The organism is Secundilactobacillus hailunensis (assembly GCF_005405185.1).
In the GTDB taxonomy this organism is placed as follows: Bacteria; Bacillota; Bacilli; order Lactobacillales; family Lactobacillaceae; genus Secundilactobacillus; species Secundilactobacillus hailunensis.
The window spans coordinates 1-44,905 of record NZ_BJDO01000019.1 but is presented as its reverse complement, the minus strand read 5'-3'; the positions used below and the strand labels follow the sequence as shown (position 1 = coordinate 44,905).

35 protein-coding genes and 1 other annotated feature are annotated in these 44,905 nt (G+C 44.4%); of the genes, 10 read left to right on the top strand and 25 right to left on the bottom strand.

Translation table 11 applies throughout. From position 1 onward, the window contains the following. Nucleotides 1–219: 219 nt before the first annotated feature. From FFM73_RS06705 to FFM73_RS06685, 5 genes are all read right to left on the bottom strand, one after another. Complete coding sequence (locus FFM73_RS06705) at nucleotides 220–8,154, bottom strand: mucin-binding protein (protein WP_137631005.1); 7,935 nt, start codon at nucleotides 8,152–8,154, stop codon at nucleotides 220–222. A gap of 389 nt (nucleotides 8,155–8,543) precedes the next feature. Further along, nucleotides 8,544–9,734: an MFS transporter gene (locus tag FFM73_RS06700; RefSeq protein ID WP_137631004.1), complete on the bottom strand. Its 1,191-nt coding sequence runs from the start codon at nucleotides 9,732–9,734 to the stop codon at nucleotides 8,544–8,546. A gap of 144 nt (nucleotides 9,735–9,878) precedes the next feature. Continuing rightward, the gene (locus FFM73_RS06695; protein WP_137631003.1) at nucleotides 9,879–10,802 is read right to left on the bottom strand and encodes an L-lactate dehydrogenase; all 924 of its coding nucleotides are present in this window, start codon (nucleotides 10,800–10,802) and stop codon (nucleotides 9,879–9,881) included. Nucleotides 10,803–10,920: 118 nt separating this feature from the next. Continuing rightward, entirely contained in the window at nucleotides 10,921–11,301 is a 381-nt protein-coding gene (locus tag FFM73_RS06690; RefSeq protein ID WP_137631002.1) for a hypothetical protein, read from the bottom strand. Between the two features lie 35 nt (nucleotides 11,302–11,336). Beyond that, on the bottom strand, nucleotides 11,337–12,284 hold the full coding sequence (locus tag FFM73_RS06685) for a quinone oxidoreductase family protein (RefSeq protein ID WP_137631001.1): 948 nt from the start codon (nucleotides 12,282–12,284) through the stop codon (nucleotides 11,337–11,339). A 124-nt stretch (nucleotides 12,285–12,408) separates the two neighbouring features. Between FFM73_RS06685 and FFM73_RS06680 the strand changes: the two genes are divergently transcribed. Then, nucleotides 12,409–12,900, top strand: coding sequence for a MarR family transcriptional regulator (locus FFM73_RS06680; RefSeq protein ID WP_137631000.1), 492 nt, complete (start codon nucleotides 12,409–12,411; stop codon nucleotides 12,898–12,900). Between the two features lie 150 nt (nucleotides 12,901–13,050). Here the strand turns inward: FFM73_RS06680 and htpX are convergent, their stop codons facing one another. From htpX to FFM73_RS06660, 4 genes are all read right to left on the bottom strand, one after another. Next, on the bottom strand, nucleotides 13,051–13,953 hold the full coding sequence (gene htpX, locus FFM73_RS06675) for a zinc metalloprotease HtpX (protein WP_137630999.1): 903 nt from the start codon (nucleotides 13,951–13,953) through the stop codon (nucleotides 13,051–13,053). 16 nt (nucleotides 13,954–13,969) lie between these two features. After that, on the bottom strand, nucleotides 13,970–14,533 hold the full coding sequence (locus tag FFM73_RS06670; RefSeq protein ID WP_137630998.1) for a LemA family protein: 564 nt from the start codon (nucleotides 14,531–14,533) through the stop codon (nucleotides 13,970–13,972). A 121-nt stretch (nucleotides 14,534–14,654) separates the two neighbouring features. Next, entirely contained in the window at nucleotides 14,655–15,692 is a 1,038-nt protein-coding gene (locus FFM73_RS06665; RefSeq protein WP_137631008.1) for a zinc-binding alcohol dehydrogenase family protein, read from the bottom strand. Between the two features lie 158 nt (nucleotides 15,693–15,850). Further along, on the bottom strand, nucleotides 15,851–17,251 hold the full coding sequence (locus tag FFM73_RS06660; RefSeq protein WP_171001228.1) for a DHA2 family efflux MFS transporter permease subunit: 1,401 nt from the start codon (nucleotides 17,249–17,251) through the stop codon (nucleotides 15,851–15,853). Between the two features lie 196 nt (nucleotides 17,252–17,447). On the opposite strand from FFM73_RS06660, the gene FFM73_RS06655 reads away from it, so the two are divergent. Next, on the top strand, nucleotides 17,448–18,560 hold the full coding sequence (locus FFM73_RS06655; protein WP_137630996.1) for a YdcF family protein: 1,113 nt from the start codon (nucleotides 17,448–17,450) through the stop codon (nucleotides 18,558–18,560). Between the two features lie 50 nt (nucleotides 18,561–18,610). Here the strand turns inward: FFM73_RS06655 and FFM73_RS06650 are convergent, their stop codons facing one another. Beyond that, complete coding sequence (locus FFM73_RS06650; RefSeq protein WP_137630995.1) at nucleotides 18,611–20,224, bottom strand: FAD-dependent oxidoreductase; 1,614 nt, start codon at nucleotides 20,222–20,224, stop codon at nucleotides 18,611–18,613. Nucleotides 20,225–20,457: 233 nt separating this feature from the next. On the opposite strand from FFM73_RS06650, the gene FFM73_RS06645 reads away from it, so the two are divergent. Continuing rightward, nucleotides 20,458–21,603, top strand: a complete 1,146-nt coding sequence (locus FFM73_RS06645) for an MFS transporter (RefSeq protein ID WP_171001227.1) — start codon at nucleotides 20,458–20,460, stop codon at nucleotides 21,601–21,603. A gap of 96 nt (nucleotides 21,604–21,699) precedes the next feature. On the opposite strand, the gene FFM73_RS06640 is transcribed toward FFM73_RS06645, so the two are convergent. Next, nucleotides 21,700–23,826 carry an AAA family ATPase gene (locus FFM73_RS06640; RefSeq protein ID WP_137630993.1) on the bottom strand — a complete coding sequence of 709 codons (2,127 nt, stop codon included), beginning with the start codon at nucleotides 23,824–23,826 and terminating at the stop codon, nucleotides 21,700–21,702. Between the two features lie 290 nt (nucleotides 23,827–24,116). On the opposite strand from FFM73_RS06640, the gene FFM73_RS06635 reads away from it, so the two are divergent. Further along, complete coding sequence (locus FFM73_RS06635; RefSeq protein WP_137630992.1) at nucleotides 24,117–25,061, top strand: aldo/keto reductase; 945 nt, start codon at nucleotides 24,117–24,119, stop codon at nucleotides 25,059–25,061. Between the two features lie 55 nt (nucleotides 25,062–25,116). Here the strand turns inward: FFM73_RS06635 and FFM73_RS06630 are convergent, their stop codons facing one another. The 3 genes from FFM73_RS06630 to FFM73_RS06620 are packed head-to-tail and all read right to left on the bottom strand — an operon-like array spanning nucleotide 25,117 to nucleotide 27,104. Then, nucleotides 25,117–25,497, bottom strand: coding sequence for a hypothetical protein (locus tag FFM73_RS06630; RefSeq protein WP_137630991.1), 381 nt, complete (start codon nucleotides 25,495–25,497; stop codon nucleotides 25,117–25,119). Further along, entirely contained in the window at nucleotides 25,490–25,810 is a 321-nt protein-coding gene (locus FFM73_RS06625; protein WP_235874470.1) for an acetyl-CoA carboxylase, read from the bottom strand. Before FFM73_RS06625 ends, FFM73_RS06630 begins: the two co-directional genes overlap by 8 nt. Next, nucleotides 25,803–27,104: a Y-family DNA polymerase gene (locus tag FFM73_RS06620; protein ID WP_137630989.1), complete on the bottom strand. Its 1,302-nt coding sequence runs from the start codon at nucleotides 27,102–27,104 to the stop codon at nucleotides 25,803–25,805. Before FFM73_RS06620 ends, FFM73_RS06625 begins: the two co-directional genes overlap by 8 nt. A gap of 151 nt (nucleotides 27,105–27,255) precedes the next feature. Between FFM73_RS06620 and FFM73_RS06615 the strand changes: the two genes are divergently transcribed. Continuing rightward, complete coding sequence (locus tag FFM73_RS06615) at nucleotides 27,256–27,813, top strand: PAS domain-containing protein (protein WP_137630988.1); 558 nt, start codon at nucleotides 27,256–27,258, stop codon at nucleotides 27,811–27,813. A gap of 243 nt (nucleotides 27,814–28,056) precedes the next feature. Further along, nucleotides 28,057–29,214 carry an ArgE/DapE family deacylase gene (locus FFM73_RS06610; protein WP_137630987.1) on the top strand — a complete coding sequence of 386 codons (1,158 nt, stop codon included), beginning with the start codon at nucleotides 28,057–28,059 and terminating at the stop codon, nucleotides 29,212–29,214. Between the two features lie 150 nt (nucleotides 29,215–29,364). Here FFM73_RS06610 and FFM73_RS06605 read toward each other — a convergent pair whose 3' ends face one another. The 11 genes from FFM73_RS06605 to FFM73_RS06555 form a co-directional block, all read right to left on the bottom strand. Continuing rightward, nucleotides 29,365–29,796 carry a GNAT family N-acetyltransferase gene (locus FFM73_RS06605; protein ID WP_235874469.1) on the bottom strand — a complete coding sequence of 144 codons (432 nt, stop codon included), beginning with the start codon at nucleotides 29,794–29,796 and terminating at the stop codon, nucleotides 29,365–29,367. Between the two features lie 15 nt (nucleotides 29,797–29,811). Further along, a complete protein-coding gene (locus FFM73_RS06600; RefSeq protein WP_137630986.1) occupies nucleotides 29,812–31,107 on the bottom strand; it encodes an O-acetylhomoserine aminocarboxypropyltransferase/cysteine synthase family protein in 1,296 nt (431 codons plus the stop codon). Next, nucleotides 31,104–32,198 carry an Ldh family oxidoreductase gene (locus FFM73_RS06595; protein ID WP_137630985.1) on the bottom strand — a complete coding sequence of 365 codons (1,095 nt, stop codon included), beginning with the start codon at nucleotides 32,196–32,198 and terminating at the stop codon, nucleotides 31,104–31,106. The genes FFM73_RS06600 and FFM73_RS06595 overlap by 4 nt, the downstream gene beginning before the upstream one ends. A 53-nt stretch (nucleotides 32,199–32,251) precedes the next feature. Then, nucleotides 32,252–33,409 (bottom strand): amidohydrolase, encoded by a 1,158-nt coding sequence (locus FFM73_RS06590; protein WP_137630984.1) that lies wholly within the window; start codon nucleotides 33,407–33,409, stop codon nucleotides 32,252–32,254. A 73-nt stretch (nucleotides 33,410–33,482) separates the two neighbouring features. After that, the gene (locus tag FFM73_RS06585) at nucleotides 33,483–34,304 is read right to left on the bottom strand and encodes an amino acid ABC transporter ATP-binding protein (RefSeq protein ID WP_137630983.1); all 822 of its coding nucleotides are present in this window, start codon (nucleotides 34,302–34,304) and stop codon (nucleotides 33,483–33,485) included. Continuing rightward, the gene (locus FFM73_RS06580) at nucleotides 34,264–34,983 is read right to left on the bottom strand and encodes an amino acid ABC transporter permease (RefSeq protein ID WP_137630982.1); all 720 of its coding nucleotides are present in this window, start codon (nucleotides 34,981–34,983) and stop codon (nucleotides 34,264–34,266) included. Before FFM73_RS06580 ends, FFM73_RS06585 begins: the two co-directional genes overlap by 41 nt. Nucleotides 34,984–34,998: 15 nt before the next feature. Continuing rightward, nucleotides 34,999–35,799 (bottom strand): transporter substrate-binding domain-containing protein, encoded by an 801-nt coding sequence (locus FFM73_RS06575; RefSeq protein WP_137630981.1) that lies wholly within the window; start codon nucleotides 35,797–35,799, stop codon nucleotides 34,999–35,001. 136 nt (nucleotides 35,800–35,935) lie between these two features. Next, nucleotides 35,936–36,183: a binding site (T-box leader), on the bottom strand. Nucleotides 36,184–36,320: 137 nt separating this feature from the next. After that, the gene (locus FFM73_RS06570) at nucleotides 36,321–37,313 is read right to left on the bottom strand and encodes a D-2-hydroxyacid dehydrogenase (RefSeq protein ID WP_137630980.1); all 993 of its coding nucleotides are present in this window, start codon (nucleotides 37,311–37,313) and stop codon (nucleotides 36,321–36,323) included. A 192-nt stretch (nucleotides 37,314–37,505) separates the two neighbouring features. After that, the gene (gene epsC / locus FFM73_RS06565) at nucleotides 37,506–38,072 is read right to left on the bottom strand and encodes a serine O-acetyltransferase EpsC (RefSeq protein WP_137630979.1); all 567 of its coding nucleotides are present in this window, start codon (nucleotides 38,070–38,072) and stop codon (nucleotides 37,506–37,508) included. Further along, complete coding sequence (locus FFM73_RS06560; RefSeq protein ID WP_137630978.1) at nucleotides 38,038–39,225, bottom strand: trans-sulfuration enzyme family protein; 1,188 nt, start codon at nucleotides 39,223–39,225, stop codon at nucleotides 38,038–38,040. Before FFM73_RS06560 ends, epsC begins: the two co-directional genes overlap by 35 nt. A 15-nt stretch (nucleotides 39,226–39,240) precedes the next feature. Then, nucleotides 39,241–40,161, bottom strand: coding sequence for a PLP-dependent cysteine synthase family protein (locus tag FFM73_RS06555; RefSeq protein ID WP_137630977.1), 921 nt, complete (start codon nucleotides 40,159–40,161; stop codon nucleotides 39,241–39,243). A 1,034-nt stretch (nucleotides 40,162–41,195) separates the two neighbouring features. Between FFM73_RS06555 and FFM73_RS06550 the strand changes: the two genes are divergently transcribed. From FFM73_RS06550 to FFM73_RS06535, 4 genes are read left to right on the top strand one after another with little or no spacing between them, the layout of a single operon-like run. Next, the gene (locus tag FFM73_RS06550; protein ID WP_137630976.1) at nucleotides 41,196–42,152 is read left to right on the top strand and encodes a ketopantoate reductase family protein; all 957 of its coding nucleotides are present in this window, start codon (nucleotides 41,196–41,198) and stop codon (nucleotides 42,150–42,152) included. A gap of 12 nt (nucleotides 42,153–42,164) precedes the next feature. Then, complete coding sequence (locus FFM73_RS06545; protein ID WP_137630975.1) at nucleotides 42,165–42,986, top strand: MetQ/NlpA family ABC transporter substrate-binding protein; 822 nt, start codon at nucleotides 42,165–42,167, stop codon at nucleotides 42,984–42,986. Beyond that, nucleotides 42,980–44,017 carry a methionine ABC transporter ATP-binding protein gene (locus tag FFM73_RS06540; RefSeq protein WP_137630974.1) on the top strand — a complete coding sequence of 346 codons (1,038 nt, stop codon included), beginning with the start codon at nucleotides 42,980–42,982 and terminating at the stop codon, nucleotides 44,015–44,017. Before FFM73_RS06545 ends, FFM73_RS06540 begins: the two co-directional genes overlap by 7 nt. Nucleotides 44,018–44,020: 3 nt before the next feature. Continuing rightward, nucleotides 44,021–44,680 (top strand): methionine ABC transporter permease, encoded by a 660-nt coding sequence (locus FFM73_RS06535; protein ID WP_171001226.1) that lies wholly within the window; start codon nucleotides 44,021–44,023, stop codon nucleotides 44,678–44,680. The last annotated feature ends 225 nt before the right edge of the window (nucleotides 44,681–44,905 follow it).

Below are 44,905 nucleotides of genomic sequence, written 5' to 3'. Positions count from 1 at the left end.
TTGAAGCTTAGTCATAAAAAATCACCTCATCATAATTGATAAGGTGATCATACTGCGCCGTTAGACGCATTCATAGACGTTCGGTTATAGTGTGCTTACAATCATCCTTCATCTTGCTCATTTTTTGCAGAAGAACCTTTTGGTCATAAACAAAGATAGTGCTGGTGATTGCTCATCAACACTATCTTCATAAACCCTAGGAGTTACGTAAACGATGGATTACTTTTCGTCTTCACGCTTCTTCTTTTTGAAACCTAACAAACTCAACATACTCATAATACCAAGTCCAAGCATTGCCCAAACACTAGATGTTTGTTCATTGGTTTGCGGCAAAGTAACATTCTTATTCTTCATCGCATCTGAATTGGAACCATTCAAGTTGCCTACGCTAGAGCTAGTTAACTGTTGCGCTTGACCAGCTTTCACATAATTATTTTGATGTGCTAACCCAGTTTGCGAACCATTACTAGTCTCATTTGAACCAGTTGACTGGCCAGCAGTGCTGTTATTGGTACCAGTAGAAATAGTGTTGTTATTAGTCTTACCAGTACCAGTATTGTTATCTGGTTTATCGTTAGTAGTCGTGTTGCTATCAGGCTTATCGGCACCGGTATTATTATCTGGCTTATCGTTAGTAGTCGTATTGTTGTCAGGCTTATCGGTACCATTATTGTCATTAGGAGTGCCAGTGCCATTATCAGTTGAATCGCCACCAGGGACACCAGTACCATTATCCGTATCATTAGAAGGGATACTTGGTGCGACAACAGTGACATTAATTGGTTGCGCTGGGTTTTGATCCTTCTGAATTTCAACGGTACCATTGCCGTTATTCTTCAAATTGTAGCCATTCGGCACATTACCTGTAACATCAAAGTTGTTACCTGGGTTACCGACTACAGTTGTCGTTCCAACCACTGTACCGTCTGGTGTGACAAAGTTGACCGTGTATTGATTAGCATACGGAACATTATCAGTTGGTACTTTATCAATTTCGACGGGCTCTGGATGACTTAACTCGACAACATAGGTTGGTGTCTTGCCATATTGGTTAAATGTCTTGGGAGCACCAGCTAAACCATTATTGTCATTTTCACTTGGAGCATAACCTTGATTGAGTAACTCCTGCTCTTTTGCAAAGGCAGGACTGTAATCAACTGGCGCATCGGACACTCCATTCAAGATGACAGAACCTAAATCAACATTCTTGTTATCCTTGTCAATAAATTGAACTTTAATGCTTTGCGGATTAGCCGTGTAGTTGACGTAGTTCTTATCACCAGGTTTGCTATTCGGTCCATCAACGGTGATCGTACCATCTGGATTAACAGTGGCTGGGACTGTGGTCTTATCTGCTGTGTATCCAGGAACAGTTGGTATATCAACAGCGACATGATCACCGGTCTTTCCGGTAATGTTTGGCACTGTTTGATTGCCTTTATTGGAAGGAACGTCAACATTGGTCGTAACGGTATTTGGTGTATAAACCACGTTAATGGTGTTATCGCGACCAGCTGGAATCGTCACGTTGGGCGTCGTTGCGGTGTAACCCGGAACATTTGGAACTGTAACGCTAGTACCTGGATAGTTATGAACCGTAGTTGGCGTAGTATTTGGAATTGGATTTCCTTGATCATTACTTGGAACTAAGGTCGTGTCAACTTCAACATCCTTAATCTTAGTCAACTGAACAGTAAAGGTCTGAGAATGGCTAGTAAATGTTGCTGGAATACCAGTTAAGCCATTTTGTAAACCGTTCTTAGGTGTATAACCCGTATTAATAATACTTTGCTCTTTAGTAACCGCCGCACCATAGTCAACGTTGCCATCGGTCTGACCATTGAGAACAGTTGTGCCCAAAGGCGTACCGTTTTCATCGGTAAAGTTAACGGTGATTGTTTGCGGATCAGCTGTGTAGTTGACGTAGTTCTTATCACCGAGTTTGCCATCCGGTCCGTCAACGCTGATCGTACCATTTGGATTAACAGTGGCTGGCACTGTGGTCTTATCCGCTGTGTATCCAGGAATCGTTGGCACATCAACCGTGATGTGATCACCCGTTTTACCAGTGGTGTTTGGCACTGTTTGGTTACCCTTATTGGAAGGAACATCAACTGTACCAGTAACTGTATTGGGGGTATAAACCACGGTGACAACACCATTCTTCGGTGGAATTGTGGTTGTGTCAGTCGTTGGTGTATAACCTGAAATACCTGGATTATTAATAACTGTACCAGGATAGTTATTCACGGTTGCTATTTGACCGCCCGGAACTGGGTCACCATTAGACAATACTGGTGTTAAGTCAGATGTCACCTTGACATTGCTAATCTTGGTTAAGACCACTTCGTACGTTGGGGTAGCATTATCATCATGATCGTAAGCCTTGGTTGCACTGTCGAGACCGTTATTGTTACCCTTCTTCAATGTATAGCCTTGGTTAATCCAATCCTGTTGAGCCTGGAACGCTGGCGTATAATCAATGTCGCTGTCTGAAGGGCCACTTAAAATAGTGGTCCCCAAGCTAGTGCCTTGATCATCCACGAAGTGCACGTTGATCTTTTGAGTCTTCGGTGTGTAAATCACTTTGACGATGTTATCCCGACCAGCTGGAATCGTCACATTTGGTGTCGTTGTACTGTACCCCGGTACATCTGGAACGGTAACACTAGTATCTGGATAGTCATGAACCGTGGTTGGCGTAGTATTTGGAATTGGATTACCATTGCCATCACTTGGAACAATGCTTGCAGTGACCTTAACATTATTGATCTTCGACAGAACAACAACATAGGTTGGTGTCACGTTATCATTACGGTCGTAAGTCTTCGTTGCACTAGCTAAACCGTTATTGTTGCCCTTCTTCAAAGTGTAGCCTTTGTCGAGTAACGTTTGCTGCTCTGCGAATGCTGGTGTGTAATCGACGTTGCCATCGGAAACACCAGTCAATGTTGTATTACCTAATGGATTATTATCTTGATCTACAAATTTAACATTGATACTTTGTGGGTCTGGTGTATAAATCACGTTAACATTTCCATCACGGTTACCTGGAATCGTCACGTTTGGCGTGTTTGCGGTATAACCCGGAACACTTGGTGCCGGGACACTAGTGCCAGGATAGTTATGAACCGTCGTTGGTGTGATTCCCGTAATCGGATTGCCGTTGCCATCGCTTGGTACTAAGTTGACTGTCACTTTAACGTTGTTGATTTTGGTCAAAACAACAACGTAGGTTGGGGTAACGTTGTCATCATGATCATAAGTTTTGGTTGCACCGGCTAAACCGTTATTATTCCCATTTTTCAAAGTATAACCTTGGTTTAGTAACGTTTGCTGCTCTGCAAATGCTGGCGTGTAATCGACGTTGCCATCGGAAACACCAGTCAATGTTGTATTGTTTAACAGATTGTTATCTTGATCAACGAATTTAACATTGATACCTTGTGGATTTGGTGTATAAGTTACCAAGCCAGTCATGTTTGGATTATCCACGGTAATCGTACCGTCTGGATTAACAGTAGCTGGTACCGTAGTTTTATCTTTAGTGTAACCTGGTAGATCAGGTACTGAGACCTGAACATGATTATCAACGGTTCCAGACACACCCGTAACGGTTTGATTGCCCTTATTACTTGGTACTGTGACATTAGTCGTTACTGTATTTGGTTTGTAATTAACAGTAACTGACGTATCCGTCAAATCACTAGCATTCATAGCCCCTGGATATAGATTTGGTATCTGAGTTGCATTCTGATCATTAATCGTAGCGGTGTAGCCTTGAATTATTGGAATCGTTACTGCTTGATAGGAACCTGTAGCTGTTGCAACAGTGTCATTTGTAACCTTATCAGTTGACGTATTCCACTTAATCGTTTGGGTAACCGTTCCTGATGTCCGTGGCACTGAATCAGCACCAGGATTATCAATGACATAGTTAATGACTCGCTGAGTTTGCTTTGTGCCATGAACAACTGCGTGAGTTAAATGAACGGTGAAATTATCAGAATCGTCCGGTGTGATCGTGTAACTAACGGCATTAGACTGATTTTTAGCTAATACATAATCTGCCGGTACGCTGACGTTATAAGTACCAGTTTCATCCGTTTTACCGTTAATTGAATCGGTATCGATAACTTTGTTAGTTAAATCGTCAACGTAAGTTACAGTTGCTGCATTATTATCAGCGGTGTAAGTAACTGTCTTCGTATCACCAGTTGGTGTGCCAATGCCAGTTATTTCAGTCGTATTCGGCGTATAGCCAGCTACTGTTGGAATATCAGTAAAGGTATATGGCTCATCCGTTGTAGTTGTGATCGTCTTGTCAGCTGGTTTCTTCCCATCAGGAAGGCCGGTAAACGTAATCGTTGTAGTCGATTGATTTGGTGTGTACTTGACATTCTCGGTAGTATTTTGGATTGCACTAGGATTAATGACACCCGGATTGTCGCGAGCAATGCTTGATTTATCAGGTGTATATCCCGCAATAGTTGGCGCTGTTACACCCTCATAAATTGTTTGCGGCGTTGCATAAGACGTGTTGGTAACGTGATCCGTAATCGTCTTCCAATCGATCTTCTGAACAACACTAGTCGGGGCTTTACTACTGTCGCCACCTTGCATCACGTAGTTAATGGTCCGCGTGCTTTGAGCAGTACCATAGGTAATGACGTGCTTTAAATGAACAACAAGATTATCAGTATCATCAGTTGTCAGAGTAACATTCGCGGGGGTCGTGACAGTATTTGCGGCAACATAATTTGCTGGGATGGTAACCGTATAAGGAAGCATATCATCAACAAAACCGTTTAAAGTAGTTCCCGTATTAGGGACAACGTTGCCATTGTTATCATCATCAACATAGGTAACAGTAGCTGCCGCCTTTTGATTGTAAACAACGTTAATCCCAGTTAAAGCAGCCATACCATTGGCCTGAGTTGTGGAGATTTGCGGTGTGACATTAAAGCCTAATCCAGAACCCATGGTCCCGTCATCTAATTGGAGAGCTAAGCCAGATCCAGGAGCTGTTCCACCAAGTTCTTCCTTGGTCATAGTAGCTACGGACTGTGGTTTGTTCCCATAATACGTGGTAGTGACAGTAATCGTTCCATCGGTCTTATTAGCAACTAACGTGGCTGATTTAACGCCTGTAGTATTATTTGCATTTTGTGCATAATTGAAGGTAACTGACTTCAATTGTGAAGTTGGATACCCATTTACACCAGCATCAGCACCAGCACCAGGGACACTGGTATTGGCACCAAGTTGAATGTCTGGGACAGTCTTTAACGAAGTCCCAGCTGTATCTTGGACTGTGACTGGAATTTTAAGCGAATTAACGGTTAATTTCCCAACTCCGTTAATTAAGTTATCAAATAGATAGTCTGGGTTAGCCGCTGCCAAGTTAGTTAAACCTTGTTTCGAAAGTGCTACATCATAAGAACCTACTGGGGATTGAACAGCAGATAAGTCTAAATCACCATCTGCAGTATTAACCGTGTAGGTGCTGCCAGTGGTCTTTGTCCAACCGTTGGGAGCTTTCAAATTACTTGGCAACGTAACTGTCATCGTTGATGGCATAGTTGACTTCCATGTCATTTGACTATTATTTACCTTGGCTTGATTAGCAGCATTAGCGGTATCGATAACCTTTTTATACGTTGCGGTATAAGTGGTACCAGTTGCCAACGTAGTATCAGGCTTAATCGGAACTGTAGCATTCTTCTTAAAAGTTTGTTCAACTGGCGTACTAGTTTGATCAAGAATGTACTGAGTACCATCGGCAGCAGTTACTTTTTCAGGAACTACTGACAGTGGATCATAGGCATCCCCAACCATACCAGAAGTTGTAACGTCATTAGCAATTTTATTGCCAGCAGCATCTGTTAAATTGTAAGTATCTTGAACTGGAATATGCTTGATGGTGTAAGAACCAGCCCACATAGGATTATCATAAGTAGTACTAATCGTTTCAGTATTAGTTAACCCAAGACCGTTTGCAACGACTGGCACATTGGGATATTCCCCGCCGGTATCAATGGTGTATGCACCATCCGTATAAGCATTATCGTCAGTAGCATATAAAATAGCAGCATCATTTTCTACTGTCCGGTCACCAAAATTACCCGTTGTTACATTATTAATATCTGGATCAACGACTACGTTAATCGGAACCTTAGCCGTATCTCCAGTTTCGTCAACAGTCCCAAGTTTAAAGTAAAACGCTTGGCGTCCCTTATAATCAGGCAGTTGGCCAACAGTCAAATCGGTATATGAGGTTTTCGTAGTCGCAAGTGTTTGTGTAATACTACTTTTAATTACATCTACTGGGTCATCGGATTTAGTGTAACTGGTGATTTTAGTTGGATTAGTGGGATCAGTGGTTACATTTGCCACTGCTAAACCAACTGGAATGACGATAACGTTCGTAAAGTTAGTAACTTTATCCTTAGAAGTCCCAAAAATACCCAATTGTAACGTGGCTCCGTCACCATCATTAAGAATTTCACCATTTAAATTACCACCGCCACCACCAAAATTAGACAGATTTCGAACAGGCGTGTCTACTGATCCATCAGCAATAATAAGCCTTCCGGGTTGAATATTGATTAATTTAATTGGTGTGTTAGGGTTCGCTGCATTTAAATTATCTAGAGCCGTTGTGGTTAAATTAAGTGGGTAGGTATTAACCGTGCTTTTGTGAACGGCAGTAGTATCAAAATAGCTAATTGGTACATTGTAAACAATATTTTCTGTACTCGTATTGTTATAATTAACCGCCCAATCAGACGGAATCGTTTCATGACGAGAAATGCTCACGGTAACAGTGGCTGGTAGACTAGTATCAGTAGTCCTCATTCGAACAGTACCAATACCTAATTTAGTATTATTTTGAATTTGAAAGTTACCAGCAGTAACATTGCTAGCAACAATATTATAGTTAATGTTGCTTGTGTTTAATTTTTGTAGTCCTGCTGCTGTAAGATTAACCGTATACGTTCCCGCTTCCTGGCTATCAACGTTGGCTTGAATATCACCAGAAGCGATGGTGACAGTGTATGTGCCATCAGCATTAACCGTCCAGTCAGTTGGGGCTTTTAACCCCGGATTAACTTTAACCTTAAAACTAGTTGGATCCGTCGTTGCATCATTATCGTAAAGTTTAGAAGTATTTTCAATTGCTACTGAACCCGTTACAACCGGTGCTTTAGTAATCGTTAATTTACCACCAGTCACGTCAGCACTGCTTACAACCAGGTTCTGTTTCTGGTTAGCTTGAACAGCATTAAGCCGTGCCAAGCCATTAGTACTTAGCGAAATATCGTAAGAACCAACGCTTTGATCGATTTTAGATAAATCAATATCACCGGAAGCTGTGGCGACTTGATATTCATCCTTATTGCCGGTAACAAACCAGCCAGTAGGAGCGGTTAAATTATCAGATAATTTAACATTAAGCGTTGCTGGCGTAGCACTTGTACTGTCATAGATCTTCGTGGCATCTTCGACTGTAGCTGTCACAGCCTGGGTTGGATCTGCTGGTGCTGGAACTTGAGTCGTAGATGTATCAGCAGAAACTGCCGTAATGGCCTGTGGTGTCCCAGTTTTAGCATACGCGGCTGCTGCGGCAGTCTTAGCTTGGTCAATCGTATTTTCATCAGTCACATCGCCCAGATTAGTTGTCTGAACATTGTTTGTGTTAGTTTGTGTTCCCTTACCAGTAGGTACAGCAACTGCCGTTGGCACAGTTTTCACTGCAGCTTCAGGAACTGCCTGCGCGGAGCTTTCAGGAGCTGCATTAGTTGCATCTTCACTTACAGGCTTTACCGCCGTTTGAGCAGTTGTTTGTGAAGTATCCGCTTTCATATTGTTAGTAGTACCTGTCGATTGCGTTTGAGTTCCAAGACCAACGCTTTTACCCTGTAAATTATTCTGTTGTGAAGACACCTCATCAGTTGCTGGGTTCGTTTCAGTTGGAGCATCCGCGTAAGCATTTTGCTGTCCGCCAAACGCGATACCTGCACCTAACGAAACCGTGAAAAGCCCGGCAAATAGCCATCTTCTCCCCACCTTATACATTTTAAAGTGTTCTTTGACCTGGCCACTATCTCTCAGTACCCGTTCGTGTTGCTTTTGCATAACACGCTTTGTCAATTATATTACCCCCCGTAAAATTTAAATTTACCTCAGACATTCTCCCTTCGATAAAATATCTAAAATAAAAGTTAACCACATTAACTAAATATCAACTAAACATCATGGTAAATTATCATATTGCGTCTATAGTATACATACAATTGTTTAAAAAACCAACCGTAAAGCCGATTTTTTAAATTTTATTTTTAACCTTACATAATTTTTTTGTTATAGGACAATTATACTTCAGCAGTGCAGAATAAGCCCTCTGTAATTTAAATTCTTCAAACGACTACTTAGTGACAACGCCAACTTCAAAATTAGCTGTAATCTGCGTCAAGCCCTACTCTAAAATGCTGATCTACAAATTGACTCGTTAACTCTGTCTTGTTCACGATAACCCTCCATTACGCAATGTGTTTTGGTTTAATTTTAACAGCAAACGCCAGTAAATACGAGACGGCTAAGAACCCTGCCACGACCACGTATGGATAATGGGTGTTCATATCTAACAGAGCGCCGGACATCAAGGGTCCAATCACGTTACCCACACTGGTCAGCGACATGTTCAGCCCGTTAATCAGGCCTTGGTTCTTAGCGCTTAGCTTCGTCAGTAAGGTGGTAATTGCTGGGCGCAACAGGTCAAAGGCCGTGAAGACAAGTAGTGTGGCAATGATCACTTCAATTTTAGTGTGTGCCAAAATAATCCAGACGGTACCGGCAAAGGCAATCAAGAAGCAGAGGCGAATCAGTTTAGTTTCTTGAAAGGCCACCACCAGTCGATCAAATAACAGCACTTGAAAGAACAGCGAGATCACCCCGTTTAACGTCAGTACCAGCGCAATGTTGGCGATACTGAAGTGGAATACTTCGTTCACAAACAAACTGTAAATACTCTCGAATCCCTGCAGACCAAATGAGGAAACTAAAATCAAGACGAATAATAAGATCACCGGTTTAATCAGCAAATCATGCCAGTCACCCTTCATCTTACTTATGTCTTTTTGCAGCTGGGCCACATCGTGATTGGGTTCTTCAATTTCCGCGTCTTTAGGCAATAAAATCAGTAAAGCAATCGTACTGATAATGCCCAAGCCACCCGCAAACCAAAACGGGGTTTTATAACTGATACCGGCTAGCAGACCGCCAATCCCGGGGCCTAATATGAGACCACCGCTAAAGGCCGCCGACAGCCAACCAATAACTTTGGCTCGTTGCCTTTTAGTCGTAATGTCGGCCGCCAGCGCCATCCCAGTTGGCGTGACCATGGCAGCCGAAATACCGCCGATCACGCGGGAAACATCAAACATCGACAGGTAATTAGTCAACGCAAATAAAATTTCGGAAACGGCGTAGAGCGCCAGCCCAATCGCAATGATCGGTTTACGCCCTACTTGATCAGAAATCCGGCCAATAATGGGTGAGGCAACGAATTGCGCAAAGGCAAATAAGGCCGTCATGACACCCATATCAAAGGCCGACAGGTGCAGTTGCGTCTTTAAAAAGGGCATCACTGGAATTACCAGCCCGATACCCAGACAAACCAAGAATTCACTCAGAATTAAAATCAAGATGGCGCGTTTCACTTTTGCTGACATACGAATATACCCCTTCACGTCGTTTTTGGTCACAAGTGTTTTAGTATATCAGGTTTCTTATTATATCTCTACTGCTATTATTAGCACGAACTAAAAACGACGGTCGATTCTCAAGCGAACCGACCGTCGTTTTTAAATTATCTCTTACTTAGTGCTTTCAGCAAATTTCGTCTTGATATAGTCTGCTGAGATTTGTAGCTTTTTAAGTTCATCTTCAGTTAAGTTCAACTGTAATTGTTCCTGTACCCCATCGCGACCAACAATGGCTGGATAGGAGAGGTAAGTCCCGTATTCTTCACGATAATTGGAAACTGGTAATTCTGTCTCGGCACCACTTAAAATCGTGTTAGCTAAGTGAACCGCCGCAGTTGAAACCCCGTAATTGGTGTATTTTTTAGCATGGAACACAGTGTAGCCACCGACTTTTGCTTGGTGGTCTAATTCATCGAGGTCAAGGTGCTTCTCCTTGGCGACTTCAGTAATTGGCTTGCCCAACACGCGAACCGTGGACCAAGCCGTAAACTGTGAGTTACCGTGTTCACCTAGATTGTAGCCAACTACCGACCGTGAATCAATGTTCAATTCGGCAGCCACGGCGCGTTTCATTCGAGCGGAATCCAGCAACGTCCCAGTTCCAATGACATGATTCTTAGGCAGACCAGTGACTTCTTGATAAATAGAGGTGATCACATCCACTGGGTTAGTGATCACAACCAGCTTGCCATGGAAGCCGGATGCTTTGATCTGAGCACCGACCTTCTTAGCGGCCTCGCTGGTAAATGGTAATTCAGCAAAACGATCGTCATTCGGATTATCCTGCAACTTAATGTTACCAACAGCAGAGATAATCACATCAGCATCCGCTAATGCTGAATAATCGTTCACAACAATATTCGTATGTACTGGCAAATTAGGCATTGCATCTTCAAAATCCAAGGCATCGGCTTTCACTTTATCCTCACGTAGATCAATTAAAACTAAGTCATCCGCGAAACCGTTGGCTACAATATAGTGCGCAGCAGCTGCACCGACATTTCCCATCCCGATAATACCAATTTTTCGAGTCATGTTAAGCACCTCTATTTTCTAATTATTTGTTAATGGTATTGTTATTATACTACCATTTTTAATTGAAAGTTGCGATATTAAAAATGACCACCTTAATAGGCAGCCATTAAGAACCGGTTTAACGGTGATTATTTTGCTGATAGTAAACAATGATTCCCCAGATACCAGGGATGAGATACGCACTGGCACCCAAAAATCCTAGAACGATCAAAACAATCGGCCAGGTGAGATTTTCAACGTCATTTAGCCGCTGAATGCCATAGTAAGCGACAACTTGCAGAATAATTTTCCAAATTAAAACCGCAATTCCAGCTAGCATGCCAAGCCCAACCATCCAATGGTTCGGCCCCATCATCATACCGCCACCGATCATAGTGCCGGTCAGGTTAACCGTAAATAATCTGGTAATCCCCATGACGATCATGCCGCCAATAATTAGGACGTTTTCAAGCCACCACACGATCCAGCCCACCAGTTGCACTGAACTTTGCTGCTTCATTATGATCACCCCGCTATTGGCTTTATTTTACCGGATTATGGGATAAATACAATCCGGTTGGTGGTCTTTGATGGCCAATTTTCATGTACCGTGCTGAGCGTCAACCTGGTCACTGGTACCTGCAATATTTTATTACTGATCAATTTCAATAATCCTGGCATTTCTTTTAACATGGTTAGCATCGAAAGTGAGCCTTGACCACTACCGAGTAACGTTAAATTGGTGCTACGAAGCGCGGCACTCGGCAACGCAAAATCACCACCAGCTAACGAACCAATTTCGACCCATTTTAATGCTTGTGCGTGGTCTGTACGCTGCGTGATAATACCCATCATAACTTGCTTAGTCACATCACCCCACAGATAGTCGAGGACAACATCAACATCACTAATATCAGCCAACTGCGCTTTCAAATCACTGGCTTGTAGATTAATGGTCTGATCCGCACCAAGGGTTATCGTCTCTGCCAATGCTTGTTCATTTCGGCCAATCGCAATAATTGTCTGAGCACCAAAGTGACGACTGATTGTGACTGCCAACTTACCTGCGTTACCCGTTGCCCCAAGAATCATAACCTTTTTACCTTGAATAGCATCGACACCAAGTCGACCTTTGATCGCCATATAAGACGACAAGGCTGGATTAACCGTGGCGGCAACTACGGCTGGATCAACATCGTCAGCTAAAGGTAAGATAGCCCGGTGATCAACCAGTGTTTCTTCCGCCAATGTCCCGAATCCTGGGTGAGTGGCTACGAAGTAAACTTTTTGCCCATCTGCGGTTTCACCAGCACCATCCACGCCTGGAATCAATGGCAATTGTTGATCACTGGTATAGTGACTGCCGTTTGCTTGCATCAACACCCGTTGATTAACGCTAGCGGCTAATACCCGCAACTTCACTTCATCGTTGTTTGGTTCTGGTAAGGCAACTTTTTGAAATACGGGTGCTTGTTTAAAATCTGTTACAATTGCTGCTTTCATATTAAATAACCTCTTTTTAAGTTTAATTTGAATTTTAATTACCGGTAATGTAAAATGAGTATACAATCAATTACTGGTAATGTAAATAGATTACTAGTAATATTTTTTTGGAGGTCACTTAAATATGATTACTGAACACACCGTAATTGCCTTAAAGCAGGCGATTTCACGGATTGAAGAGCACCGTAAAGATTTTCATCACGTCCTCGAAATAGAAATGATCAACGATCCGCGATTATCTGATGAGCAACTGCTGGCTCTTAAAAAGAACCGGTTCAATCACTCAGAGGTTGAAATTCTCAGCCTCGTGAATCAGAAAACGGAACTGCCATACAAAACTTTGACCACCCAAGTCACCTTTTCACAGGGAATGTTGTCGCGTTACATCACTAAACTACTCAAAGCTAGTTTGCTGACTAAAGTGACCCTACCAGATAATAAAAAAGCCTATAATCTTAAGATTACGGCTACTGGTGCAATACTGGCAGACCTGCATGATCAGTTGCACGTTAAGGAACGCAAACTATATGCTGCAGCGTTGGCACAGTTTTCTGAGCAGGATGTAGCGACGGTACTGGCGGTTTTGAAAGCTGTAGGCGAGGTTCGGTTGGATTGAAACTTTTTAGGCTACCTAGCTGAAACGTGCTCCAAGCGGCATGCCCCGGCCATAGAAGTCAAAAAAATGATGATACCCCAGTCAAAGTTCAACTGGAGTATCATCATTTTTTCGTCTTCTATTCTGGGGCGAAACGCCGCTTGTCGCACTCTACATTCTTTCCAACCTATCAATCCTATCCTCCATCGGCGGATGGGTATCAAACAGATGAGTCAGCGATTTTTTCTTTTTCATTGGATCCGAAATATACAATGATGCACTGCTAGGATCCGCCTCTTTCATCGGTTCCGCAGTGGAAATTTTTTGCAGTGCCGAGATTAGACCTTGAGGATTACGCGTCAGTTCCACGCTGCCGGCATCCGCCAAATACTCGCGATTTCGTGACAGCGCCATCTGTGCCAGCGTTGCCGCAATCGGGCCTAAAATGACCAGCAGAATGGAAACAATCAGCATCACGATCTGTAACACACTGCCACCATTATCATCGTCATTGTCGCGACGGCTGCCACCGCCCCACCAGAAGAAATTACCTGCTAGATTGACCATACCGGTAATCGCCGCTGCCAAAGCCAGCGCAATCGTCTGCAGCCGGATATCGTAGTTGCGCACGTGGGTCATCTCATGGCCCATGACCCCTTCCAGTTCCTCACGGTTGAGCCGTTCCATAATACCAGACGTGGCTGCTACCGCGGCGTGCTGCGGATTATTGCCCGTGGCAAAGGCATTGGGGCTGGGATCATCAATGATGAATACTCGTGGCATCGGCACCCGTGCCACCATCGCCATATCTTCAACGATGTGCCAGAGCTCCGGTGCCTGCTCTTCTTTGGTAATTTCATGACCATGATTCATCGACATCACGATGTTAGTTGAATTACCGATCATGATGGCCGCGTACACACCCGCAAATACCAGAGCTAAGATGAGCCCGCCAACGTAACTATCAAAGAAGACGTACCCAATGGCGGCCCCAATGGCCAGCACTAAGATGACGAACCCGGTGAGGACATAGACGGTGCGCCGTTTATTCCGCGCAATTTGTTCGTATAGCATCTATCGTCATCCTCGCTTACTTATCAAAAGAAACTTTTGGTGCTTGTTTTTCTTCTTCGGGAACCTGTAGGTATTCACTGATTTTAAAGTGGTGAATGGAAGCCACGATGTTACTTGGGAACGATTGAATCTTCAAGTTAAAGCTGGCGACACTTGAGTTATACAGCTGCCGTGAATAGGCAATCTTGTTTTCAGTGTTAGTCAATTCTTCCATTAACTTCGTATATTCTTGGTCAGCTTTCAAATCAGGATAAGCTTCTGCCACCGCAAAAATACTCTTCAATGAATTACTCAATTGGTCAGAAACCGCCATCGTTTTTTGATGGTCGTCTCCTGAACTATTCACCAACTGATTTCTTAATCCCACTACTTTTTCCAGGGTGCTTTGTTCGTAATGGCTGTACCCTTTAACCGTTTCAATCAGGTTAGGAATCAAATCGTTCCGACGCTTTAATTGAACGTCAATTTGGCTCCATGATTCTTGAACGTAGGTCCGGCCCTTGATCAAACCGTTATAGGCGCTGATATAAATGATGATCAAAATAACAACGACTACTGCTGCGATGATCCATGCAATCATATTTATTCCTCCGTTTCGATTAACTGTAAGTTAAGTCTATTTTACCAGTTCAGCGAGTAATCACCTAATTACAACTTAATTGCAAAAAATGGCCCAGCTACTCACCGAGTCATTTGTTCATTCAATTATTAGGCCAGCCTTGTAGCACGACCTTACCGATCATGTGACCCTGCTCAACCATTTGGTGCGCCTTTTTTAAATTCTCAGCATTGATTGGCGACAACGTTTTCGTTCGCGTAGAAACCAATTTTTTGGTATCGATCAGTTGTGCGATTTGATCCAATATCTCGTGCTGCGTCACCATATCAGCGGTCTGATAATACGACTTAGAAAACATCCATTCCCAGGCAAAGGTCCCGCGTTTACGGCTCATTTTTCTCAAATTAATTGGTTCCCGATTTTCAGTAATGGATGCTATCCGGCCACCTGGCTTGATCAGCTCGCACATCTCATCCCAGTGACCATCAATGTCGTTTAAACCCAAAATGTAATCCACGTACTGAATTCCTAGTTTGCGGACTTCGGTAATCAGATCAAGGTGGTGGTTGACCACTACCTTGGCCCCGTGCGCTTTGGTCCACTTAGTAGTTTCTGGCCGCGAAGCAGTGGCAATCACTTTGAGTCCGGCCAGTCTAGCGAGTTGGGTCGCAACGGAGCCAACACCGCCAGCACCACTGATGATCAAAATCGTCTTATCGTGATTCGCCGCCACTGGTTGATTCGGATCAAAGGGAATCTGCAGCTGTTCAAATAAGGCTTCATAAGCCGTCAAACTAGTCAGTGGCATCGCGGCTACCGCATCATCCGCTAAACTAGTTGGTGCGTGGCCCACGATGCGCTCATCAACCACTTGATATTGCGCATCACTGCCCTGTCTAATGAAGGAACCGGCGTAAAAGACCCGCTCGCCAGTCTTAAATAACGTCACATCACTGCCATGATCAACAACTTCGCCAACCGCGTCCCAGCCAATGATCTTCGGTTCTTCCAGCAACTCATCGCTAGCACCACGGTCCCAGACATCAGCGGGATTCACGGAGACAGCCGCCACTTTCACCAGTAGATCATGTGGCTTCATCGTGGGAACCGGCACGGTAATGTCTAACAAACTCCTATTTTCTGTAATCGGTAGGTGTCGATCAAATCCAATTGCGCGCATTGTTTTCATACCTACTTACCCCCCTACTTAATTTTATGGTAACTTTTTAAAAATTAACTGCAAGCAATCCGCTTTAAAATCCTTTGAGGAGAGCTTAAAAGGCCACCGACACAAACTGCCAGTGACCTTTCATTATTTTATATTGAACTAGATGACACCTACCGTGTTGCCTTAGCTTGTTTCTGGAAATTGATCAAAATCAGGATAAGAGCAGTCACTGCTAAAACCGCTAGCAGGATAAAATCGTGCGCCCCACCCCGAGCTGACAGTACCGCTTGCGACAAATGTGAATTGCTATGCTGACTACTGGTCAGGATGGCAGCCATAATGGCGGTCCCAATCGAGCCCGCATATTGCTGACTGGTATTGAACGCCGCGTTGGCATCCTGCTGCAATTTACCGTCCACTTGCTTGATGCCATTGGTCATGGTGTTACCAAAGCTAAACCCAAAGCCAAGGCCAAAAATCAGGTAGAAGAAGACGATCAGCGGAATCGTCAAATGCAGACCAAAGATGGCAAACAGTACCATCGAAATCACGATCAGCGTGATCCCAAAGCGAATCGGGTAGCCAGCACCGTGTGAATCTAGCAACCGGCCGCTCATTGGCTGTACAATGCCAGAAACCAAACTGCCTAACAGGATCGCCGAACCAGCGACCAGTGAATTGGCACCAAATACCAGCTGGCTGTAATTTGGCAATAAATATGAGATTCCGATGTTCATCAACTGAATCAAGAAATAGGCCATAATGCTCAAAACGAACGTTGGTGACTTAAAAATGGTCAGGTCCAACAAGTCCCGTTCTGAATGGAATGAGTGGTAAACAAATAGTCCGATTACCACGATACCAGCGATCAAGAAACCCCAGAACTGAAGGCTGAGCCAGCCATAATTACCGGCTTCCGTGAACCCTTCAGCAATCAGGAAAAAGGAAATACCTAGTAGTATCAGGCCCAGAAAATCGAACGCATCACGACGCGTCTTCATCTTCTGTGGAATCGTGAAAGCACCCAGTAGAACGGCAACCACAACGACCGGCAAGATAAACCAGAAGATTTCACGCCAACTGAACAGGAAGGTGTTCATACCGCCATAGGTTGGTCCAAGTGACGGTGCTACACCAACCGTCATGCCGCCGATGCCCATGAACACGCCTAACCGGGAAACTGGAATCTGCTGTAAAATAATTGCAAATAACAGCGGAATCGCGTACCCCGTAGCAATTGCTTGAATCAAACGACCGATCAATAACCCGATGAAGTTAGGGGCCAGACCGCACACAAAGCTGCCCACAATAAAGGCCACTCCGGCAAAAACAAAAATACTGCGAATCTTAAAACGCCGCTGGACGAAGGCTGATGTTGCCATCGTCAGTGAAACTAATAATAAATAGCCCGTTGAAAGCCACTGAACCACACTCATAGACAGACTAAACTGCTTCATCAATGTTGGAAACGTGACGTTCATTGATGTTTCAGTCAAAACACCGCAAAACGCCAGCAATCCAGCACCAATAATGGCCAGAATTGTCTTTTTAGGAATGGCTTGATCTTCCAAAGTTAGGATCCTCTCTAATATAGTAATTCATTTGGTAAAATATAATGCCTTAACTATGATAACTCATATTAGCTTAATGAACATCATTAGTTAGCTGATTTAATCTTGTTTTTCCAACCAAAGAACCAAGCATCGAAGCAAGGATTTGCTCCTTTTAAGGTATAATTTAGTTAATAGTTTAAGGGGATGGGTTTCATTGCAAGGTAATTATTTAGTTTACGTTAAGGTTGGCTGGGTGCTCACCGCGCTCTTTTTGGCTATCTTTGGGATCAGTTACAGTTTTAACCGGGCCTGGTTACGAAACGGGATCTGGTTTAACCTCTTTTTTTACAGTTTTTGGTTAACACTGGCCATAACTATTCTTAATACAGACAATAACGCCATTATTTATCCAGTAGGCTTTTTATTTCTGTTCGTTTTATTCTGCATTGGGCTGGCCTTTGCCTTGCAAGCCATTCTACTGCTGTGGAACGCAGCCATCGTCAGGCGACGGGAGAGCCACTCGCTGGCCAATTCACTGACGCTGTATCTGGGTATCGGCATTATCTTATTGCCGTTTGTTATCAGTTTGATCAAAACGCACTTACCCATCTTTTGGGCAGACCTACTCATTACTTTTCCAGTCCTTTGTATTTTATACATGGTCTTCTGGTTTTATAACTACCTCACCGTATTAGCGCTGTATCAAGCTTATTGGCCTCGCCACAATAAGAATTTCATCATTGTGCTGGGCGCGGGATTGATGAATGGTGATCAGGTGACACCGTTACTGGGACAGCGAATCAATAAGGGCATTCAATTTTACCAACGGCAACTGCAAAAGACCGGTCACGCGCCTAAAATGATCTTTTCGGGTGGTCAAGGCGGCGATGAAACCATACCGGAGGGTGAAGCCATGCGCCAATACGCAATCACTCATGGCGTGGCTGTTAACGATGCGCTGGCTGAAACACAGTCCAAAACCACTTATGAAAATATGCTGTTTTCTAAAAAAATCATTGATGCATCACGCATTACCAAACCAAAAACCATCTTTGTAACCAATAACTACCATACCTTTCGGGCAGCAATTTTTGCCCGTTCTGCTGGGCTAAAAGCTGCTGGAATCGGCTCAAAAACGGCCGGCTTCTTTCTACCAAACGCTGTGATGCGTGAATACATTGCCCTAGTTATGCGGCAACGAAAGTTACATTTGATCATGGTTGGACTGATATTTTTGTTCTCATTATTCCTAGTGATTTTAAACTTACATTCGGCTTGGATTGCTGATTTAATCCGGGTTATTCAAGGATTTCTGAATCATCTGTAAATACAAAAGGCGGGTCACAATGGAAATTTCCATCATGACCCGCCCTTACTTTACTCAACAACAATTTTCACTTGATACCCGTTACCCGCTAATATCCGCGTCGCATTGTAAGGACCAAGCCCCTTGCGATACAGAATATAGACTGTTTTGTCTGCCGGAATTTCACTTAAGCGATCCCGTAATTCAGTCAGCGGAATTGCTAAGTCTGATGGAATCGTCCCACTGGCAGATTTGCCAGCTTCGTGAATATCTAGGAAGATACCAGCATTCCGCTCGGTCGCCGATAAATCACTGTAATGCACCGTTTGATTAGCCTGCTGTCGCTGGTTGATGCCCACGTAACCCGCCATATTTAACGGATCTCGCGGTGCTGAGTATGGCGGTGAGTACGGTAATTCAATGCTTGGCAGCTCATCGATGGTAAGGTCACCGACAATGGCAGCCGACAGTTCACCAGCGCGTTTATCCACCCCATTTTCACCAACGAACTGACCACCCAAAATTTTCCCGGTATCTGGTTCGTATAAGAGTTTGATGTTCAATCGCTTGGCATTCGGGTAGAAGTAGGCGTGGTCGTATGGTGTGATGAACAGACTAGCATAATTGGTAACGCCTGCAGCCTGTAACGTTTGTTCTGAATAACCCACCATGCTAGCGGTGTAGTTGAAGACTTTAGCCGCACTGACGCCGACAAAACCGGGGTAATGCAGTGGCTCGCCGTTCAAAATATCCGCTAATAAATGCCCTTGCCGGTTAGCGGCACTAGAAAGCAGACTGGGAATTGGCAACCTGGTAATTCGGCTAGTAGTTTCAATGACGTCACCAATCGCATAGATATCAGGAACCGAGGTCGCCAACTGATCATCCACGACAATGTGGCGATTCGCGGACAATTTAAGACCCGCATTTTCCGCCAGTTCGCTATTAGGCGTGACACCGGTAACCACCAGCAGCATATCCGTGGTCAGTACGCTGCCATCCGACAAATGGAGCTGGCGACCATGATCTTCAACTGATTTAATCGTCTCACCCAATTGAACATCGACACCATTGTTAATCAGCTCATCCTTTAGAAAACCGGTCAATTCAGGATCATAGGGCTGCATCACCTGATCTGCCTGATCTAATAGCGTCACTGACAATCCTAAGCGCTGAAAATTTTCAGAGAGTTCCACGCCAGCTGCACCAGCGCCTAGAATCGTCACGCGCTTAGGTGATTCGGCTTGAATAAACTGCTTAATGCGGTCACCATCCGCCAGACTACGCAACGTAAACGTGTTAGTTGCCTGTTCGATCCCTTTGATCGCCGGTAAAACTGGTCGGGCACCGGTTGCAAGAACCAATTTATCGTAGCTTTCTTCGTACTGTTGATCGGTGTCCAAATTGGTCACACTTAAAACATGCCGTTTTGGATCAATCGCGGTGACTTCATGACGCACCCGCACATCAATATTATTTTTCTGTTTTAAAATTTCCGGGGTGCGTTCGATCAGTGAATCACGGTCGGTAATAACACCACCTAGATAGTAAGGTAACGCGCAACTGGCAATTGAAATATGCTCGCCGCGTTCCAGGATGATAATCTCATTTTGTTCATTTAAACGCCGAAATCGGGTGGCAAATGATGGCCCACCAGCGATTCCACCAATGACGATGACTTTCATAATACAGCCTCCATTTCAAATAAGCGCTTTCATTGAATTCAGCATACTGGTTCAGTCATTGATACGCAAGCGATAAGCCCTCTGCTGCGCTTGACAAAATTAACGGATTTCGGTAGCTTTAAGTTACTTAATCGGAGCATCGTATGACGAGATAAGATGAAAATCGGACGGCAGAAGCCAGACAAGATTAGCAATAATTTTGGCTGGCTTTTTGCTTGGAAAGGATGTTTTTAATGGCTTCAAAGCGCTCTATCTGGTCGAAAAACTTTATTCTGCTGATGGCTGGCGATGCCCTACTCTTCATGGTATACAACATGCAGGTCCCCGTTTTGCCGCTTTACGGAAAATCACTGGGAATGAGTGCTTCTCAGATTGGCCTCTTCGTTGGGGCGATCATGTTCGCAGCGATGGTGGTACGGCTCTTTTCGGAACGGTTATTGCACTATTTTAAAAAGAAGACTCTGCTGATAGCTGGCGTCTTGCTCTATCTGGTAGCATCCGTCTGCTATCCGCTATTCACCGCCTTTGCCCCCCTGATTGCCTTCCGGTTGTTAAACGGGATTGGGCATGGCCTGGGGACCACTTACTTTGCCACCGCCGCAGCCGATGAACTGCCATTAAATCGCATGGGCGAAGGCATTGGCTACTTTGGTATCAGCAGTATGTTTTCTGCTTCCATAGCACCCCTAGTAGCCTTACCGATTGCTCAAAAGATCTCCTTTAACGCCTTTTTTCTGACCTGCATTATCATATTAATACTGGCAATGGGCATGCTGACCTTTATCAAGCCTAAGGTTAAACCGGTTATCGTCACTAAGAAAATTCGGCTAGCCGGTATTCAAAAGGATTTTTTGCCCCAATCACTGCTGATCTTCTGCCTAGGTTTAATTCAAAGCGGCGTACTTTCCTACATTACTTTATTCGCTGGTATACGTCACGTTCACGGCACGGCCTGGTTCTTCTTTACCGCTGCTATCGTGGGCGTCGTTTTACGGCCAATCGTGGGGAATCTGTTCGACCAACAAGGACCATTTTTCGTGATGCTGCCAAGCGTGGTCGGCCTGATCATTAGTTTTATCCTCATCTGTACGCTGCAGAGTCAGTGGCAGCTCATTTTAGCCGGCGTTTTCTTTGGGGCGGCCGATGGTGCGATCTTTCCTACTGTACAATCATGGGTTCTGAAAGCAGCTGGTAACGAACGCCGTGAATCAGCCACTGGCCAGTTTTTGAACTGCTATGATTTTGGCATGGGAATCGGCGCTTATCTCCTGGGAAAAATTATCGATTTCAGCAATTACACCACCATGTTTCAAGTGATGCTATATTTCACCATTGCTTACTTATTCTTAACGCTGTTCTACGCGCGTCGAAAAGTATAAATCTGAAAACACAAAAGGACGTTCACCTATCAGTCATAAACTGATAAGTGAACGTCCTTTAATCTGTGGCAACAAACCGTTTAATCACTGTTTTGATTAAGCAGTCACCGCCGCCTTTTCACTAATTTTAATCGTGCCATCTACTAGGTCAGCTTGTAGGTGTTTAACATCCAAGTGATCCAGATAGAAATCGGTAACCTTGTCACGAATCTGCTGTTCAATGACCCGACGCAGTGGTCGTGCGCCCATGGCTTCATCGTAGCCTTCAGTCATCAACCAGTTCTTCGCATCGTCGGATACCGTCAAAGTAATGTCCTTCTTGGCCAACGTCTTGTTCACATCGTCTAACAGCAGGTCAACGATTTGACTCAGATCATCCTTAGTCAAATGACTGAACTGGACGATACCGTTGAACCGATTCAAGAATTCTGGTCTGAAGTAAGGTGCCAAACGATCGGATAGGCTCTCGTCCTTATCCTTATCGCCAGTCAATGCTTCATTACCAAAGCCAGCGTTAGAGGTGGCGATGATGATCGTGTTCTTAAAGTTGACTACGTTACCCTGGCCATCTGTCAACCGGCCGTCGTCCATAACTTGCAGCAACAGGGTCAAAACTTGCGGATCCGCCTTTTCAATTTCATCTAGTAAAACGATTGAGTATGGATTACGACGAACCTGTTCAGTTAAGGTGTTGCCGTTATCTTCGTAGCCAACGTAACCGGCACTGGTCCCAATTAATTTAGAAACCGCGGTCCGATCACTGTATTCACTCATGTCCAACCGGATGATGGCATCCTTATTACCAAACATATCTAAGGCTAACTGCTTGGCTAATTCCGTCTTCCCAACACCAGTCGGACCGACGAACAGGAAGCTGCCAATTGGCCGATTACCTTCGTCAAAGCCAGCCCGGTTACGCCGAATAGCTCGAGCAACCATATCCACGGCTTCATCTTGGCCGATGACCTTAGCCTTTAACCGCTTAGCCACGCCCTTCAGTCGTTGAATATCGTTGGTACCCATCTTAGCCACTGGAATCCCAGTCAACCGTTGAACTGATTCGGCCACATCGTTAGGCGTTGCAACTACCTTATTTTCGGTGCTGTCATCCGTATTCTTGATCTGGGCTTGGAGCTTATCGACTTGTTCCTTAGCTTTGGCTGCTTTTTCGTAATCTTCAGCTTTAGCCGCGTCTTTCTTCGTCTTTTCGGCCGTCTTCAACTGTTCTTTCAGACTGGCTTCATCCGTACCGGCATTGCCAGCCGCCAAATGAGCCGCGGTCATGTCGATCAGATCGATAGCCTTATCTGGTAAAGTCCGTTGCGGCATATATTGAACGGAATAGTCAACAGCCGCTTTCAAAACATCCTCTGGTAACGTGACGTGATGGTGCTTTTCGTAGAGACCTTTGACCCCTTTAAGAATTTCCAAGGTCGTGGCCGGTGATGGTTCATTGATCGTCACATCGTTAAACCGACGAGCTAACGCCGTGTCCTTTAAAATGGTGTTGCGATATTCATCCTGAGTCGTGGCCCCAATTACGGTAATGTCACCACGGGAAAGTGATGGCTTAATGATGTCAGCCAGCCCTTTGCCGCCGTCTTCACCACCGGTAGAGCCGATGCCTAAGATCTGATGAATTTCATCGAAGAACAGGATCACGTTGCCGGCAGCCTTTACTTCTTTAACTAGGTTTTTAATGTTGTCTTCAAATGAACCCCGGAGCTGAGTCCCAGCTTCCAGTGAGGACAGATCGATGGACCAGATTTCTTTACCTTGCACGGCTTCAGGAACTTTACCGTCCGCAATCGCCTGTGCCAAGCCTTCAACCACGGCAGTTTTACCGACACCAGCATCACCAACTAAGATTGGATTGTTCTTGATCCGCCGACTTAAGATCTCGGCAGTTTCTTGAATTTCCTTATCCCGGCCGATAACTGGATCTAGTAGACCATCACGGGCTTCTTGGGTCAGGTTACGCCCTAACTTTTCCAAAATACCACCTTTTTTAACCGCGTGGTCACCGGCATCATTCACTGGAATTTCGTGTTGGCGATCTGGTAACTTGCCAGTTGCCCGGTATTGAGCAAACTCGTCAGGCGTTAATTCATGCCCGTTTACTTCGTAGCGCGCAGATTCACCGTTGCCCATCTGTCGAAAAAGGTTGTTAAACATATCATCCATATTGTTATTGAAGAATGGATCGTTAAAATTATTTGCCATATTTCTTGCACCCCCATATGATTTGACACCCAAGCGCAACGCAAAGGCACCGTCTGGTCGACGGTGCCTCGCTGATTGCTATTAAGTTGGTTAGTCTAGTCAGTCGAGGCGGATAAGGAAATGATATCAAACACAAGTCTGATATAGTTCCTTTATCCCCGCCAACAATTGTATAGTATCACATTTTTATCACTCGTGCAAGCAGAGTGCTAAAATATTTTTCATTTATTTTAGTAACCATATTCGTTATAATAAACCCGTGTAGTGAAACGCTTACAAGGAGGATTCATATGTCAAATACAGTTAAAATCGGTAAATCAGAAGTAACCTCAACACCATTAGGCCTCGGGACCAATGCTGTTGGTGGGTATAATTTATTCCCCAATTTAAATGATGACGACGGTTTAAACATCGTTAAAACGGGAATCGAAAACGGCATTACTTTGCTAGATACAGCTTACGTCTACGGTCTGGGCCATTCTGAAGAGTTAGTGGGTCAAGCCATCAAGGACTTCGACCGCCACAAGTTGGTCATTGCCACTAAGGGTGCTCAGGATATGTCAACGGGCGAAGAAGTTGTTCGCAACGATCCTAAGTTCATCACGCAGCAGGTTGAAAACAGCCTGAAACGGCTGGGTACGGATTACATTGATATTTACTACCTGCACTTCCCAGATAAGGACACCCCTAAAGCAGAAGCCGTGGGTGCCCTGGAGTGCTTGCGTGAACAAGGCAAGATCCGCGCCATTGGGGTCTCGAATTTCAGTCTGGATCAGATTAAAGAAGCCAATGCTGACGGTTACGTTGACGTAGTCGAGGATCAATTCAGTCTGGTTCACCAAGACTTAGGTGCGGAAACACTACCTTATTTAAAGCAGAACAATATTAGCTTTGTTCCTTACTTCCCATTGGCAAGTGGCTTGCTGACTGGCAAGTACCAACGCGATGTTAGTTTCCCGAAAGACGACATTCGCAGCGGGATGCCGATCTTCCAAGAACCCCTGTATAGCCAAATCTTAAAAGCGGTTGATACAGTTCGGCCAATTGCTGAAGCTCACGACGCTACGGTAGCGCAAACTGTTTTGGCTTGGTACATCAAGGACCCACTCATTAGTGTGGTCATTCCAGGTGCCAAGAAGCCAGATCAAGTCGCTGCTAACGCTAAAGCACTGACCGTTGAACTCACCGATGCAGAATATCAAACGATTGAAACAGCATTTAGTACTTTTAAATAAGTAAACTAGTAAAGAAGCGTTGCCTGAACTTTCAGGTAACGCTTCTTTACGCTCTTCAGCTAATTTTAGTTACGTGGCGCATCTCCGATAACGATACCGGTGGCTGATCTGCCAAATAAACGGCATCGTCTTCGTAACCGATAACTGGACCCGTTAAATCTGGCACAAACTCACCGTTAGGATTACGAGCATTCAACTGAATGCTGACGCGCTTCCCATTGGCGTAGGCATCACTCAAAATGGCCGACATCTCTTCCAGCGATTGCTGCGTCTTAGCGGGATGTTTAACCGCTTCTTGTCGCGCTTGTTTTTTCAGTGCTGCCGTGTGATCTGACAGGTAAAAGCCCTGCCATTTAACGACACCGCGGTCTTGATAATCGTGGTCAAAGAAGCGTTGAACCAGTACATCGTCATCAATTTGCTTTAATTTACTCATCGTTTAATCGCCTGAATTGAATGCGTTGCTGACTGGTCGGCCAGCGCTGTCCCGTAAAACCGACAAATTCAAAACTGAGTTGCGTATGGTCACGCAGCCCCTGAATAAGCTGTTCAAGATAAGTCAACGAATAGTTGCGAACTGAATGCAGTGGCTGTGACTTTAACCGCCGATTACGGTGCTGATAGTTCAAAAAGAAATTATAGGTTTGATCATACGGATCATTGGCAATTACGACTTGGTAGCGGACCTGATCTTGGCGTTTAAAACCGGCATCCAGCCGTGTCGTGATCAGTTTTAAATCATTATTCATAAGCGTTGCCTCCATTATGACCGCCAACCAGCGAAGCTCGGCTGATGGCCGTGCCACCGTGCATGAGGCTGCTGGCGTAAACTAATTTGGTAAACCCAAACTGGTCTCGGATATCATCCACGACATGATCTGCTTTTACCCGCTTGATCTGATTTTTAGCCGGTTCAAAAAAGTTTAGTTGCAAGCCAGTTGCTGGACTAAGTCGGCTGGTATAAACGGCCAGGTTGCGAATCGCTTGCCCCTGCCAATGCTGGTGAAAGATCTGCAACAGCGCTTGGCTAATGACGACATTTTGATCAGTCGGTACGATCCGCAGTTCTTGATGAAACCCACTACGACCATCCGCTTCGCTAGCAGCGTAAGAAAAGCCAACTCCCAGTGAAATACAGCCAGCTAATTTGTGATGATGCCGCAATCTGGCTGCCACCTGTTCGCCAACTTCCTTGATCACGGTTTCAATTTCCGCCTGCTGCACGTAATCACGTGGCAAGACCTGCGAGTTTCCCAGACTGGCGTTCTTGGGTCCGCGCCGTTTACGCAGCTGTGACCGGTCGATCCCCCAAGCTAGCGCAAATAACTGCTGACCCATTAAGCCCATTTCCGCATTCAATTGATAAGGATCAACGTGCGCCAATTCATACATATTATGAATCCCCAAACGATTCAGATGTTTGGCAGTCCGCTTACCGATACTCCAAACATCGGTCAATTGATCAACCGGCCAAATGGTTTTCGGAACAGTATCATAATGAATCTCACCAATTAAATCCGGTGTGTGCTTAGCGTATAGATCCAGCGCTAATTTCGCCTGCAGCGGATTATCACCAATACCAACCGTGGTATATAATCCCAGTTCCCGGCGGACGGTTTTTTGAATTCGAACGGCTACCTCTCGCGGTGTTTGACCAAATAACTGCCACGAGTGCGTGACATCAAGAATCGATTCGTCAATCGAATATGGCATCAAATCCTCATTGGCGACGAAGCGGCGAAAAATATCATTGATCTGCAAATTACGTTTGATGTATAAATTCATCCGTGGCGGGACCACCATTAACTGGGGGTCTTGCGGTACCTCGCGCTGACGAGAAACGTTCGCCTGCAGATGATAGCGTAACTTGGCTTCCGGTGACGTTGCCAACACTAGACCGCCATTGGTATTATCGGCTTCGCTCATCACAACTAAGGTTACCTTTAAGGGATTAAGCCCCCGTGCCACCGCTTCAACGCTGGCATAGAAGGACTTATTATCAATTAAGAAAAAGACACCATGAGGTTCATTTTGATAATTCATCATGCTCACCTCGAACGTATGTTTGACTACATTATACAAACACACGTTCGTATTTGGCAAGCTTTTATTTTATCTTTCGGTCCCTAATTTCGAAGCTACCGTAAATTCGTACTATAATAAGAGTAACAATTAAATATTGGAGGGTAATCATATGTCAGATGATAAACCATTTATGAAGGACGCCCGTGTCACTTTTCCTAGTGGGACGTTAACGTTGACTGAACTGCAGCAAATATTTAAAACACTTCCTTTCGAATTAGATCTGGTCGATGCTAACGACCGTTTCGGCTGGTACTCGGATCAACCCAACCGAAATCACGTGCGTTCCAAGGATCAGCTTGGCAAAACGCTGGCAGAAATTCATCCAGCTAAGATCCTCCCTGCTATCAAATCACTCATCGAAAGCTTTAAAGCTGGTAAGCGGGATTCAATGACCATTCCCAGCACGCAAAAGGGCCATAAGATCATGACGACTTATTACGCGTTGCACGATGACGCTGGCACTTACCTCGGAACGCTGGAGTGTACCGCCAACGTTGATCAAATTTTAGCAATGTCTGGAAACGGTGCGTTTGACGCCATTTCCGGTGCATCATCTAAGCCGGATAAACCAGCTCACACGGCTGATGCCACAACGGGAGCTTCCGCCAAGCCGAAGATGCCTGACAATATCGATACCACTACGGGTGCCTCACAACAACCAAAATAAGCATTAAAAACGCCATTCAAATATCAGAATGACGTTTTTTATTGACTAGATCAGTTAGTGAAAAATGTAATAAATTATCAGTTTACACCCCACAGTGCTAAATCCGTGAAAATCCATTTAAAGACCGTCATTATCGCATTTCAAAGCTCTTTCATACATGACCAACAAAGCCATAAAAGGGACAAGTGAAGTAAAAAAGTCTATACTTATAGTATAAGTCTGAAAATGAAAGTGGAGGTCACCATGGATAAACAAAATAAAATTGACATCCTAACGCACTTGGTGCAAATTGATTCGGCTAATGACCATGAAAAGAAGGTCGCAGATTACTTAGAAAAGCTACTCACGGATCACGGCATCACGGTCAAGCAAGTTGAAACGTCTAAGGGGCGCAATAACCTGATTGCTGAACTTGGCAAGCCAGACGCCACACCCGTCTTTGCCTTTGCCGGCCACATGGATACTGTCAGTTTCGGTGATTTAGACGACTGGGCACATGACCCGTTGTCAGCCGAGATCCACGGTGACCGTCTTTACGGCCGTGGCAGTGCTGATATGAAGGGTAATTTAGCTGCTATGGTCATCGCTATGATTGACCTAGCAGACAGCAAGACTAAAATTCCCGGCCGGATTCGTCTATTAGCAACGGTTGGCGAAGAATACGGTGCTGCCGGTTCTAAACAGTTGACTGAACAGGGTGAAGTCGATGACGTTGACGGCATGATCATTGGTGAACCAACCAGTGGCGACGTGGTATACGCCCACAATGGTTCGCTGAATTACACCGTTACTTCAGAAGGTACGCCAGTTCACAGTTCCATTCCAGAACAAGGCGTGAACGCTTTGACCAATTTGGTTAAGTTTGTGAATGCCGAAGCTGACCTGTTTACCGATGTGAAGCCCAGCAAGGAAGTTGGCCCACTGGTTCACAGTATCACCATCTTTAACAGTGGCGATCAAGTGAACACGATTCCCGGCCACGCGGAACTGCAAGGTAACATCCGCGCCACACCTGAATTTGGTAACGGCGCCGTCATCAAGCGGTTGAACATGATCACCCGTGGTCTGAATTCTGCCCCCGGTGCCGACCTGTCCTTTAACGTGGACATGTCCTTTGATCCAATGGTCACCGATAAGGAAGACCCACTGGTTCAATTGGCGCAGACCGAATCCAGCAAAGCCCTTAACCGGGAAGTTGAATTGAAGGTCATCCACGGTGCTACTGATGCTTCAGAATACCGGAAAGCAGAAAACCAATTTCCAATCATCGTCATGGGTGCTGGTGACTGGGAGAACGCGCACAAGATGAACGAATACATTGAACTCAGCCAGTTCTTAGTGATGGATGACGTTTATAAAGAAGTTGCTTTAAAGGCTTTGAAAGAATTGAAAAAGAAATAATGAACTGCATTTAGTGTTGATGAGAAATCATCAGCACTTTTTTTGCGTTCCAGATAATCTTTTATCACAAAAGGGTCCTCAGAGTTATTTCCAACTTTGAGAACCCTATTAAATTCAGTTTCATTTATAAACAGATTGTTTTTACCCGTTTTAGCTATCCGTCAGATCCTTATCTAAATACGTAATATCTTCCCGCTCACTAAAGCCGAGGTGTTTCCAAAACGTTTTTCCTTCTAGATTATCATTAGTTGTAAACAAACCGACTTTCTGAACACCTTGTTTTTTGAACCCTTCTAACACCAGCTGAATCAATTGGCTACCAATATGTTGATGCCGATAACGTTCATCAACTGCTGTATGGTAAAAATAACCCTTTCTACCATCGGTGCCACCCAGTAAGGTTCCCACAATCTGCTGTTGATCTTCCGCAACAAAACAAAGCTTTGGATTACAATCGATGATCTTTTTTATGCCCTCATAGCTATTGTCCAAAGACTTTAAATTCATGCCCGGTGTCCGTGTCCACAGTTGGTAGGCTGACTCATAATCATCGGGTACCATTTGCCGGATTTTCAAACTCACTCACTTCTTCCACACTTATTTAAAAGCTTGCTCAATTGCCTGATTTAAATCAGCAATTAAATCATCAACGTCTTCTAGACCAATTGATAATCGAATGACCTGGTTGTTTAAAGCATGTTTAGCTCGAATTGTACTAGGAATTTCTCGGTGCGTTGTCCGCGTTGGATTCACGATTAGCGACTTAGCATCCCCCACGTTCGGTAGATAGCTGAATATTTTAACCGTGTTCAAAATGGTCGCTACCTGATTTTCACTGCCAGCTACTTCAAACGCCAAAATAGCACCAATCCCTTTTGGTAAATACTTATGTACCAGCGGATTATTCGGCTCAATACCAGAATAATAAACGTGTTTCACGTGGGAATTGGCTGCTAAGAATTTAGCGATAGCAGTGGCACTGGCGACTTCCTTTTCTAAGCGCTCTGAGATTGTCTCCAATCCAATCAATACCAGATAGGCTTCAAATGGTCCCAAGAGTCCACCAAATAACCGCACGTATTTGACTTGAATGCGGGCTGCAAAAGCGCCAGCGCCAAATTTATCAACGAAACTTGCCTGCTCACCGCTTTCCTCATCGCCCAAAGTAAATTCAGGTTCTGTAAACTGCGGAAATTTACCATTTGACCAGTCGAACTGTCCGTGATCAACAACCAGTCCAGAGATCACATTACCATGACCGTTAATCCCCTTGGTCGATGAGTAAACGACAATATCCGCGCCAAATTTAAACGGTTGTAGTAGATATGGCGTTGGAAAGGTATTGTCCACAATTAATGGTATCCCGTTGTCATGGGCAATTTTGGCCAAAGCTTCAATATCAGTGATTTCCGTACTCGGATTAGCGACACTTTCAACGTAGATTGCTTTGGTATCTGGTTGAAGTCGTTTTTTCACTTCATCTAAATCATTCACATCATCATAAAAATCAACCTGAATACCGAATTTCGGAAACAGCGTGCGGAATTCATCTAAGCTGGCACCATAAATATTAGTTGGTGCTAAAATGCGGCCACCGCCCTCAGCCACGTTTAAAATCGTATACGTAATGGCCGCCATTCCTGACCCGACCGCTACTGCACTGACACCGCCTTCCAAAGCGGCAATCCGTTCCTCCAGCACTTTAGTAGTGGGATTTCCATTACGTGTGTAACTATAACCAGACACCGTACCGCCAATGATGCCATTTGCTCGAGCAGCATCGCCAAAGCCAAAAGCTGCCGATTCATAAATCGGTACCGATGAGGCATACTGATGGTCTGCTGGCTCATAACCAGCGTGTAATCGCTTCGTATCAAATTTTTCGTTACTCAATTTAATCCACCCTTTCTCCCAAATACCAGACTGCTGTCAACACCAAGGTCAACTGCAATTTGACTTAACTCTTGAATAGTTGCCGGTTCTAAAACAATTCCGTCAACTCGATTTTGCTGATAAGTTTGCCATTCTCGATCACCGGCAATTCGGACACCCGTTAGTCCCAATCTTGGTAATTCACGTAGTCGCGCCAATAGCGCAGTTACTCGAGTCTTAATCGCCACAGGATCACCAAAGAAGGCTGGATCCAACGCCATAAAAAAATGGCTGATACCAAATTGCTTACCACCTAAATCAGCGGATATTGGTCCTTGTGCTAACACTGAAGTCAATAGTTCCACAATCAGTGTCAGCCCAAATCCTTTATAGCCAGCATCCGTCTCTCCTAACCCGCCAACTGGCAGTACACCGCCGCGCCGACGTGTTTGCTGCATATTATCTAACAATCGTTTTGGTTCTTGAGTAACCTGACCATTCTCATCCAACGCCCAGGTTCCAGGCACTTTCTGATTACTTTTCGCCAATATTTCAAACTTTCCTAGCGATACCGTGGACATCGCCCCATCAAACACAAAATCATGGGGGTCAGCCGGCACTGCCACCGCAATTGGATTGCTACCCAAGAAAGCATTCCGAGCACCAGTCGGCACCGTTAACGGGTTCGTGTTGGTCATTGAAATGCCAATCAGTCCCGCCTGACTTGCTAAACGAGCGTAATACCCAGCTGCTCCAAAATGATTGGAACGCCGGACACTGACGATACCGACACCCAATCTATGTGCTTGATCAATAGCGTGTTGCATGGCTTCTGTAGCAATTTTTTGACCAATGCCGTGTTGCCCATTAATCACTGTAACTGCACCACCATTTTTTACGATTATCGCATGTTGCTGAACATTAATGTCGCCAGCACGTAATTTCCGAACGTACATGCTTACTCGCTGAACACCATGGGAACGAATGCCACGCAAATCTGCATCAATCAAATTGTTGGCCCACAGCTCACTGTCCGCTGGTGTTACTTGCAATTGTTGAAATATCTGGCTCACTAAATTCTTCAAGGCTTTTACTGGATAACGCTTCGCCAAATTATCACCACTGCCTCTCGTAAATTCTCAATCAATGATCAAAATCATGTGCGCTAACCTAACTTAACCGCATATTCGCCTAAAACATGGGCCACATCCACAAAGTACTGAATACCAAACGCCAAGGTAGCGTCTAATCCCACAAAGTGCGAATCATGCCAATCTGCCGCATTGGGTGCACCATTAGAACCCACAAACGCGAAAGCACCGGGAATTCGTTGCTGAAAGGTGGCAAAATCTTCGCCAGCCATCGACACTTCGGGTGTAATTACTTTTGCGTGTTCACTTACTGTTGGCTTAATTGCCGTCACCAAATCTGCGTCATTTTGAATCGGATAGGCGCCAATTGCCCAATCAAAATCTGCCGTAACGTCATATGCAGCTGCTACCTGCATGACCAGCTGTTCCATCCGTCGCTTTACCAGCTCAGTAGTTTCATCATTGAAGGTTCTAACTGTACCACCAAGCGTCACCGTCTCCGGCAAGACATTCCAAGTATCACCACCATGAACCTGTGTGACACTGACAACGGCAGCTTCTAGTGGTTTCACATTCCGGCTTACTACCGTCTGCAACGCTGATACCACAGCAGCCTGTGCCACAATTGGATCACGACTTTTTTCTGGCCTGGCGCCATGCGCTCCGGCACCATGCAGTGTGATATCGAAGTGATAGCAACCTGCCATCAAGCTTCCAGCTTTTAGTCCAATTGTCCCAACCGGCAAATTAGGATTATTATGAAAGCTTGCCATTGCAACCGTGTGATCAAGTACATGGGCTTTTAACACCTTTTCCGCACCATGTTCCGCTTCCTCAGCAGGCTGAAATAACAGTTGAATTGTTCCGGTTAACTCGGATCGTTCGTGTTGCAAAATATAGGCCGCACCTAATAAGCTAGATAAATGAATATCATGACCACATGCATGCATCACGCCGTCATTCACACTTTTAAAAGTTAAATTCGTCGCTTCGGTCACTGGTAATGCATCAATATCGGCACGCAATGTCACTTGCTTTCCAGGATGCGTACCTTCAATAGTTGCCACGACACCGGTCACTAACGACGTCTTATTGACTGTAATCCCCCACTGTTCAAGAATCTCAGTGATTCTTTTCGTGGTTTCAAATTCATGAGCAGACACTTCCGGATGCTGATGAAACTCATGCCGGTAAGCAGTAATCTTTGATAACAATGTTGCTGAAATCGCCATTTATAGGTCTCCTTAGTCAAAATTGATTATGAAAAATAGTCTCAGCTCAACTTGAGTGAAACTATTCTAATTCTTAATTTGTGCCACTTTGTAATAGTCTTAGACGAGACGCTACCACACCAGTATTTGCTCGCGGTGTCTTTGGAATTGTCACTCGCTTTTCTAGCGAGTTAACAAAATCTGCAATTCTACCAGTGCCATCAGTAGATAAAATTTGATTAGCTGGCCCTTGGGCTAATATTTCACCGTTTTCAACAAAAATTACATTATCCGCAATTTGACGAGCAAATTCAATTTCATGGGTAACAATCACCATTGTGATATGCTGCTGTGCAAGCTGAGCAATGGTCGTCAGAACATCCGATACCATTTCCGGATCTAAAGCTGACGTTGGTTCATCAAATAACACGACCTTGGGTTTGGCAACGATTGCTCTAGCAATTGATACCCGTTGTGACTGACCACCTGATAACGTCACCGGATATTGATCAGCAATCGATTCAAGTCCAAAATTACGTAGCACTCCCAATGCAGTTGATTTAACTTCATCAAATCCAGCAAGCTTGTTGTAAATCAATGGTGACATCACGTTTTCCAATGCCGTCATATTTTTGAATAGATTAAACTGCTGAAAGACCATGGTCGACTGATTACGGATTTTATGCACATCCGTTTTACTAATATGTTTGGCATCCACCGTTACACCAGCAACAGTAACCGTTCCTTCTGATGGCAATTGCAGCAAATTCATCGTTCGAAGTAACGTTGTCTTGCCAGAACCAGATGGTCCCACAATTGCGGTTACGCTACCTTTTTCTAAGGTTAAGTTAATATTTTTCAGAACTTTACGCCGGCTAAATTGCACGGCTAGATTGCTGACTTGAATCAATGACATTGGCAACCACCCTCCTATAAGGCTTACTGAGTATATTTTCTACGCGCTTTTGAGCCCAAGTATAAATAATAATCATAATCCAATAAATCAAACCAACTGCTACATAGACTTCAAAGAATCGCAATGAAGCGCTGGCAAGTAATTTACCATCTGCAAAAATCTCGGTCACACCTAACGTGAAAGCCAACGAGGTTTCCTTTAGTAACGAGACAAACGTATTACCAGTCGCTGGCAGTGCATTCAACGCCGCTTGTGGTAGAACAATACTCGTAAAGATCCGTAAAAAGCTAAAGTTCAGCGCTTCACCAGCTTCAATCTGCCCTTGATCCACAGAAGCAATTCCAGCACGGAAAATTTCAATCAGGTAAGCTGACTGTTTGACCCCCAGTCCAGCAATCGCAGCGGTTAAAGCCGAAACGCCTTTAAAAGCTGGCGAAATCTCTGGTAACCCATAATAAACAATGAAGAGTAATACCAGCGTTGGAACTCCCCGGAAGAACGAAACATAGAGTTTGACGAGTAATTGAAATGGTTTAGCCGCATAAAGTTGTACTAAAGTTAATAAACTGCCAGCCACCACTGCAATTAGCATCGCAATAACCGCCATGAACAGGGTCAATGGAATGTACTTAATTAACTGTGGAAATAAATGTATAAAATAAGTCCAACTAAACGTCATATCTATCCGGTCTCCTTATTTAATTTGACTTGTAATGTCGTAACCAAAGTACTTATTTGAAATTTTATTCAAAGTGCCATTTTTAGTAATCTTGGCAAGGCCTTTGTTGAAGACTTTACGTAACTTTTTACCATTAGCATCTTTTTTAAATGGATAAGCAACTAAGGCTTGCCCAGCACTATCTTTCACAATATGCCAATTCAGGTTTTGTTTTTTAATAATGGCGCTCAGTGTCGCCCGTGAATATAACAGCCCATCCACCCGGCCAGTAATGAGTGCTTGAGTGGCTTGATCACGGGTTTCGTAAACTTTGATCTTAATTTTTGGATCATACTTTTTAAGTGTAGTGATAAAGTTATTACCTGCACCACTTGTCGCAACCGTCTTACCTTCAAAATCCTTTAAATTTTGATAACTGGTACCCTTTTTAGCGGCGATATTGGTTGTTTCATTGTTATATGGTGTAGTGAAAATGTACTTTTGTTTTCTTTCTGGCGTGGCCCCAATATCATTGGCAACGGTATCCACCCGACCGCTGTCTACCTGACCGAAAATACCGTCAAAATCAGTAATGGTGAATTTAGTCTTGTATCCTTCTGCTTTTGCAACAGCCTTTGCAACATCCACGTCATACCCGACCAGTTTATGATTTTGCCGATAAGCATTTGGAAAAATAGTTCCTGCAGTAGCGATGTTAATTGTTGGCTTGGTTGACGAACTAGCCTTTTTATTGCCATTAAACCAGGCCGCTCCACCAATAATTGCGATGATAACGATAATAACTATGGTCCATAATCCATAACGATGCTTTTTCATAATTGAATACCCCTTTCATGTGTTCATCAGTTAATATTAATTGTCAGCGTATTGACTATCATCAAACGGTTTATTAAAAAACTTGATCACTCCTAACAGACAGAAAGAGCGCTTTCGCCTTAATCTACTTATTGTAGAAAAGGACGAAAGCGCTCTTTCGCGGTACCACCTTAATTTCATAAATTTACTCATTTATGACTCTTCAGGTACATGATAAAAATCAAATACCCTACCGCTATAACGGGCGTTCCCGAATTCAGTTCACGATTGTTTGCCGAATCAACTTTACTCGGACCATCTTCAATCTATTGTCAGTATCGCTTTTCATCAACTCAGCGACTCTCTATGACTGACAAATAGATTTACTCATCCTCACGTTTTTGTTTGATTTAAGTTGTGATTATTATTAAGCATGTAACAATCAGTGTCAAGATAAAAATTAAAATTAAGTTGGAATTTGATGAAAATGTTATTCAACAGAACGTTCTCAAATTCAATTAAAATACGCTTTACGCCTTGCTCTAAAACTCATGCTCACTCTTTCCACCAGTAATAATCGCCAATGTATCATCCAGCGATTGCGTCACCATGTTCTTAACCGCATGGTCAGTGAAAAATGCCACATGAGGCGTCAGTAAAACATTAGTCATTTGTTTCAGTTGATTATAGTGATCAATTGGCGTTGCACCATCGAATTTCTGATTGAAGATTTTAGTTTCATCTTCCACAACGTCGAGTGCAGCGCCTGCAATTTGCTGGTTATTCAGTGCACTAATCAACGCTTGCGTATCGACAACGGGGCCACGAGAATCATTAATAAAGTAAGCGGTTGGTTTCATTTGGGCAAAAGCTTTGTCGTTGATCAAATGAAAGTTGTCATCGCCGCCCCAAACGTGCACGGAAATAATATCTGCGCGCTTATAGAGTTCTTCTTTGCTAACATAAGTCATAATGCCACGTAAATCTTCGCGAGGTGCCCGCAAATCATTGCCAATCACCGTTGCACCCAGCGCGTGAAAAATTCGTGCGAGCTTACCGCCGATTCGGCCAACGCCAATGATTCCTACCGTTAATTCCGTCAGTTCAGTAGAACGCAGACCCAGCACAACGTAATTGTTGTCGCTAAGTCGGTCATTGAATTGAGGAATGTGGCGAATCAGCTGCATAGTTTGTGTTAACACCATTTCTGCTACCGCTTCTGGCGAATATGACGGCACATTAGTCAACCGCAGATGATTGGCTTTCGCCCACTTTAAATTCACCGTATCAATACCAGCAGAACGAGCAGATAATTGCGTGATGCCATAGCTGGCTAATTTCTGATAAAACGCTGGGCTTTGGCTAATAACGGACCGTTGTTTAAAATTAACACCATCATAACCCTTGGCCTTCTCGACCGTTTCGTCATGTAATTCTTCTGACATACTGTCAACCTGAACGCCATGTTCTTTAGACCATTGATCAATAAATGGCTGTTCATCTTCTCGTACGTGATAAGCTAAAATCTTCGTCATAATATACCATTCCCCTACTCAATATTTAATCAAATGAATTTCTTCCAGTCTACAAACAGAACCAGAAGGAATAGCCCCTTAGGCCTGTTTATGCATTGATAACATATAACTTTTAATTATCATTATTAAACAGTATCTAAATAGTGTCAATGTTAAGATTAAAATTTTATGAGTTTTCAATGATACGCGTTGTTACGCACGATTCGAGTTTACCTGTTTTTCGTCAGTCTTTAAGGGCAAAGGCATTACCGTCAGCTTTTTCCGAATCAATCGGGCTGGATTGCCGACTGCCGTGCAGTGTGCTGGTACATCATTCAAAACGACCGCCCCAGCACCGATCTTAGCCCCTTCTCCAATTACAATTGGGCCTAACAACTGTGCGTTGGCTCCGATAAAGGCACCACGCTTAACAATTGGATGGCGCCGACCATTTTTCACACCGTTCCGTGCACCTAATGTGACCCCATGCAAAATAGTGACATCATCCTCAACGATGGCAGTAGCGCCAATTACAACGCCAACGCCATGGTCAATAAAGACCCGTTTGCCAATCTGAGCAGCTGGATCAATGGCGATTCCCGTGACTTTAGCCGCGTGCTGGCTCAGCATAGCCGCTAAAACATAGTGATGCAGGCCATCTAGAAAATGGGCAATCCGGTGCCAAAATAGTGCCCGAACGCCGGGATAAGTCAGGATGACTTCCAGTAGACTATGGGCTGCTGGATCACGCTTGAGGATGGCTCGCGGTGTCTGCCACATGGTTAGTACTCCCTTGTACGGCTTGGAAGCCGCGGTCTAGATCAGCCAGTAAGTCCTTTTCATCCTCGATACCCACAGAAAGTCGAATCAATTCATCTTTAATACCGTCCTTTAGGCGAATATCACGCGGAATAGCCCCGTGAGTCATGAGTGCTGGAATCTCAATCAAGGATTCCAGCGCCCCCAGACTTTCTGCCAAGGTGATCACTTTGAGATTTTCCACGAACTTTTTAGGGTCAAGTCCCGGCTGCAATTCAAAGGAGATCATGGCACCAAAACCGTGATGCATTTGTTTTTTAGCAACCGCATAATCTGGGTTGTTCGGATCGCCCGGATAGTAGATTTTAGCCACTGCCGGTTGATCTGAAAGGTAATTAAAAACGGTCTGGGCATTGGCTAAATGCGCCTGCATCCGAATCGCCAGCGTCTTCATTCCCCGTTGCAGTAACCAACTTTCCTGCGGTGCCAAAATACCACCAATGGCATTTTGCAGATAGCCGATTTTGTCACCCAACTTGGCATCCTTCGTAACGATTACTCCAGCAATCACATCGGAATGGCCGCCCAGGTATTTCGAAGCTGAATGTAACACGATGTCCACGCCTAATTCCAATGGTCGCTGAACGTAAGGTGAGCTGAACGTGTTGTCGATGATGCTCAGTAACCCATGGGCACGAGCCAGGTCAGCAACGGCTTTGATATCTGTCACCCGTAGCAAGGGATTAGTCGGTGTTTCTAGGTAAATGGCTTTGGTAGTAGGCTTAATCGCCGCTTCAACGGCCGCCAGATCCCGGGTATCAACAACTGTGAAGGTCATCCCAAACCGTTTCAATACCGTGTTAATTAGGCGGAACGTCCCGCCGTAAACGTCATTGCCGACGATGAAATCATCGCCTGCGCTAAACATTGAAAAGACCGTATCAATGGCAGCTGAACCGGACGCAAACGCGAAGCCTTGTGTGCCGCCTTCAAGGTCCGCAATCAGGGCTTCAACGGCTTCACGAGTGGGGTTGCCAGAACGGGAATATTCGTACTTAGATTCCCCAATCTTGGTTTGATGGAACGTGGATGCCATGTAAATGGGAATGGAAGTTGCGCCCGTATAAGGATCTTCGCTAATGCCGCCGTGTAATAGTTTCGTTTCAAATTTCATTTTAAAATCTCCTCTTTAATTTTGTGGTTTTTGATAAATATTTTCGCTCATATACCGCTCTGAACTGTCGGGAAAGACCGTTACGATCGTACTATTTTCGGGTAGTTGTTCCGCCACCTTTAAGCTAGCCGCCAGTGCCGCACCGGAAGAACTGCCGATAAATAATCCTTGCTGGGCAGCCATTTGCCGAACGTACTTAAAAGCGTCCGCATCCGAGATCGTCAGTGTTTGGTCGATCTGCACGTTTTTGAAAAATGGTGGAATGAACTCAACTCCGATACCTTCCGTTTTGTGCGGATGTTCCGGTCCGCCATTGAGAATCGAGCCCTCTGGTTCAACGACGATCGACTGAGTAGCAGGATTTTGTTCTTTTAGATACTGCGTAATTCCGGCAAAGGTGCCGCCAGAACCGGCACCAGCAACGAACGCATCGATGGGCTGGTCGAGATCTTGAATCAACTCAGGCGCTAAGGTGTGGTAATAAGCAGCTGGGTTGGCCGGATTTTCAAACTGCATCGGCACGTAACTGTTAGGTGTTTTAGCAGCTATCTCTCGGGCTTTTTTAATTGCCCCTTTGATGCCATCCTCAGACGACGTATTGATCAGTTTGGCCCCCAACGCCTTCATGAGCGTCTGCTTTTCGTAACTGAATTTTTCTGGTACGACTAAAATCGTTGGTAAATGATGTTCCTGAGTCGCCAGTGCAACGCCAATACCGGTGTTGCCAGCGGTTGGTTCAATGATGGTAGTCGTCGCGTTGATCTTACCCTTGTCGATACCATCTTGAATCATGTACTGGCCTAGCCGATCTTTGATGCTGCCTCCCGGATTGAACATTTCTAGTTTGGCGTAAATGTGCGACTGTTTCGGAATGTTGATTTGCAGGTCGATCAACGGCGTGTTGCCGATGAGCTGCTGGATTTTTTTAATTAGCATTTTGAGTTGTCCCCTTCCTTGATTGTTTGTGCTTGGTGATCTTGGTTGGGGTGATTGTTGATTTTCTTGAGATGTAGGGCCTTTTTAGGCCACCACGCCTAAACGCGTTCCACAAAACTGATGGTTATGCGGAAGGGCGGACTGGGATAAATCCAAAACCGGGATTTTTCCCAGTCCGCCCTTATACGCCACCATCAACCCGTTTTGTTCCACGCTCTGCTACAAAAAAAGAGCGCCAAATCCCATATTTCAGAATTTGCGCGCTCTTCGACTCCGTTCCACCTGGAACAGAGACTTTTAGGTTAAATCAACAATACCCCTTTAAAAGTCAATGCTTAACAGGCCAAACATCGCAGTTCGCGCGACGTTTGACAACAAGTATTTTGCATTTGAACTTTAAATGAACGGGTTGTCATTGTTGATCCTCCTTCGATTTATAACTTGGGTTCAATATAACGTTTGCAGTTGAACTTGTCAAACCTTTTTTAATACATTGATTTTCAAAAATAGTGTTTAAAGTACGTTAATCCGCGACAAAACCTGCCCCAAAATTAATTTAACTTTATGAGAAATAATGTGATAATTCTCATTTTAGAATTCGTTTTTTAATTTTTTCTTTTTAACGTTTTCTACTATATTATTCCGATACACCAGGTAATCAGAAGCTTAAAACCCATTTGACAATTTAATCATTACCTGCTAGTATTCAACCATATTAAAAAATGGAACGTTGATGAGAAGAGTACGCACCCTTTAATTTCAAGAGAGCCCCGGTTGGTGAGAACGGGTGATTGAATGATGCAGAAGATGAGCTCGGAGTTTAATTTGCGGTGAAAGCCAATAATTCGTGAGGATACGATATAACCCCGAACATTATCTGTGTTCAAGAGACTAGTTCATTGACTAGTAATCTGGGTGGTACCACGGTTAACCAATCGTCCCTGTGTTGCATATATTATGCAATGCAGGGACTTTTTATTTGGCCACTCATGAGCGGTTCATTTTTTAAAAATTTTGATGAGGATGTGGGTTAGATGCATTATACAGTATTAGGTTCAGGTGCTATGGGTCTTCGTTTTGGAATTTTACTTAAGCAAACGGGTCAGCAAGTTGATTTCGTTGATGATTGGGATCCCCAAGTAGAAGCCATTAAGAAGCAAGGCGGCGTTTATGTTTCGCGTGACGGTGAAGGTCGTCACCTGGAAGCCATCAACATTAACTACCCTGAAGATTATAAAGGTAATCCGGATGCCTACATCATTATGTGTAAACAAATGGGCCTGCAAGAAATGTTGACCCGTTGCGCTCACTTCTTCAAAAAGGGGCAATACGCCATCACACTGATGAACGGCATGGGTCATATCGAAAAGATCAACCAATACTTTGATCCAAAGTACGTGATTGCCGGAACGGCCATGATCGGTACGGTTCTTACTAAACCTGGCGACGTGGACTTCATCGGTAAAAAGCATGCCGGTTCACTTCACCTAGTTAACCAGACTGAAAAACCAGACGATTTCACTCACGAAGTTATCAAAGAATGGACTGCTGCTGGAACTAACCCTGAACTGACCACTAACTTCATTGGCACGTTATTGACCAAGATCATTTATAACTCAGTCGTTAATACGCTAAGTTCAATGTTCAAGCTGAAGCAAGGTCAATTCATTGCCGCCGATATTGCACCGACACTAGTCGATAAGTTGGTTGCCGAAGACTACGCGGTCTTTGACGCAGCGGGCATCAAACCGATTCAGACTAAGGAAGAAGCCACCGAGTTGATTTATCATGAAACTCGCGATTTAACACCAAACCATTATTCATCAATGTTTCAGGATATTCGCAAGAATCGGCCAACAGAAGTCGATTATATCAATGGTTACGTTTACGAATTGGGTAAAAAACACGGTTATAATGCCGTTACTCATGACTTCTTGCGCGACGTTGTTCATTTAGCCGAACACGCCAACAACGTTTTAAGTAAAAAATAGGGGGAATTCAACATGAAGCATCGAATTTTAAAATTATTAGGTCTTGCAGGATTAGTCTTAGCCACCAGCGTAACGTTAGCCGCTTGCGGTAACAGTTCAAGTAAGCAACTGAACACCAAAAAAATTACCATCGGCGTTACCGCTGGCCCTCACGAACAGATCTTAGACCAAGTGAAAAAATTAGCCGCTAAAGATGGGCTGCAGATCACCGTGCGTTCCTTTACCGATTACAACACACCCAACTCAGCACTGTCTTCCGGTGATATCGGTGCCAACTCTTACCAAACCGGTCAGTTCTTAACGCAGCAGGAACAAGACAAGAACTACAAGTTCGACAAAGCCTTTAAGACTATTGCCCTGCCCATGGGTCTCTATTCCAAGTCCATCAAGAACTTAAAGGACCTTAAGAACGGCGACAAGATTGCCGTCCCGAACGATCCCGCTAATGAAACCCGTGCCCTGGAACTGTTCCAGAAGAATGGCGTGATCAAGTTACGTAAGGGGGCTGGTGAAAAAGCCACTAAGAAAGACGTTGTTTCTAACCCTAAACACCTCAAAATTTATGAACTCGATGCTTCACAATTACCTAAGCAATTAAATGATATTACGGTTGCCGCAATCAACAGTAACTTCGCGTTGGCTAACCATATTTACCTCAACACCGCGTTAGCTCACGAACCTTTAAAACATAACGTATATGCTAACTACTTCGTGGTTCAAAAGGGCCACAAGAACGACAAAGTCATCAAACAAGTCAAGAAGTACTACCAATCTAAGACGATTAAAAACTACATCAACAAGGAATTTAAAGGGGCCGTGGTTGCACAATGGTAGAAAATTCAAAGACACCATTAATTGAATTTAAACACGTCAGCAAAACCTTCAAGGGTACTGCTACGACTAAAGAAGTCCATGCGGTTCATGACGTGTCGATCTCAGTTGATCGTGGGGAGATTTTCGGCGTCATTGGTTATTCCGGGGCTGGTAAAAGTACCCTGATACGGATGATCAACGGTCTGGAAAACCCGACTGAGGGCTCTGTCAAAGTTGATAATCAAGATATTACGCAATTAAAGAAGGCACCCTTAGCGCAGTTACGGCATAAGATCGGCATGATCTTTCAAAATTACAACTTACTGAAGACCGCCACCATTTACCAAAACATTACGATTCCTTTGAAGCTCGAAAAAATCCCTAAGGACGAAATTGAACAGCGGGCTGAAAAGTATTTAAAAATCGTTGGTCTGTGGGATCGTCGTAACAGCTACCCTTCTCAGCTTTCTGGCGGACAGTCGCAACGAGTAGCTGTAGCCCGGGCCTTAGCGCATGAACCAACTATCTTGCTATCCGATGAAGCCACCAGTGCGCTGGATCCTGAAACCACTAGTTCCATCTTGGACCTGCTAAAAGACATCAATCAAAAGTTAGGTTTGACCATCTTCATCATTACTCACGAATTGGATGTGGTTAAAAGCATCTGCGACAAGGTTGCCATCATGGAAGCCGGTAATGTCGTTGAACAAGGCCGAACCATTGACGTTTTCACCGGCCCGAAGAAGGAAGTTACCCGCCAGTTCTTGGGTTCCAATGACCTGGCTGGTGTACCAGCGTCATTGCTGGTTGAGACAGAAAAGCACAATCACGTACTGCTGATCAAGTTTATCGGTAACGAGGCTTCCCTCCCAGTGATTGCGCAGCTCACCAAAAAGTTCGGCGTTGAACCAAACATCATGGCTGGTTCCATCGAGTATCTGAAGGAACAGCCCTATGGTAAGTTAGTCATTTCGATTGAAAATAATGATCAGTACGACGCAGAGATTCAGTATCTTAAGGATCAGGGCGTTATTGTAGAGGAGGTCGGGTAGAGATTGTCGAATTTTATAGCTGAATGGGGAAGCACCATCGTAAGTGGGTTATCTGATACACTAACGATGACTATTATTACCCTGGTCATCACGGTTATCATTGGTGTTCCGCTAGGCATTCTGTTGGTTGAAACTAACGCTAACGGCATGTATCCCAATACAACGCTGCACGCCACTTTGGAAACCATCGTTAACATCCTCCGGTCACTGCCATTCATCATCTTACTGTTCCTGATCCTACCAATCACCCGCCTATTAGTGGGCACGACCATTGGGATTCGGGGTGTGATCTTACCACTGGTAGTCTACTGTGCGCCCTTCTTAGCACGGTTGATCGAATCTTCCATTCTGGACGTGGATCCCGGTATTATCGAGGCCTACCAGTCAATGGGCATTAGTAATTATAAAATTATTTCCCGCGTACTGCTACGTGAAGCGCGCAGCGGCATCATCCGTGGCTTAACGTTAGCCACCATTGGTTTAATTGGTGCAACTGCCATGGCTGGACTAGTTGGTGCCGGTGGTCTTGGTGACATTGCTTACCAATACGGCTTCCAGCGCTACCAACCTGATATTATGTATACCTCCATCGTGATTTTAATTATCCTGGTGCAGATCATTCAAACGATTGGGAATGTGGTTAGTCGGAGATTGACGAAGTAGATAGATACTAGAAAATTGATTTGAGGAGCTGATGGGCAAATTTGCCTGTTGGCTCTTTTTTTGTGGTTTAAAGGTAAGCACACTATAACCGGACGTATTGAAACACAAAACGGACTTCCTCATATTTGAGTTAGTCCGTTTTTGTATTTCATTCAGTTACTAATTGCTGATCAGGTTCATAATTCCACGGTAAACAAGCCTCCAATTGCGCTTCTTTTGGGAAAG

Bases quoted from the DNA above. Each gene is read 5' to 3' on its own strand.
- FFM73_RS06580 (WP_137630982.1), bottom strand. From the start codon at position 34,983: ATGACGTTTAGTTGGACTTATTTTATACATTTATTTCCACAGTTAATT.
- FFM73_RS06680 (WP_137631000.1), top strand. From the start codon at position 12,409: ATGATTACTGAACACACCGTAATTGCCTTAAAGCAGGCGATTTCACGG.
- FFM73_RS06665 (WP_137631008.1), bottom strand. From the start codon at position 15,692: ATGCGCGCAATTGGATTTGATCGACACCTACCGATTACAGAAAATAGG.
- FFM73_RS06545 (WP_137630975.1), top strand. From the start codon at position 42,165: ATGAAGCATCGAATTTTAAAATTATTAGGTCTTGCAGGATTAGTCTTA.
- FFM73_RS06685 (WP_137631001.1), bottom strand. From the start codon at position 12,284: ATGAAAGCAGCAATTGTAACAGATTTTAAACAAGCACCCGTATTTCAA.
- FFM73_RS06695 (WP_137631003.1), bottom strand. From the start codon at position 10,802: ATGACTCGAAAAATTGGTATTATCGGGATGGGAAATGTCGGTGCAGCT.
- FFM73_RS06645 (WP_171001227.1), top strand. From the start codon at position 20,458: ATGGCTTCAAAGCGCTCTATCTGGTCGAAAAACTTTATTCTGCTGATG.
- htpX (WP_137630999.1), bottom strand. From the start codon at position 13,953: ATGCTATACGAACAAATTGCGCGGAATAAACGGCGCACCGTCTATGTC.
- FFM73_RS06635 (WP_137630992.1), top strand. From the start codon at position 24,117: ATGTCAAATACAGTTAAAATCGGTAAATCAGAAGTAACCTCAACACCA.
- FFM73_RS06615 (WP_137630988.1), top strand. From the start codon at position 27,256: ATGTCAGATGATAAACCATTTATGAAGGACGCCCGTGTCACTTTTCCT.
- FFM73_RS06610 (WP_137630987.1), top strand. From the start codon at position 28,057: ATGGATAAACAAAATAAAATTGACATCCTAACGCACTTGGTGCAAATT.
- FFM73_RS06640 (WP_137630993.1), bottom strand. From the start codon at position 23,826: ATGGCAAATAATTTTAACGATCCATTCTTCAATAACAATATGGATGAT.
- FFM73_RS06590 (WP_137630984.1), bottom strand. From the start codon at position 33,409: ATGGCGATTTCAGCAACATTGTTATCAAAGATTACTGCTTACCGGCAT.
- FFM73_RS06690 (WP_137631002.1), bottom strand. From the start codon at position 11,301: ATGAAGCAGCAAAGTTCAGTGCAACTGGTGGGCTGGATCGTGTGGTGG.
- FFM73_RS06555 (WP_137630977.1), bottom strand. From the start codon at position 40,161: ATGCTAATTAAAAAAATCCAGCAGCTCATCGGCAACACGCCGTTGATC.
- FFM73_RS06670 (WP_137630998.1), bottom strand. From the start codon at position 14,533: ATGATTGCATGGATCATCGCAGCAGTAGTCGTTGTTATTTTGATCATC.
- FFM73_RS06630 (WP_137630991.1), bottom strand. From the start codon at position 25,497: ATGAGTAAATTAAAGCAAATTGATGACGATGTACTGGTTCAACGCTTC.
- FFM73_RS06575 (WP_137630981.1), bottom strand. From the start codon at position 35,799: ATGAAAAAGCATCGTTATGGATTATGGACCATAGTTATTATCGTTATC.
- FFM73_RS06550 (WP_137630976.1), top strand. From the start codon at position 41,196: ATGCATTATACAGTATTAGGTTCAGGTGCTATGGGTCTTCGTTTTGGA.
- epsC (WP_137630979.1), bottom strand. From the start codon at position 38,072: ATGTGGCAGACACCGCGAGCCATCCTCAAGCGTGATCCAGCAGCCCAT.
- FFM73_RS06700 (WP_137631004.1), bottom strand. From the start codon at position 9,734: ATGTCAGCAAAAGTGAAACGCGCCATCTTGATTTTAATTCTGAGTGAA.
- FFM73_RS06620 (WP_137630989.1), bottom strand. From the start codon at position 27,104: ATGAATTATCAAAATGAACCTCATGGTGTCTTTTTCTTAATTGATAAT.
- FFM73_RS06560 (WP_137630978.1), bottom strand. From the start codon at position 39,225: ATGAAATTTGAAACGAAACTATTACACGGCGGCATTAGCGAAGATCCT.
- FFM73_RS06570 (WP_137630980.1), bottom strand. From the start codon at position 37,313: ATGACGAAGATTTTAGCTTATCACGTACGAGAAGATGAACAGCCATTT.
- FFM73_RS06625 (WP_235874470.1), bottom strand. From the start codon at position 25,810: ATGAATAATGATTTAAAACTGATCACGACACGGCTGGATGCCGGTTTT.
- FFM73_RS06540 (WP_137630974.1), top strand. From the start codon at position 42,980: ATGGTAGAAAATTCAAAGACACCATTAATTGAATTTAAACACGTCAGC.
- FFM73_RS06585 (WP_137630983.1), bottom strand. From the start codon at position 34,304: ATGTCATTGATTCAAGTCAGCAATCTAGCCGTGCAATTTAGCCGGCGT.
- FFM73_RS06650 (WP_137630995.1), bottom strand. From the start codon at position 20,224: ATGAAAGTCATCGTCATTGGTGGAATCGCTGGTGGGCCATCATTTGCC.